This is a genomic window from Streptomyces sp. SAI-127 (assembly GCF_029894425.1).
Lineage (GTDB): Bacteria > Actinomycetota > Actinomycetes > Streptomycetales > Streptomycetaceae > Streptomyces.
In genome coordinates this window covers 2,160,496-2,218,166 of sequence record NZ_JARXYJ010000001.1, presented here as the reverse complement: position 1 = coordinate 2,218,166, position 57,671 = coordinate 2,160,496, and the positions used below count along the sequence as shown (strand labels likewise).

Here is a 57,671-nt window from a genome sequence, read left to right as displayed (position 1 = left end):
TGCTCCCCGGAGACGCCGTACGTCTCCAGGAGCACCTGAACATACGGGATCTTCAGGGCGACTTCGGCCATTTCTATGCGCCGCACGGTCGCGGGGGCCACCCGCAGAACCTGCGCGGCCTCCTCGCGCTTGAGGCCGGCCGCCTCCCGCAGTTCCTGAAGCCGCCTGCCGAGCACCACCTGGCCCACGGTCGGCGCAGGTCGCCGCTCACTCACGCCACGCCTCCCCTACGCGTCGAAGCTTGCGTGCAGTGTGCCATGTTCCCGTGCCGGTCTCACCGGTCACGACCGCATCCTTCCTTACCTCCCACGTAATCGACCGGGAGCCGGGCGGCAGGGATCGTGGTGGGCACGGGTTCCGGGCCGGCGCACTCCGGTCCGGGATCCGCACCCCGCGCCCCGTCAGGGCAGCAGTGAGTGAAGGTACTTGACCGTCGACGGGTCGGCCGGGAGGAAGGTCTCGATGGCCAGCTCGGCGACCGTCACGTCCATGGGCGTGTTGAAGGTGGACGTGGACGAGATGAACGACAGTGTCCGGCCCTCGTGCTCGATCCGCATCGGCAGCGCGAAGTAGGGGACGGGATCCGTCTGTTCGGGGCCTTCGTCGGTCTCGGGGACCGGCACCGGGTACGCCGCCACCTCCTCGTACAGCTCCCGCAGTGACTCGGAGCGGCGCAGGGCGATCTGCCGCCGCATCTGCTCCAGCAGATGGCCGCGCCACTCCCGCAGGTTGCGGATGCGCGGGGCGAGACCCTCGGGGTGCAGGGTGAGCCGCATGGTGTTGAGAGGGGGCCGGAGCAGGGACTCCGGGATGCCGTCGAGGAGTATCATGATGCCCCGGTTCGCGGCCACGACGTGATACCCGGCGTCGAAGACCAGAGCGGGGTAGGGCTCGTAGCCCTGGATCAGCCGCTCGATCCCCTCGCGCAGGGCGTCCAGGGACGGATCGGCCAGCGGGGTCTCCGGGAAGCGCGGGGCGTACCCCGCCGCGAGGAGCAGCGCATTGCGCTCCCGTACCGGCACGTCCAGATGCTCGGCGAGCCGCAGCACCATCTCCTCGCTCGGGCGGGAGCGTCCCGTCTCGACGAAGCTGATGTGCCGGGCGCTGGAGTCCGCCCGCAGCGCCAACTCCAGCTGGCTGATCCGCCGTTGCTCCCGCCAGGCACGCAGGAGCGGACCGACGCCCTGGTCGGAGGGGGCGACTGCAGCGGAGGGGCCGATGGTCATACGTACGACCGTAGCCGAGGAGCGGGCCCACGGGCGGGCCGTGCACCACGTTGAGCCGCGGAGGCACAGCTGTGGGACGCTGAAGACACCCGGACTCTCAGGAAGGAGCGAGGTCATGCCCGTCGAACCTCTGTCGCAGAAGGAGATCGAGGACCGGCTCGCGGAACTGCCCGGCTGGTCCGTCGACGACGGCCGCCTCACCCGCTCGTACCGCCTCGGCACGCACTTCGCCGCGGCCGCGATGGTCGTCCACATCGCCCAGGTCCAGGAGGAGCTCGACCACCACTCCGACCTCACCCTCGGCTACAACACGGTCGCACTGTCCGTGCACACGCACAGCGCGGGCGGCGCCGTCACCGAGAAGGACTTCGAGCTCGCGCAGCGGGTCGAGGCGCTCGCCCAGGGTCACGGAGCCCAGTGAGGCCGTGCTCGACTACGACAAGGAGGCCGACGCCTACGACGTCAGCCGCGGCGGCGAGCCCCGGGCCGCCGCGGCCGCGGACGCCGTGCTCGGTCTGGTCCCCGCGCAGACCCGGCGGCTCCTCGACGTGGCCTGCGGCACCGGGATCGTCACCCGCAGGCTCGCCGCCGCCCGGCCCGCGACCCGGGTGTGGGGCGCCGACCTGACGTACGGCATGGCCCGCATGGCCGCCGTACGGCTGCCCGGCGCGGTCGTGCTCGCCGACGGCCGTGCGCTGCCGTTCCCCGACGGGGTGTTCGACGCCGTCACCAGCGTGTGGCTGCTGCACCTCCTCGACCGGCCCGAGGACGTCCGTGCCGTGGTCGCCGAGTGCGCCCGGGTCCTGATATCCGGCGGGGTGTACGTGACCACCGTCGACAAGGCCGCCGCACACGACGTGGGCAGCGACATCGACGCCGTCCTCGCCCCGCGCCCGCGCCGCCCCGCCCCGGACGCGGCACCACTCGTCCAGTCGTACGCCGCCGCCCACCTTCTGACCCCGGCCGGGCAGGCCCGTTTCACGGGCCGGGGTCAGGGCCGCAGCCCCCGGCGTACCGCCGCCGACCTGCGGCGCGGCTGGTTCACCCGGCTGCCGCCCGGCGACCCGCTCACGGAACGGTTCGCCGCCCGCCTGGAGGCGCTGCCCGACCAGGAACTCCCGCGTCCCGACCCGGTGTTCAGCCTCCGGGCGTTCCGGAAGGCCGGCTGAAGTCCATGGTCCAGTTGGTCACCCAGGTCTCCCCGCCGTCGACGGAGAACGCCTGCTCCCAGCGGGCTCCGGCCGCGGACACGTCCGCCCACACGAACCGCACCCGCACGTCCTTCCCGTCGTGCCTGTCGTCGCCGTAGAACTCGCCGCGGCCGCCCTCGAACCGTCCGGTCACCGGCGGGTACAGCTTCCCGCTGCGGCTCGCGGCCCAGTTCAGCGACCACTGCTCGGTCTCGCGGTCGAAGAGCCGCAGCGTGGCCCCCTTCGCTCCGAGGTGCGGCATGTCGATCTCGTCGACGTTCGCGGCCCCGTCGAACAGCGGCCGGCAGCGGCTGGTCGCGGGGAACTCCTCCCACCCGCTGTCCGGGTCGTGGAAGTCGGTGCGGCGGCGGTTCACGACCTTCCAGTCGCCGTGGAAGAAGTCGAAGTCGTGCGGACTGCTCATGCGCGGTCTCCCGTGGTTCCTTCGGGCAGGGAATCGGCCAAGTAGGCGGTCAGGTCAGGGACTTCGGGTGCGAGCAGATGCCGTACCCAGGCGTCCCGTTCGTGCTGGATCGGCGGGAGTTCGAAGACGCAGCCGATCCAGGGCAGGTCCGGAGTGACGAAGTGCGTGGGGTCGGTGTCCGGGCACCGGAGCGCCGGCTGCCCGGCGGCGGCGCCCCGGAAGTGGAGCACGTTGTCCCACACCCAGCTGTAGACGTTGAGGTAGGCGCCGGTGTCCGCGCCCCGGTGCAGGACCGCGAAGGCCGCGGGCGGGGTGCCGTCCGGCTCCGGCAGCAGCTCCGGGAGGATCTCGTACGCCGCCTTCTCGACGTCGGGCGCGATGCCGGCCGGGTCGGCGGTGACGTGGTAGCGCTTGATGTGCCGCCCGGCGACCTCTATCGGTGGTGGCACGGTCAGCAGCTTCTCGGTGAAGGCCATGCGCAGGACGCTAGGCCCACTTCACTGACACCATATGTCAGTGAAGGCCGGCCGACTCGTCTCGATCCTCCTCCTGCTCCAGACCCGGGGCCGGATGACCGCCGCCCAGCTCGCCGAGGAGCTGGAGGTGTCCGTGCGCACGGTCTACCGGGACGTCGAGGCGCTGAGCGCGGCGGGCGTCCCGATGTACGGCGACGCGGGCCACGCCGGTGGCTACCGCCTCCTCGACGGCTACCGCACCCGGCTGACCGGACTCACCCCGGAGGAGGCCGAGGCCCTCTTCCTCGCCGGAGCGCCCGGTCCCGCCGCCGAGCTGGGCCTGGGCTCCGTCCTCGCCGCCGCCCAGCTCAAGGTGCGGGCCGCACTGCCGGAGGAACTGCGGGCCCACGCGGACCGGATCAGCGGGCGCTTCCATCTAGATACGCCCGGGTGGTACGCGCAGGCCGAACCGACGCCGTTTCTTCCGGCGGTGGCGGAGGCGGTGTGGAGCAGCCGGGTGCTCAGTGTCCGGTACCGCCGCTGGGCCGAACCGACCGACGTGGAGCGGCGGTTGGAGCCGTACGGACTGGTGTCGAAGGCGGGCCGCTGGTACGTCGTCGCGGGACCGGGACCGCGCACCTTCCGCGTGGACCAGATCCTCGAACTGGCCTCCTTGGATGAGGAGTTCACCCGCCCCGAAGGGTTCGACCTGGCTGCCTGGTGGACGGCCTATCAGCGGGACTTCCACCACCGGCTGTACCGGGGCGAGGCACTCGTGCGGCTGGCGCCGGGCGTGCGGCTGCCGAGGGCGGCCAACGTCCGTACGGACTCGGAAGGTTGGACCGTCGCCCGGGTTCCCGTCGAGTCTGTCGAGCACGCCCATGGCGAATTCCTGCGCCTCGGCACGGACATCGAAGTACTGGAACCCTCCGAGCTGCGCGAACGGATCGCCCGGACGATCGCCGAACTGGCCGAAAGATACGGCAACTCCGCTTCCCCGTGCGGCGACTGAGTGGGCGGAACCCGTCCGTCCCCACTGCTTCGGAGGTCCACCCCGTGCAGCACCCGCACCCCCACCGCAGACGCCGAGTCCTCCTCTCGGCGACGACCGCCGTCGCGGCTCTCGTGGCCGCCGGTCTGACCGCGCTGTCGCCCGTTACGGCCGAGGCCGCCACCGCCCGCCAGGTCGAGAAACTCGACCGGGGAGTCGTCAGCGTGCACACCAGCAGCGGCAACCTGGTCAGCTGGCGCTGGCTCGGCACCGACCCGAACGACGTGTCCTTCAACGTCTACCGCGCCGGCACGAAGGTCAACTCGACCCCGGTCACCGGCTCCACGAACTACTTCCACTCCGGGGCGCCCGCCGAGGCCGACTACACCGTCCGGGCGATCGTCGGCGGTGTCGAGCAGGCTGACTCGGTCCACGCCGTCCAACTCCGCGGCGGTTACAAGGACGTTCCCATCAGCCCGCCTGCCGGCGGCACGACCCCCGACGGTGTCGCCTACACCTATGAGGCCAACGATGCGTCCGTGGCCGACCTCGACGGGGACGGGGCACTGGACTTCGTCCTCAAGTGGCAGCCGACCAACGCCAAGGACAACTCCCAGTCCGGCTACACCGGCAACACGATCGTCGACGGCGTCAAGCTGGACGGCACCCGGCTGTGGCGGATCGACCTGGGCCGCAACATCCGTTCCGGCGCCCATTACACGCAGTTCCAGGCGTACGACTACGACGGCGACGGCAAGGCCGAGGTCGCCATGAAGACGGCGGACGGCACGGTCGACGGCACGGGCGCGGTGATCGGCAGCGCGTCGGCCGACCACCGCAACTCCAGCGGCTATGTCCTGTCCGGCCCCGAGTACCTGACGATGTTCAACGGCCGGACCGGCAAGGCGATGCAGAGCGTCGACTACGTCCCGGCCCGCGGCACGGTGTCGTCATGGGGCGACTCGTACGGCAACCGGGTCGACCGCTTCCTCGCGGGGACGGCGTACCTGGACGGCGCCCGCCCGTCGCTGATCATGGCCCGCGGCTACTACACCCGTACGGTGATCGCTGCCTGGGACTGGCGAGGAGGCACCTTCACCCGCCGCTGGACCTTCGACACCAACTCCTCGACCAACAGCGGCAAGGGCTACGACGGTCAGGGCTCGCACAGTCTGTCCGTCGGGGACGTCGACAACGACGGCAAGGACGAGATCGTCTACGGGGCGATGGCGGTCGACGACAACGGCAACGGGCTGTGGACCACCAAGACGGGCCACGGCGACGCCCAGCACCTCGGCGACCTCGACCCCTCCCACGCGGGTCTCGAGTACTTCAAGGTCTCGGAGTCGACCTCCCAGCCGGCGGAGCTGTACATCAACCCGGCGAACGGCACGGTGAACTGGAAACTGGCCGCGTGCTGCGACAACGGGCGGGGTGTCGCCGGCGACATCTGGGCCGGCAACGACGGCGCGGAGGTCTGGTCGGCCTCCGACACCTCGGTCCGCGACGAGGCGGGCGCCACGAAGGGCCGCGAGCCGTCCTCGGTGAACTTCCTGTCCTGGTGGGACGGCGACACGGTCCGTGAACTCCTCGACGGCACCCGCATCGACAAGTACGGCACCTCGTCGGACACCCGCCTCCTGACCGGGGCGTCGGTCCACTCCAACAACAGCACCAAGGCGACCCCGTCCCTGTCCGGCGACATCCTGGGCGACTGGCGAGAGGAGGTCGTCTGGCCGACGTCGGCCAACACCGCCCTGCGGATCTACTCGACCCCGCACGAGACGACGACGAAGATCACCACCCTGCTCCACGACACGATGTACCGCACGGGCCTGGCCTGGCAGAACACGGCATACAACCAGCCCCCGCACCCGAGCTTCTTCCTCGGCAACGGAATGGCGACGGCACCGAGGCCGGCGGTGTACACGCCGTGACATGAGCGACAGGGCGGCCGCGGACAGCCGCCCTGTCGTCGGGTCAGGCCACCGTGCAGGCCTGGTCACCCAGCTTGAACGCCGTCGGTTTCCCGTTCGTCCCCGACCAGCTCCCCGTGAAGCCGAACCTCACGGACGAGCCCGCGGCCACGTTGGCGTTCCAGCCGACGTTCTTCGCGGTGACCGTCGAGCCCGACTGGGTGGACTCGGCGTTCCAGGTCTGGGAGATCGTCTGGGCGTTGGGGAAGGTCCAGCCGAGTGACCAGCCGGACCAGGTGCTGGAGCCCGTGTTGCTCAGCTGGACGTCCGCCTGGAAACCGCCCGACCACTGATTGGTGATCTTGTACGTCACCGCGCAGGCGCCCGTCGGGGCCGGATCCGTCGGGTCCGTCGGATCGGTGCCGCCTCCGCCGCCGGCGTCGGACGTGTCGCCGTAGATCACGCCCCGTCCGTTGGTCGAGACGTACACCCGGCCGTACACCCGCGGGTCACCGGTGATGGCCGCGCCGGTCCAGCCCCACTGGTGGGCGTCGTCGTTGATGCGGGTCCAGGTCGCGCCCTTGTCGGTCGAGCGGAAGATGCCGCGGACGCCACCGATCTTCGCACTGGTGTAGAGCGTCTGGTACGACGCCCCCGTGGCCGCCTTCCCGAATCCGATCGCGTCGGCCTGGTCGACGTTCGAGAGCTTCGTCCAGCTCGCGCCGCCGTCCGTGGAGTGCCACAGACCGTACGCCCCGTCGGTGGCCCCGCCCGCGAGCCAGACGTCACCTTTCACGCCGGGCAGTGCCTTGAAGCGCACGCTGTCACCGCTCGGCAGTCCGGTCGCCGCGGACGCCGTGAACGTCGCCCCGCCGTCCGTACTCACGTAGAACTTCCCGGACTTGAAGCCGTAGAAGGTCTTCGCGTCCACCCGGTCCGACTCCACGATCGCCCCGGCCGGGATCCCGCTCGACGCCGACCAGGACGAACCGAAGCCCGTCGTGTACTGCACGCCCGTGCCGTCAGGGCTCCACACGAACCGGCTGCCGTCCGAAGCTGCGGCCACCGTCCCGCCACCGCTGACGCCCGAAGGGTCGGTCCCCGCGAACCAGTTGGCCCCGTTGTCCGTCGAGAACGCGATGTGCGGGCCCGAGTCCAGATTGCCGGACCGTACCACCGTGTTCGCGTTCGTCTCGGCGAAGTCCAGACTCGTGGTCGTGGTGAAGTTCGGGGACGTGAACATCATCGACGGGACCTTGGTGAGGTCCGTGTGCCGAAAGCCGCCGACGTCACCGAGCGCGCTCAGCAGCGGGGCGCCCGAGGGCGGTGAGGCGAGGTCGTTGACCGCCGTCTCCTCCAGGCCCCGCACCATCGGCTTGATGGTGAACTGGCCGCCCGAGTCCCAGTTCGTGAGGTTCTCCGTGCCGTAGACCGTCGCCCCCGTCCCGTACATCATCCGGTTCGAGTCGAACGGGTCGATCTCCAGCGACTCCGTCATCCATCCGAGCTTCGGCGTCTGCTCGGGCGGCGACGGATTCGCCCCCCAGGTCAGCCACGGGGAGGAGGAGACGTCCATGGTGTAGCGGTTCGCGCGGTTGGGGTACGACGTGTAGTCCCACGCCCGCGTCCAGGTCGCCCCGCTGTCCGTGGAGCGGAAGATCTGGGTGTCCGGCCACCAGGAGCTGTAGGCGGTGGCCATGACCGTGCCGGGCTTCTGCCGGTCCACCGTCAGTCCGCTGAAGCCGTAGTAGGTGTCGGCCTCCGCGACCGGGCTGATGTTCGTCCAGGTGCCGGTCGCCGTCGCGTACCGCCACATCTGGCCCTTGCCGCCGTCGTACGGCCCGCCCTTGTCGCTGTAGGAGAGATACAGATAGCCGCCCGCCGCGTCCAGGACACCCTTGTGGGCCAGGTATCCCGTCGGCTGGCCGGCGAGCCGCGTCCAGGTCGCGCCCGCGTCGGTCGACCGGTACACCGAGTTCTGGAGGTCGGCGACCCCGACGTAGACCGTCTTCGTGGCGTTCCCGGAGGTTCCCGTCGACTCGTCGAAGGTCACCCAGACGATGCCCTGGTTGTCGCTCGCGTAGCCGCTGGTGTCGCTCGGATCCTGCTGGTAGTTGCCGACGTTGGGGAAGTTCGCCACCTGCGACCAGCTGACCCCGGAGTCGGTCGACCGCCACAGCCCCTTGCCGCTCGGCGCCCCGAGATACAGCACGCTGTTCTTGTTCGGGTCGACCGCCAGCCGTTCGCCCATGCCCCGCCCCGGCATGTTGCCGCCGAGCTTGAAGGGCAGGTCGGTCTTCTGCCAGCTCGCGCCCCGGTTCGAGGAGCGCATGACGGCGCCGTTCTTCGGGTCCCAGCTGTTGGTGTACGTCCCGACGGCCGCGTACACCTTGTTCGGATCCACGGAGTCGGAGGCCAGGCCGACCACGCCGGTGTGCCCCCAGTCGTCCCAGCCGACCGAGTCGAGCAGCGGCGTCCAGGTCTTCGACGACTCCTGCCAGCGGTAGGCCCCGCCGATGTCGGTGCGGGCGTACGCCAGGTTCTTCTCGGAGCGGTTGAAGACGATCCCGGGGACGAAACCGCCCCCGTCGATGCGGGCGTTCTTCCAGGTGTACGTGTCGGCGGCGAGCGAGACCTTCGCCGTGCCGTCGGCCGCCAGTGCGGGTGGGGTGCCGGCGAGCAGCCCGGCCGCGAGCGCGAGCACGGCCGTGAGGATGCGGGTTCTTCGCACGGGGGGTCCTTTCCGGGAAAGGGGGAGCGGGGGGTAAGCGCTTTCCTTGGAGTGCGAGAGTTGCCGGGCGACCCCCAGTGCGGGAGGGGGCCGCCCGGCCGTTTCGGCCCCGCCGTCCGGTGGCGGAGCCTTATACGCGGAGCCTTCGAGCGGCTCCGGGGAGGGAACGGTGCCTGGTGCGCCCCTTCAGGGGCGCGGGACTGCATCGATTTGCGGCTCCGCCGCGCGAGCGCGACAAGCCACAACGGACCCGCAGTCGACAACGGTCCAACCCGCGGAGCGCTCGGCGGGGGCGGGTTATTCGAGAAGCTCCGCGTACGACCCCATGGCCAGGGCGATGTCCGCCTGGGCCCAGAACCGGTGATAGGTGAACGACGGCACCGCGCCGCCCGCCAGATACGCCTCGATCTTCGACCAGGCCGGGTCGTCCTCGTAGAACGACCGGATGGACTCGAAGGTCGACGACGCGTTGATCGCGTCACCGTTCGGCATGGTCCCGGTCCAGCCGCTCGGGACGTACACCGAGTCGTCGAACCGGTTGTAGTCCGCCCGGTTCTCCGGCACCGCGATCCCCAGGCTGTCCTGGTAGTTGCTCCACATGCCGTCCAGCAGCGCCTTGGCCGTGGAAGCGGCCTGGGTGTCACCACTGCGGTCCGCGTAGTACGTCAGCGTCTTGGCGTACGCCGCGGCCACGCCGACGTCGTTGGTGTAGTCGGCGACGGTGACGTGAAGTCCGCTGTTGGCGCCGGGACTTGACGCGTTCCAGGTGTCGGGCTGGCCCGACCACTGAAGCGTCGACGGGATCTGGTAGGTGCCGTCCGGGTTGATCGTGGTCTTGGACAGCGCCCAGTCGACCCACTTGTCGAGGACCGCCTTGGCCTGCGCGTTCCCCGTCTGCTGGTAGTACTCGGCCACTCGCTCCATCGACCACGCCTGGAAGCCGAACCACTGGTTGGACGGCGGGTCGTGGTAGACGGGCTGCTGGTCGTAGTACATGCCGTAGAACGTCGACTTCCCGGCCGGGGGAGTCGCGTAGCGGCCCGCCCAGCTGTTCGTCGCGCCGCCGGCGATGGCGCCCTCGTCGGACTGCAGCCAGCGGTAGAACTCCAGCTGCCGGGTCAGCGAGGTGTTCCAGTCCGCCGCGCCCGTCGCCGACTTGGGCTTCAGATCGGCGTAGGAGCTCAGCGCGTACGCGGCCATCGGGTTCTGGTAGCCGCCGTGCGCGTGACTGGATCCGATACGCCAGGCCCAGCCCGCCGAGGCGTCGGTGGCGCCGCCCCAGGCGTAGTACCAGGACAGCAGGTACATCGAGGCGTCCTTGCCGGTACCGGCCGCACAGGTGGACGGCCCGACACAGTTGCCGATCTTCTTGAAGTACTTGTCGTACATGGCGTAGCGCAGATAGTCGCCCATCTTCGCGGCCTTGCCCACGGTCGCGGAGACGTCGGAGCCCTTGCCCTGCTCCTTCGCCCACTTGTCGGCCCAGTACGCGGCCTGCACGGCACGCGCGTCGGCGTCCGGGGCGTTGGTGAACTTCCACTGCTTGGCGTAGGAGGCGTCACCGGTGAAGAGGTCCAAGTACCCGTTCTTGCCACCGTACTTGAACTGGTCACAGGTCGGCTGCGGCACCGTCTCCCACACCGACTCCTGCGCACCGCGCTGGAAGGTGTTGATGTACGACGGTCCGGTGTCCGTCGGTCCCGCCTCGCACTTGCCGGGCGAGTTGCCGTAGCCGTAGACGTTGTCGACGTCCTGCAGCCAGTGCATGCCGTAGATGTCGTCCGTGCCGTACGCGCTCTTCAGCTCACCGGCGATCGGATCCGAACCCACCGACACCCCGGTGTCCAGCTTCGCCGGGTACTCGTTCGGGGTGTCCAACTCGGGCGCGTAGGTCGCCGGCTTGGAGGCGTTGTAGAAGGAGTTGGTCGGCTGGTCGGCGTGCGTGGGGATCATGTACTTCTCCATGATGTCCCAGGCGCCGTTGAACTTGGACCAGTCGCCCGTCACCTTGCCGTACATCGCCTGGAGCCACAGGAGGTAGCTGTACGCCTCCGAGGTGGTCTCGTGGCCGTGGTCCGGCGCCTCGACGATCAGCGTCTCGACCGAGTGGTACGGGATGCCCTCGGGGGAGAAGTAGCCGTTCGCCGGGTTGGTGATCTTGCCGTACAGATCCAGGAAGCGGGCGTTGTAGGTGCCCGTCGCCGCGATCTGGGTGACCGTCACCGAGGCCTTGGCGTGGCCGGTCGCCGTCGACTCGAAGGTCGCCGCGCCGGTGCCGGAGGCGTTGCCGGTGATGGTCACCGTCTGCGCGGTGTTCCAGTTCGACGGGGTGAAGGTGAGCGAGGCCCCGCCGGTCACCGTAAGACCCGCGTTGCCGCCGGTGCGGGCGGTCGTGACGGTCACGTTGGCCGAGGGCTGCGTGGACAGCTTCACGGTGTAGGTGCCCGTCTTGCCCTGCTGGACGGCGAGTTGGGTGGCCGAGGCGACGACCGCGGGACCCGAGGCGACCGTGATGCCGACCGGCGTCGACTCCCCGGAAGCGCCCAGGCTGTCGTACGCCTTCGCGAGCAGCGAATGACTGCCCACGGTCAAACTTGAGACCGAGAGCGAGTACGGCGAGGTCGTGTCGGTGCCCAGCAGCGTGGTGTTGTCGTAGAACTCCACCTTGCTGATGGTCGCGTTGTCCGCGGCGGCGGCCGTCGCGGCGAGCGGGACCGCGTTGCCCTGGGTGTAGACCGCGCCCGCGGCCGGGCTGGTCAGCACGGTGATCGGCGGCTGGTGGGCGCCGGTGCACGAGGTGCCGTTGATCGCGAAGTTCGTCGGAGCCGCGTTGGCGCCGCTGTAGCTGAACTGCGCGCCGGTGGTGACGGCGGAGCCCGCGGCGATGTTCGCGTTGTACGTGGCGCTGTTGACCGTGACCGTCTGGCCGGTCTGGGACCAGGTCCCGTTCCAGCCGTTGCTCAGCTTCTGGTTGCCCGCGTAGCTGTACGTCAGGGTCCAGCCGTTGATGGCGTCCGTGCCGCGGTTGGTGATCGTCAGATCCGCGGTGAAACCGGAGCCCCAGTCATTGGTCTTGTAGTCGACACTGCACTGAACTGCAGCTGCTTGTGCGGGAGTTGAAGCCGCACTCAGCATCGCGAACGGCAGTGCCATGGCCGCCACGACAGCGGTCCACAATCGCCGGACGGCCCGGCGTCTCCTGGTGGGGGGCATTGCTGGTTCCTCCTTGTGCGGCTCGGAGAAGTCAAGGCTTGAACCAGTGGGAGCGCTCCCATAGTGGAGACGGGCATTCAAGGGGTCAAGGCTCGTGAAGAGTCGAAAAGATTCGATGAACGGGACTGAGGGAAAGTCAAGTGACCCCTCTGTTCTTTGCCGTCACTTGGCGCTACCTTCCTTGACACCAGTGGGAGCGATTCCATCAGTCGACGCGTCCGTAACGGCGCGCTGATCTGCAAGGAGTCGCTCATGCGACACCCCCCGCGTTCAGTACTTGCAGCCGTTGCCGGCGCGGCCGCCCTCATCGGGTCCGTGACGGTTCCGGTGGTCACGGCGTCCGGCGCCGCCCCTGCCTGCTCGGTGGAGTACTCCGTCACCAGCCAGTGGGACAGCGGCTTCCAGGGTGCCGTGAGGATCACCAACAACACGGCCGCCATGAGTGGTTGGAGCCTCGCCTTCGACTTCGCCGGCGGCCAGAAGCTCACCCAGGGCTGGAACGCGAAATGGTCCCAGTCCGGTACGACGGTCACCGCGGCCAGTGAGAGCTACAACGGCTCTTTGGCCACCGGAGCGAGCGTCAGCGCCGGATTCATCGCGTCCTGGCCGGAGAGCAACGCCGTTCCGACCTCGTTCAAGCTCAACGGCACCAGCTGCAACACGGCTGCCGAGCCCTCGCCCACGCCGGAACCGACGGATCCCGCGGAAGACGGACCCCCCGTCCTCCGCGTGTCGGGCAACAAGCTCGTGGACGCCGGCGGCGCGACCCGCCGTCTGCTCGGCGTGAACCGGTCCGGCGGCGAGTTCATGTGCGTCCAGGGCAGCGGCATCTTCGACGGCCCGGTCGACGACGCCTCGGTGAAGGCGATCGCCGGCTGGAAAGCGAACACGGTCCGCATCCCTCTCAACGAGGAGTGCTGGCTGGGCCTGTCCACCATCGACCCGGCCTACGCCGGGGCGAACTACATCAACGCCGTCAAGGACCTGGTTGCCAAGGTCAAGGCCCACGGCATGACACCCGTGGTCGAACTGCACTGGACCCACGGGCAGTACACCGGCAACTCCGCCGGCTGCTCCGACGTGCACGCCAGTTGCCAGAAACCGATGCCCGACATGCAGTACACGCCCTCCTTCTGGGCCTCGGTGGCCAACACCTTCAAGAACGACCGCACCGTCGTCTTCGACCTGTTCAACGAGCCCTACCCGGACCGAGCCACCTCCACGACCACCCAGGCGTGGCAGTGCTGGCGGGACGGCGGCAGCTGCCCGGGCATCGGGTACGAGGTCGCCGGTATGCAGGATCTCGTCGACAGCGTCCGGGGCACCGGCGCGACCAACCTGATCCTGGCCGGAGGGATCGCCTACTCCAACGACCTCAGCCAGTGGCTGACGTACAAACCGGCCGACCCGGCGGGCAATCTCGCCGCCGCCTGGCACGTGTACAACTTCAACACCTGCGCCAACGAGAGCTGCTGGAACTCCACGCTCGCCCCGGTGGCCGCCCAAGTCCCCCTCGTGGCGGGGGAGATCGGCGAGAACACCTGCGCGCACGGATTCGTCGACCAGGTCATGAAGTGGTTCGACGACCGCGGTCTGTCCTACCTCGGCTGGACCTGGAACACCTGGGACTGCTCCTCCGGACCGTCCCTGATCAGCAGCTACGACGGCACACCCACAGCGTTCGGCACCGGGCTGCGTGACCATCTGCGCGCCCTGAACGGATAGCACCCGCCCAACGGACAACATCCGCGAACGAGAAGGAAACCCGCACTCATGAGTCGTACGAGAACAGCGCTCCTCGCTGCCCTGGCGCTGGTCGCCGGGGCCTCCGGGACCGCGCTAGCCGTGGCCCCCGTTGACGCAGGCATCGCCGCCGTCCCCTGCACCGTGGACTACAAGGTGCAGAACCAGTGGGACACCGGCTTCACCGCCGCCGTCACCGTCACCAACAACACCACGGCCAAGTCGAGTTGGTCGCTGAAGTGGGCGTACGCCGGAAACCAGAAGGTCACCAGCGGCTGGAACGCCAAGATCAGCCAGAGCGGGACGGCCGTCACCGCGGCGAACGAGTCCTACAACGGCACGCTCGCCACCGGCGGTTCGGTCAGCTTCGGCTTCCAGGGCACCTACAGCGGCACCAACGCCGTCCCGGCCACCTTCACCCTCGACGGTGTGACCTGCAACGTCGACGGCGGCACCGGTCCGACGGACCCGCCGGACCCCGGGGGCGGCACCAAGGTCGACAACCCGTACTCCGGCGCCAAGGTGTACGTGAACCCCGAGTGGTCCGCGAAGGCCGCCGCGGAGCCGGGCGGCAGCCGGATCTCCAACCAGCCCACCGGTGTGTGGCTGGACCGGATCGCCGCCATCAACGGCGTCAACGGCGGGATGGGACTGCGCGCCCACCTCGACAAGGCCCTGGAGCAGAAGGGCAGCGGCGAACTCGTCGTCCAGCTGGTCATCTACAACCTGCCCGGCCGCGACTGCGCGGCGCTCGCCTCCAACGGCGAACTCGGTGCCACGGAGATCGACAAGTACAAGACGCAGTACATCGACCCGATCGCGGCGATCCTCGCCGACCCCAAGTACGCCTCGCTGCGGATCGTCAACACGATCGAGATCGACTCGCTGCCCAACCTCGTCACCAACGTCTCGCCGCGGGCCACCGCCACCGCCAACTGCGACACCATGAAGGCCAACGGCAACTACATCAAGGGCGTCGGCTACGCGCTGAACAAGCTCGGTGACGCCCCCAACGTCTACAACTACGTGGACGCCGGACACCACGGCTGGATCGGCTGGGACGACAACTTCTCGGCGAGCGTCCAGACCATCAAGCAGGCGGCGACCGCCGAGGGCGCCACCGTGAACGACGTGCAGGGCTTCATCACCAACACCGCCAACTACAGCGCCCTGAAGGAGCAGTACTTCACCATCAACGACTCCGTGGGCGGCAAGTCCGTGCGCGAGTCGAAGTGGGTGGACTGGAACCGGTACACCGACGAGCTCTCCTTCGCCCAGGCCTTCCGCCAGGAGGCCGTGAACCAGGGCTTCGCCTCGGGCGTCGGCATGCTGATCGACACCTCCCGCAACGGCTGGGGCGGAACCGCCCGGCCCACCGGCCCCGGCGCCACGACGGACGTGGACACCTACGTCAACGGCGGCCGCATCGACCGGCGCATCCATGTCGGCAACTGGTGCAACCAGTCGGGGGCCGGTCTCGGTGAGCGTCCGCAGGCCAGTCCGGCTGCCGGGATCGACGCCTACGTGTGGATCAAGCCTCCGGGTGAGTCCGACGGGTCCAGCTCCGCGATCGCGAACGACGAGGGCAAGGGCTTCGACCGGATGTGCGACCCGACGTACACCGGCAACCCGCGGAACAACAACAACATGTCCGGTGCGCTGCCGAACGCTCCGCTGTCGGGGCACTGGTTCTCGGCGCAGTTCCAGCAGTTGATGCAGAACGCGTATCCGGCGCTCTGAGGAAATGCGGGGTGCTGTGCGATGTCGGCTGCGGGTTCGTCGTGGCTGGTCGCGCAGTTTCCCCGCGCCCCTAAAAGAATCACGCCGCCGGGGTCTGGTCAGTTCTCTTGGGCCAGGCCCCGGCGGATTGCGAACTCCACCGCTGAATAGTCGCCGTCGGTTCTGCTCAACTCGTACGGCACCGCCGGGAGCAGGGGCGGCTGCGCCATGAAACGGGGGCTGGTGCCGTGGTGGGGCTGGGCCGCGTGGACCAGGAAGGGGTGGCAGAGGTAGACGTCCCCCGGGCTGCCGGTGGCGTGGGCGAGCGGGCGGTGTGCCGAGGCCTCGTCCACCTTCGGACCCAACTCAAGGAAGGAGGCGCCCTGTTCGCCGTACGGCTCCAGGACCGGCGGTACGTCGAGATGGGAGCCGATTCTGATGCGGGTCGGGGCGTCGGTCTCGGTGACCTCGCTGAACAGGAACAGCATCAGCAGGGCGCGGTCCCTGGAGCGCAGGTTGGTGTGGTACATGCCGGCGGGCGCGTCCTCGGGGAGGTAGCTTCCCTCAATGTGCCAGCCCGCGTCGTCCGGTTCCTCCGCGTGCGGAAACCGCAAGGGGAAAGTGCCCAGTGAGTAGCGGGGCTGCCAGCGGTTCTCGCCCACCAGCAGGTCGAACGCCTCGTGCAGCACCGGAGAGTTGGCGGCCGCCGCGAACGGGCCCTGTGCCATTCCGGCCACCCACACCACCGGATCCTTCCAGGAGGCCGGGTCCTCGGGGTCGTAGCCCGTCTCCCGCCACAGCAGCGACGCGCAGTGCTGGGCGACGCGTGGCGGGAAGGCGCCCTCGATCTTCACGAAACCGTCTTCGAGGAAACGCTCCACCAGTTCGTCGTCCATGGGGTCATCGTGGGGGAGCGGCCGGGGTGGGCGCATCCCATTTTCTTTGCGTCCGCTTTGCCGTGTTTTTTGCTGTCGTGGCAACATCGCTGGCCTCTTCGCGGTGCGTCGGCGCACGCTGGCCGCATCCCGAGGAGAGGCTGGCACCATGGCGCACGATCACGACACCCACGGTCACCCCCACCACGACCACAGCGACATCGACTGGTCCGGGATGGCCGAGCACCTGGAGACCCAGGCGGAACTGTTCACGCCCCTGTACGAGCGGGCGCTGGCCTGGCTCGGGCACAAGCAGACCGAGCCGGGGCTGATCGTCGACGCGGGCAGTGGGCCCGGGGTGCTGTCCTGTCTGCTCGCCGAGGCGTTTCCGGGGGCCCGGGTGGTCGCCGTCGACGGGGCCGAACCGCTGCTTGAGCGGGCCCGGGCCCGGGCAGCGCGGCTCGGTGTCGCCGACCGCTTCGGGACTCTCGTCGGTGAACTGCCCGCGATCCTCGACGACTTGGACTACCCCGTCGACCTCCTCTGGGCCAGTCGGAGCCTGCACCACCTCGGGGACCAGCGGGCCGGGATCGCCGCGTTCGCCGCACGCCTGGCGCGGGGTGGCACGTTGGCGCTGATGGAGGGCGGGCTGCCCGCGCGTTTCCTGCCCCGGGACATCGGGATCGGCCGGCCGGGGCTCCAGGCGCGGCTCGACGCGCTGGAGGAGGAGCGGTTCGCGCAGATGCGGGCGGGGTTGGCCGACTCCGTCGCCGAGGTCGAGGACTGGCCCGCGCTGATGGCTTCCGCCGGGCTGCGGCACACCGGTACGCGCAGCTTCATGCTGGATCTTCCGGCGCCGACGACCGATCGGGCCCGTGCGTACATCGCCGCGTCGCTCGGGTGGCTGGAAGGATTTGCCGAGCATCTGGATGCGGACGACCGTGACACGCTCGACCGGCTGCTCGATCCTGAGGACGCGGCGAGTGTGCATCGGCGCGCGGACGTGTTCGTGTTGGCGGTGCACACGGTGCACACGGCTGTGCGGACCGGTTGAGGTACTCCGTGATCAATGCGCCCCTCACGTGCCGGACACGGAAGGGCACGAAGTGATCGGCCAGCACCCGCCGTTTCATCTCCTCCCGCGGTGTCCCGTCCAGCGGCTGCCCTGCCGGATCCCCTACGGCGACGATCCGTTCCGTCGCCAGCATGCGGGCGCGGATCACTGGGGCAGGGGCCTCCGTGCCGTACAGGGTTCCCGACGCCGCCGGGCCGCGTTCCAGGGCCAGGTCGCGCAGCCGCCGTACCGAGTCCGGGTCGGCCAGTGACCACACCCGGCGGCGGGACGGCATGTAGACGACACCCTCGGCGTGTGCGGTGCTCATCGCTCGGGCGATCGCTGAGGCGTCGTCGGTGCGGCTCTCCGGGGTGCGCAACGGGAGGGTGACCGGTAGCAGGGCGAGCACGGCCGCGGCCATGGCGAGGGTCCGGGTACGGCCCAGCCGGTCGAGGGCCGCGCCGATCAGGAGGGCCGTGCCCGCGTGGCCGTAGAGGACATAGCGGTCGACGTAGAGCGGTTTCAACGGGGTCAGGACGATCAGTGTGAGCGCGGGCAGGATCGCCAGCGGGAGGGCCAGCCGGGGCACGGGGCCGCGTCGGAGCGGGGCGGCGCAGGTCAGAGCCAGTGCGCTCACTCCGGCGAAGCCCAGCAGCGCACCCGTTCCCAGGCCGCCGATCCACGACACCTGGTCCGACTGGCGCATGCTCAGCGCGGACAGGGGAGCCAGGCCGGTGCAGACCGCGAGAGCGACGCGGACGGCGGGGCGGCGGGCCGAGCGCGGTAGCGCCGGCAGGTGCGCGGGCAGGGCCAGGACGGCGAACTCGTGCAGCAGACAGGCGGTGAGCAGGACCGCGCCGTAGGCCGCCCAGGCTCCGGGTGTACGGCGGTCCGCGGCCCGCACCAGCAGGTATGTCGCCCCGACGATCAGCGCGCAGACGAGCGCGTACGAACGGCCCTCCTGCGCGTACCGCTGTACCGGCGGGAGCACGGCGAAGGTGATCCCGGACAGCAGCCCCGCGCGCGGTCCGGCGAGGCGCCGGCCCAGCAGCGCCAGCATTCCGGCCGCCGCCGCGGTCGCCAGAACCGAGGGCAGGCGCAGCACGAGCAGGGGGTCCATGTCGCCGCACAGACGGAACAGGGCGTGGATGAGCAGGTAGTACAGGCCGTGCACCGCGTCGGCGTGCCCCAGCGTGGTCCACAGGTCGGGCAGGGAGCGCCTTGCCATGTCGTACGTCACCACCTCGTCCCGCCAGATGCTGCCGCCGCGCCGGATGCCCCACAGGCCGAGGGCGAGGGAGAGGGCGGCGGGGACGAGCGCGAACCAGGGCCGCCCGGCGGAGGGCGCGGTCCTGGACGCCGCGCCCGGCAACCGAACCGGCCGTCGCAGAGGTCCTGGTGAGTGTGTGGTGGCGATGACTGACTCCGGTGCGTGGCGGGAGCTCGGGGCCCGGTGAGTGGGCGTGCACCGACGAGTTCAGAGGCTGGAGGATTGTTGGGCAGCCCCGAATCGGCGGGCCAATCAATTCGCGGGGGCGGCTGCCGACGTGCGGGACTGCTGTGGGCGAAGGGGGAGACGCACATGGGGCGCCGGGAGAAGCCGCTCGATCCGGGGGCGGGGGCCGTGCAGCGGTTCGCGTTCGAGATGCGCAAGCTGCGCGACGAGGCGGGCACCCCGACCTACCGCGCCATGGCGGACCGGGCCGGGTATTCGGCACCCACACTCTCCGCCGCCGCGGCCGGTGAACGGCTGCCGACCCTGCCGGTGCTCCTCGCGTATGTCGCCGCGTGCGACGGTGATGCGGGGGAGTGGGAGCGACGGTGGCGGGAGGCGGCCGCCGAGTCGGCCGATGCGCGTGCGGTCGGCGACGCCGAGGAGGACGACAGCCCCTATCCGGGACTCGCCCGTTTCGAGACGGCGGACGGAGAGCACTTCCACGGGCGCGACGACCTGATCGCCGAACTCGTCGGACTCACCACCGGCAAGAGGTTCGTGGCGGTGGTCGGGGCGAGCGGCAGCGGCAAGTCCTCACTGCTGCGGGCGGGGTTGATACCGGCGCTGCGGGATCCCTCGGCCGGGAGGGGCACGGACCTCGCCGCCATCCGTCTGCTCACCCCCGGCGCCCGTCCCGTCCGCACCCACGAGGCCCTCTTCACCCCGCACGACGGTCCTGGCGACACCCTCCTCGTCGTCGACCAGTTCGAGGAGGTCTTCACGCTCGGTGCCGATCCCGAGGAACACACCCGGTTCCTCGGGGAGTTGCTCGCGGCCGTCGATCCGGCGTCACGTTTGCGCGTGGTGATCGCCGTGCGGGCCGACTTCTACGGCCGGTGCGCCGAACACGGGCCGCTCGCCGAGGCGTTGCGGGACTCCACGCTGCTCGTCGGACCAATGCCGCCGGCGGCGCTGCGGGAGGCCGTGGTGCGCCCCGCCGCCGCTCAACGGCTGGTCGTGGAACGGGCGTTGACCGCGCGGATCGTCGCGGACGTGGCCGGTGAACCGGGCGGGCTGCCGCTGATGGCCCACGCGTTGCGCGAGGTCTGGCGCCGACGCACCGGCAAGACGCTCACCCTCGCCGCCTACGAAGCCGTCGGAGGCGTCCGCGGCGCCGTCGCGCACACCGCGGAGGCCGTGCACGCCCGGTGCGCCCCCGCCGAGGCCGTCGCGCTGCGCCGCCTGCTGCTGCGCCTGGTGAACCCCGGCGACGGCACCGCGGACACCCGGCGACCCGTGGACCGCGCGGAACTCGGGGCGGACGGGACCACGGCCCGTGTCCTGGAGCAGCTCGTGCGCAGCCGGCTGCTGACGGTCGACGGCACCACCGTCGACCTCGCCCACGAGGCCGTCCTCGGTGCCTGGCCACGGCTGCGAGGCTGGCTGGCCGAGGACCGCGAACGGCTGCGTCTGCACCGCGCGCTCACCGATGCCGCCCACACCTGGGACGCGTTGGGGCAGGACCCGGGCGCGCTGTACCGGGGGACGCGGCTGACACAGGCCCGCGAGACCTTCGGCGACGAAGGGCGCGAAGGCGGCGGCGGTGACGGTGGTGATGGCGGTGACGATGGTGGCCGCGGTGACGATGGTGGCCGCGGTGACGATGGTGACGGCGGTGACGATGGTGGCCGCGGTGAACTGAACCGGCTCGAGCGGGACTTCCTGGCCGCGAGCGTCGAGGCGTACGAACGAGGCCGCCGTGCGGCGACCCGCGCCGCCCGCCGACTGCGCGCCCTGACCGGTGCGCTCGCCGTGCTGCTGATCCTGGCCGTGGTCGCGGGCGCGGCCGCCTGGCGGCAGAGCGGGGTCAGTGCCCGGCAGCGCGACGAGGCGGAGGCCCGCCGGGCCGCGGCCCTGGTGGAGACCCTGCGCGAGGGCGACCCTCGCACCGCGATGCGTCTGGCCCTGGCCGCCTGGCGGACCGCCGATCTGCCCGAGACCCGCGAGGCGCTGCGCACGGCCGTCGCACAGAGCGAGCGGGACGTGTTCACCGAGCCGGAGGAGGGGGACGCGCGGGCCATGGACGCGCCCTCCTGGCTCAGCCGCAACGGGCGGATCCTGTCGACGGTGGTGCGTGACAAGGTCGTCCAGTGGGACGTGCCCACGCACCGCCGGCTCCGGTCCGTCAGGCTCCCGGGGCTGTCCGAGGGCGTGACCGACGTCAGCGAGGACGGGCGCTTCGTCGCCTATATGTCTTTCGACGGCACCGGCCTGCGGGTCGGCGGGCTCACGGACGGCAGGACGTACCGGCTGCCGATCGGCTCCTGGCGGGACGTCGACGTGCGGTTCGCCGCGGACGGGCGCACCCTGCTCGTACGGCGTCTCGTCCACGGCGCGACCGACTCGCGGGCCACGCTGGAGGTGTGGGACGTGGCGCGGCAGCGGGTGCGGTTCAGGTACGAACGGGGCAGTGGTGACGGCGCGTTGCCCGCCCGGAGCCCCGACGGCCGCTACCTCGCCTGGTGCACGGACTTCGGCGGGCAGCTGCGCGTCCTCGACACCGGCGAGCCGCGCCCCGTCGCCACCACGGTCCCGGCCGCGACCGGACGGGCCGTGTGCCGGGGCGACGAGCTCACCTTCACCGCCGACAGCCGGGCCGTTGCGAGCGTCACCACCGGCGGTGTCGTCACCTGGGACGTCCGCGCCGGACGGGAACGGCCCCGGCTGCCCCTGGCCGGTGGCGGATACAGCGTGGAGTTCGCCGGTGACTACGCGCTGACCTGGACCCTGGGTTCCATCGCCCTGTGGCGCCCCGACCTGCCCGACCCCGCGGACGACAGCGCGCGCGAGCCGCTGCTCACCTTCCCCGTCGACTCGTCGGCGGTGGGCGACCTGCGTCTGGACCTCGACGCGGGCGTGCTGCGCTACCGGGAACAGGGCCGGACCAGTTCGGTGCACACTCTCTCGCTCCAGGGACTGACCGGCACCGCCTGGCGGGACCGGGCGGCGCGGACCGCCGCGTTCGACAGCCGTGGCCGGCCGGTGCGGGCGCGGAAGGCCCCGGTGGTCGACCAGCGGGACACCGTCACCGCGGACCCGACCGGCCGCACCGCGCTGACCTCGGAGGGCACGCTCGTCAGCGTCTCGACGGGCAAGCGGCTCAAGGGAGTCAGGGGAGTGGAGGGCGAGGACTACCTCACCGCAGGCGCCTTCAGTCCCGACGGTCGGTACCTCGCCGCCGCCGACGTCCGCGGCCGCCTCACCCTGTGGGACGCGCACAGCTGGCGCAGGCTGGCCGTGCTGAGGAGCGGCGGCTCCAACCGCCATGATCCGGCGCTCGGTTTTTCCGCCGACGGTGCCCTGGTGGCCGCGAGCGATGCCGACGGAGTGGTGAACGTCTGGGAGACGGCCACGCCCGCTCTGCCCGCCGCCTCCCTGCCCGCGGGGGACTCCCCGGTGCTCGCCCTCGGATTCACCCGGGACGGCGGAGAGTTGCACATCGCCACACCCCATCTGGCCGACCGGGCCCTCCCGTCGGCCCCGGAGCGGGCCGCGCGGAGTGTGTGCGCCCGGGTGTCGACAGGCCTCACCGAGGCGGAGTGGCGGCGCTACTTCCCGTCGGCCGACCACCGCCGAACCTGCGGCACTTGACTTCGAGAACGCTTCAACTGATGTACTCCCTGCCATCCACGAGATCGCAGCGGAACACAGGGGGAAGCCATGTCCGACGATTCACCGGTCGCGCTCATCACCGGCGGCGGCAGCGGTATCGGCGCCGCGGTCGCACGGCAACTGCTGGACGCGGGACACCGGGTGGCCGTCACCGGGCGGGGCGAGCCGCGTCTGCGTGCCTTCGCCGAGGAACTCGGCAACCCGGACGGCCTGTTGACGTTCGTCGGCAACGCCGCCGAGTACGGCGACGTCAGCGCCGCGGTCGACGGCACGCTCAAGGAGTTCGGCCGACTGGACACGGTCGTCGCCAACGCGGGCTTCGCCACCCATGACACCGTCGCGGGGGGTGACCCCGCCGGCTGGACCGAGATGGTGCTGACCAACGTGCTCGGCCCCGCGCTCCTCATCCGCGCCTCCATCGACGCGCTCAAGGAGACCCGCGGCCGGATCGTGCTGATCGGCAGCGTCGCCGGATTCATCCACGGGCCCGGCAACATCTACGGGGCGACCAAGTGGGCGGTGACCGGGCTCGCCGAGAACGCCCGCCGTGAGGTCACCGAGTTCGGCGTCGGTGTCACCCTGGTGGCCCCCGGCCGTGTGGAGACGCCGTTCTGGGACGGCTACGGCAGCCTCCCGCCCGGCCACCTGCTCACCGCCGACCAGATCGCCGACTCGGTGGTGTGGGCCGTACGGCAGCCGGAGGGCGTCGACATCAACACCGTCGTCGTACGACCGATCGGCCAGCCCGTCTGACGGCTGACGCCGGACACACGACGGCCGGCGGTGGGGTCTCTGCGACTGGGGCCGTACCGTCGGCCGAACTGGTGTGGCGTCGGGTGGCGTTGCATGGTCGTGCGGCCGATGGGGCGGCGCGTCTGATGGCTGGCGCCGGTCACATGCCGGCGTGGGGCTCCTATGACTGGGACCGTACCGTCGGCCGAAAAGGTGTGCCGTCGGGCGGCGTTGCATGGTCACGCGGCCGATCGGCGGCGACTCTGACGGCTGGCGCCGGACACGTGACGGCCGGCGGTGGGGTCTCTGCGACTGGGGCCGTACCGTCGGCCGAACTGGTGTGGCGTCGGGTGGCGTTGCAGGGTCGTGCGGCTGATCGGGCGGCGAGTCTGACGGCTGGCGCCGGACACGCGACGGCCGGCGGTGGGGCCCCTGGGACAGGGACCCCACCGCCGGCCGGAACGGTGTGTCGTCAGGCGGCGTTGAACGTCGACGGGTCCGGGCCGAGACGCCGGTCCTCGTTGAGCGCGCTGATCGCCGCCAGGTCCTCGGCGTCCAGGCTGAAGTCGAAGACCTCGATGTTCTCCTTGATCCGGGACGGGGTCACGGACTTCGGGATCACGACATTGCCGAGCTGGAGGTGCCAGCGCAGCACGACCTGGGCCGGAGTGCGGTCGTGCTTCCGGGCGATGGCCACGATGGCCGGGACCTCCAGGAGACCCTTGCCGGAGCCGAGCGGCGACCAGGCCTCGGTGGCGATGCCCTGCTCCGCGTGGTACTCCCGGGCCGCGTGCTGCTGCAGGTGCGGGTGCAGCTCGATCTGGTCGACGGCCGGGATGACGGACGTCTCGGCGATCAGCCGCTCCAGGTGGTCGGGTTCGAAGTTGGAGACGCCGATGGCCCGGATCCGGCCGTCGGCGTGCAGCTTCTCGAACGCCTTGTAGCTGTCCACGTACAGGTCACGGGAGGGCGTGGGCCAGTGGATGAGGTACAGGTCCACGTAGTCCAGGCCGAGCTTCTCCAGCGAGGTGTCGAAAGCACGCAGGGTCGAGTCGTAGCCCTGGTCGCTGTTCCAGAGCTTGGTGGTGACGAAGATGTCCTCGCGGGCCACTCCGGAAGAGGCGATGGCCTTTCCGGTGCCCTCTTCATTGCCGTAGATCGCCGCTGTGTCGATGCTGCGGTACCCGGCCTCGAGCGCCGTGGTGACCGCGCGCTCGGCCTCGTCGTCCGGCACCTGCCAGACGCCGAAACCCAGCTTGGGCATCTCGACGCCGTTGTTGAGGATGATCGGGGGGACCTTGCTGCTCACGAGCTCTTGATCCTTACGGTTGTCGTCAGATGGCACTCCTATCGTCAACGATCACGAGCCGTGATGCATTCCTGACCGGAGAATCCGTCCCGCCCTCTTTAGTCCGGACCATTGACCGCCAACTGCCCTGCGGCGACTCTGGATTGCGTCACTGAACGTCGTGCATGAATGTGAACACCAACCTGTGAGGTGATTTGTGTCATGAGCACATCCAGAAGGGTCCTGCTGGGCGCCGCACTCGCCGGTGCCGCGGGAGCCGCGGTCGGACTGCCGGCCGCCACCACCGCCCACGCCGCCTCCTGGCAGCAGAAGTGGTCCCCGTCCGCGAGCAGTGACGGCCTCGGTGCCTTCGAGACCATCGAGGACGACCGCGCCGACTCGCACCCCGCCGGGCAGCCCCACATCTACGCCACCGGCGACAACTGGCGCTTCAACATGCACATGGCCGACCGCGACACGTCGACCGACCGCCAGCGCCAGGAGGTCACGGGTCTGCGGACGAGCTCCGGCAGCTACCTCAAGTGGACCGAGGGCCAGACCTGGCGGATCACGTACTCGATGTACATCCCGAGCTCACTGAAGGCGACCACCAGCTTCACCCACATCATGCAGATGAAGCAGCCGGGCAGCGGCACCTCGCCGATCGTCGTGCAGTCCCTCCGCCGGGTGAACGGGGCGCAGACCATCGAACTGAAGCTGTTCGAGGAGGACATCCTGGTGGGCCGCACGAGCCTGGACCCGCTGCACGACCGATGGACGGACGTCGACTTCCAGATCAAGGTGGGCAACGGCTCGGCGGGCTCGGTCCGCTGGATCCTGAAGTCCGGCGGCTCGACGGTGATCGACGCGTCGAAGACCGGGGTGGACACCTTCCTGGCGGACCGGGTGCGCCCGAAGTGGGGCATCTACCGCTCCCTCGGCGACACCTCGGGATCCCTCCAGGACACCTATCTCCTGCTGACCAGGCTGCGCGGCTACCAGCTCGTGTGACACACGGCTCAGGCCCGGTACAGCGCCTCGACCTCGTCCGCGTACGCCGTCTCGATCGCCTTGCGCTTGAGCTTCAGGGACGGGGTCAGCAGCCCGTGCTCCTCGGTGAAGGGCTGGGCGAGGATACGGAAGGTGCGGATCGACTCGGCCTGGGAGACCAGGGTGTTGGCGGCGACCACGGCCCGCCGCACCTCGGTCTCCAGGTCGGCGTCCCGCACCAGCTGGGCCGGGGACATCCGCGGCTTGTCGCGCATCCCCAGCCAGTGTTCGACGGCCTCCTGGTCGAGCGTGACCAGGGCGGCGATGTAGGGGCGGTCGTTGCCCACGACGATGCACTGGGAGACCAGCGGATGGTCGCGCACCCGCTCCTCCAGCACCCCGGGGGAGACGCTCTTGCCGCCGGAGGTGACGAGGATCTCCTTCTTGCGGCCGGTGATGGTGAGATAGCCGTCCTCGTCGAGGGAGCCGAGGTCCCCGGTGGCGAGCCAGCCGTCGTGCAGGGTCTCGTCGGTGGCCTTCTCGTTGTTGAGATAGCCCTGGAAGACGTTGGCGCCGTACAGCCAGATCTCGCCGTCGTCCGCGATGTGCACGGTCATGCCGGGAATGGGTTGGCCGACCGTGCCGTAGCGGGTGCGCTCGGGCGGGTTGGCGGTCGCCGCCGCCGTCGTCTCGGTGAGGCCGTACCCCTCGTAGATGTGCACGCCGGCACCGGCGAAGAACAGTCCCAGCTTGCGGTCCATGGCCGAACCGCCGGTCATGGCCTGCTTGATGCGGCCGCCCATGGCCGCCCGCATCTTGGAGTAGACGAGCTTGTCGAAGAGCTGGTGCTGCATCCGCAGCCCCGCCGACGGACCGGGCCCGATCCCCCAGGCCTTGGCCTCCATGGCGTCCGCGTACTTCACCGCCACCTCGACGGCCTTCTCGAACGGACCGGCCTTGCCCTCCTTCTCGGCCTTGCGGCGGGAGGCGTTGAAGACCTTCTCGAAGATGTACGGCACTCCGAGGAAGAACGTCGGCTTGAACGCGGCGAGGTCGGGCAGCAGAGCGGCCGCGTTCATCTGCGGCTGGTGGCCGAAGCGGACCCGGCCACGGATCGCGGCCACCTGCACCATCCGCCCGAAGACGTGCGCGAGCGGCAGGAACAGCAGGGTCGCCGCCTCGTCGCCCTTCTTGGAGTGGAACACCGGCTCCCAGCGCTCGATGACCGTGTCCGCCTCGTACATGAAGTTGCCGTGGGTGATCACGCAGCCCTTGGGCCGGCCGGTGGTGCCCGAGGTGTAGATGATCGTCGCGACCGAGTCGGGGGTCACGGCCTGCCGGTGGCGGTGCACCACGTCGTCCTCGATGGCCGCGCCCGCGTCGTACAGCTCCCGCACCGCGCCGGAGTCCAGCTGCCACAGCCGGTGCAGCCGCGGCAGCCGGTCGATGACGGTGGCGATCGTCATCGCGTGGTCCTCGTGCTCCACGATCGCGGCCGTGCACTCGGCGTCGTACAGCGCCCAGAAGCACTGCTCGGCGGAGGAGGTCGGGTAGACCGGCACCACCTGCGCGCCGATCGTCCACAGCGCGAAGTCGAACAGGGTCCACTCGTAGCGGGTGCGGGACATGATCGCGACCCGGTCACCGAAACGGATGCCCTGGGCAAGCAATCCCTTGGCGAGGGCCATGACCTCGTCGCGGAACTCCGCGGACGTCACGTCCCGCCACTGTCCGTTCTCGTCCTTGCGGCCGAGGGCGATGCGGAGCGGGTCGTTCTGGGCATGCTCGAAGACGACGTCGGCCAGTCCGCCCACCGGGGGTGCCAACGCCAACGGAGGGTTGGTGAACTCGCGCAAACCCCGCTCCCCGCTCTCCCTGGCGCTCAGTGACGTTCCGCACAGCGCCGTGAAAGCTACCCCACCCAGACATCCGGCGGGAGAGGGGCCGAAGCCGAGCGGTGCTCACGTATGGCCTGGTCAGTGCCGGAAAATACGCTCACATGGGGAAGGGTCGGACAGAAAACTGACGGTTGAGTAAGGTTCCCGGCCGTAATCTCCACCGAATCTGTACGAGCCGACTACGGCTCGCGGCCCTGGTGAAACGGTTACTCACGGGCTGCCGTCTTGTCTTCTCTCAGCGCCGCCGGCCCGGAATTTGTCACTCCGCCCGGGGGGATGCCGATACGCCCGTCACCGCCGGTGCAGCCGGTCCCCACCCGCCAGAATCGCGGCCGCAAGCGCGTCCGCCGCTCCCTGAGCTGCCGTACGCCGACGACCGTGCACCAGCACGAAGTCCACCCGCCCGAGCTCGGGCAGTCCGAAGCGGTCCGGCATCCGCACCAGCCCCGGCGGGACCAGCCCCCGGGAGTGCGCCATCACTCCCAGCCCGGCCCGCGCCGCCGCGATCAGCCCGTTCAGACTCCCGCTGGTGCACACGATCCGCCACTCGCGCCCCTGCCGCTCCAGCGCCTCCAGGGCCAGGGTCCGAGTGATCCCCGGCGGTGGATACACAATCAGCGGCACCGGCCCGATCCGCGTCCAGGCGCAGCCGTTCCGCCCCGATCCACACCAGCCGGTCGTGCCACACCAGCTCACCCCGGGGATCCTCCGGCCGCCGCTTGGCGAGCACGAGGTCCAGCTTCCCGGCGGCCAGCTGCTCGTGCAGCGTGCCCGACAGCTCGACCGTGAGCTCCAGATCCACCTCGGGATGGTCGTACCGGAAGCCCTCGAGGATCTCCGGCAGCCGGGTCAGCACGAAGTCCTCCGACGCCCCGAACCGCAGCCGCCCCCGCAGGCGGGTGCCGGTGAAGAACGCCGTGGCCTGGTCGTGCACCTCCAGGATCCGGCGCGCGAACCCCAGCATCGCCTCGCCGTCCTCCGTCAGCTCCACGGAGTGTGTGTCCCGGGTGAACAGCTGCCGCCCGGCGGCGTCCTCGAGCCGCCGTACATGCTGGCTCACGGTCGACTGGCGCAGCCCCAGCCGCCGGGCGGCCTGCGTGAAGCTCAGAGTCTGCGCCACCGCCAGGAACGTACGCAGCTGCGACGGGTCGTACATGGCGCCAGGCTATCGCGAAACGTGATGACAGTCAGAGTGGTATGCGGGATTCCCGATCAAGGGGTGAAAGAGGACGATGGAGGGGGACCCCCCGTCCTGAGGGAGGTGCCCGTCATGGCCATGTGTCCATGTGCCGCCGTCGAACACGAGTAAGTGGAGCACCGTGAAGCGCCTGAAGTGGCCGGCCTGGATGCCGGTCGACCCGTACATCCTGCTGTTGCTCGGCACGGTGGGCCTCGCGGCCCTCGTACCGGCACGCGGGACCTCCGCGGACGTGGCCTCCGGAGCCTCCACGGCGGCGATCGCCTTCCTCTTCTTCCTCTACGGCGCCCGCCTCTCCACCCGTGAGGCCCTGGACGGGCTCAAGCACTGGCGGCTGCACGTCACGGTCCTCGCCTGTACGTTCGTGATCTTCCCGCTGCTGGGCCTGGCCGCCCGCGGACTCGTCCCGGTCTTCCTGACGGACCCGCTCTACCAGGGCCTGCTCTTCCTCACCCTGGTCCCGTCCACCATCCAGTCCTCGATCGCCTTCACCTCCATGGCCCGCGGAAACGTGCCCGCCGCGATCTGCGCCGGCTCCTTCTCCTCGCTGGTGGGCATCGTCATCACGCCGCTCCTCGCAGCCGCCCTGCTCGGCAGCAGCGGCGGGGGGTTCTCGGCCGACTCGCTCCTGGAGATCGTGCTCCAGCTGCTCGTGCCGTTCGTGGCGGGGCAGTTGACGCGCCGCTGGATCGGCGGGTTCATCACCCGGCACAAGAAGGTCCTCGGCCTCGTCGACCGCGGGTCGATCCTGCTGGTCGTCTACACCGCGTTCAGCGAGGGCATGGTCCAGGGCATCTGGCACCAGGTGAGCCCGCTCAGGCTCGGCGGACTGCTGATCGTCGAAGGTGTGCTGCTCGCCCTGATGCTCGCGCTGACCTGGTACGGCGCCAAGGCGCTCCGCTTCGGCCGCGAGGACCGCATCGCCATCCAGTTCGCGGGCTCCAAGAAGTCCCTCGCCTCCGGACTCCCCATGGCCAGCGTGCTGTTCGGCGCGCACGCCTCCCTCGCCGTGCTGCCGCTGATGCTCTTCCACCAGATGCAGCTGATGGTCTGCGCGGTGATCGCCAAGCGCCGCTCGCACGACCCCGTCCCGGAGGGGACCGCGGCGGTCAGCGCGTCGGAGTCAGCCGCAGCGTCACGAACCTCGGTCGGTACAGCGACACGTTCCGGTTGAGCTGCGCCGAAGCGGCCGCCGTCTCCAGCCAGTTGACGTCGTAGCTGAGCACCAGCCGTCCCCCGCCGCTGAGTTCGAGGTGCGCCTGCGGGTTGTAGGCGGCGACCTGGCCCGGGGGCAGGGGCGGGGCGAAGTCCTTCTCCGGACCGTGCCACGGTCCGGTGGGGGAGCAGGCCCAGTACGAGGTCACGGCGGCGAGCCCCTTGGTCCCCGCGGCCATGGTGAACAGCACGTACGTTCCGTTCTGCCGTACGACGGAGAAGGCGCTGCCCACCCCGGTGCGCCGTCCGTCCCCGAGCACCGGGCGCGGGCGGGCGCCGGTCGTCCACGCCGAGCCGTCCCAGTACTCCCAGGCGCCCGCCTCCGCGAGCCCGCCTTCCGGCACCCGGGCCACATACGCCGACGACGCGGAACGGGACGCGGCCTGGCCGTCGTCGCCCCCGAAGACGTACGTCCACTCGCCGTCCTCGACCAGCGTCGTGCCGAACAGCACCCGCCGGGACGGGTCCTCGATCTGCTGCCCGTCGAGGACCTTCGTGATCGACTCGACGCGCAGGTCGGGCAACGAGAGCGTGGCGACCTCGGTGGCGGTCGGGACGCCGTAGACCCAGGGGTACTGGCCGGCTGTGCGCACCCACAGCAGGACCCGGACGACCTGTTCGTCCGAGCCGGGGGAACGGGGTTCGACGCGGGCCGCGACCGGCCAGCGCCACTGGTTCGGGCCGGGGTCCGGGAACAGGGGCGCGGGGAGGGTGGTCTCCAGGCGGCCGTCGCGCATCAGCACCGCCGAGTTGCGCACCAGGGGAGCGGTGGTGTCGCGCCAGGCGTGCGACTCGCCGAACGGGTTGGGCGGTCCGTACACCTGGCCGAGATAGGTGTCGGAGAACAGCCACAGCAGCCGTCCGTCGGGCAGCCGCACCGAGTGGGTGCCGTCACCGCCGGTCCAGTCGTCGCCGCGGGTGGCGTCGTCGCCGTAGCGGGCGAACTCGGCGGTGAGCCGGTCGTCCGCCGACCAGGAGCCGACGGTGCGCGGTGTGCAGTCGCCGGCGTCCCGCCCGTCGCCGTCCGGAAGAGCGGTGATCAGCACGGCTCCGAGCACCAGCGCCAGCAGCAGACCGACGCCGGTGCCCGTTCGCTGTCGTGCTCGTGGGTCCTCGGGCACGGTTCGCGACGTTAGCGGCTGTCGCTCACCTGGTCCATGGGCAGCCACAGGACGGTGTCCCCCGCGACGGCGTCCGAGCCGGTGATCTCCTCGTCGGTCAGGGCCCGGTCCCAGACCCGGACGTCGTCGATCGCGCCGGTGAAGTGGGCCCGGCCGTCCATGCGCTGCCCGATGTGCACGCCGAACGGCGAGTCGCGGCTGACCGAGCCGGACACGTCCGGAGTTTCGGTCGCCGTACCGTCGACGAAGAGCGTGAGCCGGTCGCCGCCCCGGCGCAGGGCCAGATGATGCCACCGCCCGTCGTTGTACGCGCCGCTCGTGCTCACCCACGCCGTACGCAGGGTCCTCGCGCCCGCCCGCACGGTGATCAGCCCGCGCACCCGACCGCTCGCGGGCTCCCCGCGCAGCCAGACCTGCGGCTGCCCCATGCCGGCACCGCCCATCCACAGCATCGGCTGCTGCCCGGTCGTGGCCGTGTACCGGAACCACAGGGAGGCGGTGAAGTCCTCGGTACCGAGCGGGAGTTCCCCGCGATAGGGCAGACGTACGGCGTCGTCGGCGCCGTCGAACTCCAGGGCGCCGCCGATGACCCCGGCCGTCTCGCGGGCGCCGCCGAGAACCGCCGCGCCCGGGGCGAGGGGAGCGAGGTCGGGGGTGGTCGGGTCGGGGCCGCGGCGCGGGGTCAGCCGGTCCTCGGTGAAGCGGGCGAAGCGGATCTCGTCGCGCGCGTCGACCGCCCCGCCCTCGTACAGCAGGCCCACCGTGCTCTCGTCGACCTGTGCCAGGTCGGAGTAGCCGGACCAGTCCGTGGTGACGACCGTGCCGCGGTCGAGGGGGTCCCAGGTGCGGCCGCCGTCGTAGGAGGAGCGGATCATCATCGTGCGACGGCGGTCCGGGTCCCCCGGGCAGGACAGCAGGATGCGCTCGCCGAGGTCGAGGGTGGCGCACTGCACCTGCGGTGCGTACAGGTCCGGGAGGGCCCGGAACGGCGAGTCGAAGCTGTCACCGCCGTCGAGGCTGACGGCCTGGGTGCGGTGGCCGAGGTCGCTGCCCTCCTGTTCGCGGCCGCTGACGAGGAGGGAGCCGTCGGTGCGCTCGGTGAGCGTCACCTCGGAGGGCTTCTGCCGGAAGGTGCCGTCGGCGGCGACCCGCCAGGAGTCGGTGGCGCCGACCCTCCAGTGCTCACCTCCGTCGTCGCTCACGACGAGCGCCGCGTGACCGTCGGTGATCCGACTGCCGTCCCACGTCTCGGCGTTGACCCCGAACACCAGCCGCCCGGCGTGGTGCCCGTGGCTCAGCTGGACGCCGTGCACGGGGCCCGTGGCGTACCAGGAGTTCCACCGCGGGGGCAGGATCTCCTCGCTCAGGTCGCGGGACGCGGACCAGGTGAGGCCGTCGTCGTCGCTGTACTGGAGGTGGGGGACGCGGTCGCAGGGCACCCGGCAATTCCCGCTGTCCGTACGGCCCGTGTTGTACGTCTCGGCCAGCAGGATCCGGCCCGTCCCGCGGTCCACGACCGGGGCCGGGTTGCCGTGGGTGTCGCCCGCGCCCTCGCTGACCACCTGGAGCGGGCCCCAGGTGCGGCCGCCGTCCGTGGAGCGCTTGAGGACGATGTCGATGTCACCGGCGTCCCCGCAGTTGAGGACCCGGCCCTCGGCGAACGCGAGAAGGGTGCCGCCGGTGGTCCGGACGATCGCCGGGATGCGGAAGCAGGCGTAACCGGGGTCCCGGTCCGCCTTGAAGAGGATCTGCTGCTCGAACCCCGGTGCGGCGGACGGTGGTTGGGCCTCAGCCGGGCTCGGAAGGGCGAGCAGCGCGGCGGTGGTGGACACGGCGGTCAGGAAGGATCTCGGACGTGCGCGACTCGACGGCACGGGCGAACCTGCCCTTTCATTGTCTGTACATCCGGAAATATGACCTTCGGGTCACGGACGGTAGTTCCGCACCCTGCGCCTCACAAGAACCGGGCGCGTGTCCCGTCACGGATGGAGTACGACTTTTCCGAGGCTGCGCCGCGGCTCGATCACCTCGTGCGCCACCGCCGCGTCCTCCAGGGCGAACTCCCCGTGCACGACGGGCCGGAGGTGGCCGTGCATGAACCCGCAGGTCTCGTCCTGCGAACCGGACCCGCGGACCGCCGTAAGAACACGGTGTCCCTCGCTCGTCGTTCATGAGCCTGTTGATCGGATCTCCGGTACGCAGGGCTGATGACGGATAACGTTCCGTCATGACCGGACCCCTCGCGCTCGATGCCACGCGCAGCGCCCTCGTACTCGTCGATCTGATGGACCGGATCGTCGCGCTGCCCCTGGAACCCCGCAAAGGCACCGAAGTCCTCGCCGCCGCCGAGAAGTTGGCGGCCGCCTTCCGCACCGTCGGCGCACCCGTCGTGCTCGTGCGCGTCGAGCGGCCCGGAGTCGCCGACCAGCCACCCGGCAGCGGGCTGGTGCCCGGCCTCTCCCGGCCCGGTGACATCGAGATCGTGAAGCGGACCATCGGCGCCTTCCAGGGCACGGGCCTGGACGCGCGCCTTCGTGAACTCGGCGTCACCACGCTGGTGTTCGGCGGGATCGCCACCAACCTCGGCGTCGAGTCCACCGCCCGCGCCGCCCTCGACCTCGGCTACGACCTCGTCTTCGTGGAGGACGCCATGGCGGCCTTCACCGCCGCCGAGCACGACGCCTCGGCACGGCTCGACTTCCCGCGACTGGGCACGGTGGCGACGGTGGAGCAGGTGCGCTTCGTGGCGGCCTGAAGGCTCGGACCAGTGGTCAGCTCTGGGTGGCCGTTGTGGCTTCCAGGGCGAGCCGGTGTTCTCCCGCGTACACGTTCATGGAGTGGCCGCGGAGGAAGCCGACGAGGGTGAGGCCGGTTTCGGTGGCGAGGTCGACGGCCAGGGAGGAGGGTGCGGAGACGGCGGCGAGGATCGGGATGCCGGCCATGACGGCTTTTTGTGCCAGTTCGAAGGAGGCGCGGCCGGAGACGAGGAGGATGACGCGGGTGAGGGGGAGGTTGTTGTGTTGCAGGGCGCGGCCGATGAGTTTGTCGACGGCGTTGTGGCGGCCGACGTCTTCGCGTATGTCGATCAGTTCGCCGTGTTCGGTGAACAGGGCGGCGGCGTGCAGGCCGCCGGTGCGGTCGAAGACGCGTTGGGCGGCGCGGAGCCGGTCGGGGAGGCTGGCGAGGAGGTCGGGTTCGATACGGACCGGGGGTGTGTCGGAGAGGGGCCAGCGGGTCGTCGTACGGACGGCGTCGAGGCTGGCTTTGCCGCACAGGCCGCAGGAGGAGGTGGTGTAGACGTTGCGTTCGAGGGTGATGTCGGGGATGGGGGTGTCGGGGGCGGTGGTGACGTCGACGACGTTGTAGGTGTTGGAGCCGTCGGTGGTGGCTCCGGCGCAGTAGACGATGTTGCGCAGGTCGCTGTGGTGGGCGAGGACGCCTTCGCTGACGAGGAAGCCGGCGGCGAGTGCGAAGTCGTCGCCGGGGGTGCGCATGGTGATGGCGAGGGGTTTGCCGTTGAGGCGGATCTCCAGCGGTTCCTCGGCGACCAGGGTGTCGGGGCGGGAGGAGATCGCCCCGTCGCGGATGCGGATCACCTTGCGTCGTTCCGTGACTCGTCCCATATGTGTCTCAGTCCCGGTTCTGTACGTGCTGGTAGCCGAAACGGCCCTTGCTGCAGAGGCTGCTCTGGGTCACCGTCTGCCCATGCGGGGTGGTGACCTTCACGACCTCATTGTCCTGCACATGGAGCGTGAGGTCGCAGCCCACTCCGCAGTGCGCGCACACGGTGTCGGTGCGGGTCTGTGACGCCTCGTGCCAGGTACCCGCCGCTCGCCTGTCGAACTCCGACCTGAACGACAGGGCCCCCGTCGGGCACACGTCGATGCAGTTCCCGCAGAACACGCAGGCGGAGTCCGTGAGCGGCAGGTCGTGTTCCACGGCGATCCGGGCGCCGAAGCCGCGACCGGAGACCGCGATGGCGAAGGCGTTCTCTCCCGCGTCCCCACAGGCGTCCACGCACCGGCGGCAGAGGACGCACTTGCCGTAGTCGCGCACATACAGGTCGTTGTCGAGCTTCGGCGGCTCGACGAGCCGGGCCGCGTCCGAGCCGAAGCGGTCCGGACGCGCGTCGTACTCCTTGATCCACTCCGCCGCTCGCGGAGTCGTCGACAGATCGGCCGAGGAGGCGAGCAGTTCGAGGACGTCTTGCGGCTGTGCCGGACGCGCTCGGTGCCGGTCCTGATGTCCATGCCCGGCTCCGCCCGGCGGGAGCAGGCCGGGACGAGCGCCGTGGCCCCCTCCATCTCGACGACACAGAGGCGGCAGGCGCCGCCGCCAGGGGCCGCCACGGCACAGAGCCGGGACGACCTTCCCGGCCGCCAGGCAGGCGTCCAGGATCGTCGAGCCCTCCGCCACGCGCACGGGCTCACCGTCGATCGTGAACTCCAGCCTGCGGCGCGGGATGCCCAGCGGTACGGCGGTCATCCGTACGCCCCCGCTTGCCCCCGGCGACCCGAGGGGCCCACATGACCCAGCGGCACGGCGGTCATGCATCCGTTCCCCGACGCCCCGCGTGACCCGAGGGGCCCCACGACCCAGCGGCACGGCTCATCCGCACGCCCCCCCACACCCCGGGGGGCCCAAGGGCCACACGGCGACCCAGCGGCACGGGGGTCATGCATCCGCTCCGCGACGCCCCGCGTGACCCGAGGGGCCCAGATGGCTCAGCGGTATGGCTCAGCCGTATGTCTCCACACGCCCCGGGGGGCCAAAGGGCCACACGGCGACCCAGCGGCACCCCGCTCATCCGTACACCCCCAGGTGGTCCACGGCGGACTCCACGGCATTCCACGCGTTCTGCCCGAGACCGCACATCGAGGCGTCCCGCATCGCACGCCCGACGTCCCGGAGCTGGGCGATGTCGTCTTATCGATCCGGACCGCCGCCCGGTCGACGTCCACCTCCTCGGGCGAACGCGGGGTCATGAAGGCGAGTCCGGGCCTGAGCGCGGTGTCGATCCGCACGGACGCGAGGACCGACGCCTGCCGTGATGACACCCGCACCTCCTCACCGGCCACGACCTCGTGGCGCTCGGCGTCCTCCGGGGACAACGCGATGCCGTTCCCCGGACGGGAGTCGAAGCCCCCGCACGAGTCCGGGCGCCCCGCGATGCCCAGCCGGATCGGGTACCGCTCGTCGACCCGCTCGGCCGGCGGATCGTGCTGCACGATCCCGAACGGCGCCCGTCTGCCCCGCCTCGCCGGGTCCTTCTCCCACAACCGGCCGTGCAGATACGGCGGTTCGAGCCGGTCGGCGTCGGGGCAGGGCCACTGGAGGCCCCGGTGCTCCCGCAGGCGCGCGTACGTCATCCCGGAGTGGTCCTGCGACAACGACCTGAGCTCGTCCCAAACGGCCTCGGAATCGCGGTACTTCCACTCGTGGCCGTTCCCTTCAGGACGTGCCGGAAGAAGACCGGGTGGGTCGAGCGGGCGTCGTAGCCCCACATCACGATGACGTCGGTGTGCACGGTCTCCTCGTACGACGAGGTCCCGCCGCCCGACCCGAAGGCCGCGGCGAGGCCCGCGGTACTCGGGGCGTGACGCACCCGGTCCAGGGAGTCGATGTTGTTGGTGCCCATGACGACCCGGGCGAACTTCTGCGCCAGGTAGTGCGTCTCGTTGGTCGCGCGGGCGGAGCAGACCATGCCGAAGGCGCCGCGGCTGCTTCCCAGGCCGTGAGCCGCGCGGTCCAGCGCCTCCTCCCAACCCGCCTGCCGCAGGGGGCTGTTGGGCGCGTCCCTGACCAGGGGGTGGGTGAGCCGGGGGCAGGCCGTCGGGGTGGTCATGGCGAAGCCTTTCAGTGTCGACGAAATATTGTCTACAGTATGGGTATCGGTCTCGCAAGGGTGCGGGCGCGACCCGACCGGCTCGGGAAACCGGCCGGTTCGACCGTTCGTCGCGTCCGGGATACCGCTCATCGCATACGGTCGACGCGCCGCCTTTTCAACCAGCTTGTTTGTTCCTACCGTCCGGGATCATGAGTCCCCCTGTCGCGCCCCCGGGTTGGAGCCGCTGGCTCGTCCCCCCGGCCGCTCTCTCGGTCCATCTCTCCATCGGCCAGGCGTACGCCTGGTCCGTGTTCAAGCCACCGCTCGAGTCCGCGCTCGGTCTCAGCGGCACGCAGAGCGCACTGCCCTTCCAGCTCGGCATCGTGATGCTCGGTCTGTCCGCCGCGTTCGGCGGCACGCTCGTGGAGCGCAACGGGCCGCGCTGGGCGATGACCGTGGCGCTGATCTGCTTCTCCTCCGGCTTCCTGCTCTCCGCGCTGGGCGCGGCCACCGAGCAGTACTGGCTGATCGTCCTCGGCTACGGCTTCGTCGGCGGCATAGGCCTCGGCATCGGCTACATCTCGCCGGTCTCCACCCTGATCAAGTGGTTCCCGGACCGGCCCGGCATGGCCACCGGCATCGCCATCATGGGCTTCGGCGGCGGCGCGCTCATCGCCTCGCCCTGGTCGGCGCAGATGCTGGACTCCTTCGGCTCCGACAGCTCCGGGATCGCCCTGGCGTTCCTCGTGCACGGGCTGTCGTACGCCGTCTTCATGCTCCTCGGAGTCCTGCTTGTGCGCGTGCCGCGCAGCGAGAAGCCGGTCGAGAGCGCGCCCAGTGCTTTCGAAGGGCCGCAGGTCTCGGCGCGCAACGCCGTGCGCACGCCCCAATTCTGGTGCCTGTGGGTCGTGCTCTGCATGAACGTGACCGCGGGCATCGGCATCCTGGAGAAGGCCGCGCCGATGATCACGGACTTCTTCAAGGAGACGTCGACCCCGGTCTCGGTGTCGGCGGCGGCCGGCTTCGTCGCGCTGCTGTCGGCGGCCAACATGGCCGGCCGGATCGGCTGGTCGTCGACGTCCGACCTGATCGGACGGAAGAACATCTACCGCGTCTACCTGGGCGTGGGCGCCGTGATGTACGGGCTCATCGCCCTGTTCGGTGACTCCTCCAAGCCGCTGTTCATCCTGTGCGCGCTGGTGATCCTGTCCTTCTACGGCGGCGGCTTCGCGACGATCCCCGCCTACCTGAAGGACCTTTTCGGCGCCTACCAGGTCGGCGCCATCCATGGCCGGCTGCTCACCGCGTGGTCCACGGCCGGCGTCCTCGGACCGCTGATCGTGAACTGGATCGCCGACCGGCAGGAGGACGCGGGCAAGAGCGGGGCCGCCCTCTACGGCCTGTCGTTCGTGATCATGATCGGGCTGCTGGTCGTCGGCTTCGTCGCCAACGAGCTGGTCCGCCCCGTCAGTGCCCGCCATCACATCCCCGCACCGAGGGAGGCCGCCGATGTCGCAGTCCGACAGCAGCCAGAGTCCGCCTGACCGGCGCCCGCTGATCGCCCTCGCCTGGGTGTGGGTCGGCGCACCGCTCGCCTACGGGCTCTACGAACTCGTACAGAAAGCGACCCAGCTGTTCACCGGGTGACTGTTCGGAAGGTGTTCGGGCGTCCGAGGGTGTGAGGGAAGCCGACAACTCGGGCGCCCGTTTCCTGTGGCCTTACGTGCCCGCGTACCCGTGAGTCACTGATCAGACTGGAGGATCCCAACCCAAGGCAACGAGGGGACCCTCCATGAACGGCTCGCGGATCGCCGCAGTCGGCCACTACCAGCCCGCCAAGGTACTCACCAACGAGGAACTGGCGGGCCTGGTCGACACCAGCGACGAGTGGATCAGGTCCCGGGTGGGGATCAAGACCCGCCACATCGCCGGTCCCGACGAGCCGGTCGACGAGCTCGCCTCGCACGCCGCCGCCAAGGCGCTGGCCTCCGCCGGGCTCACCCCCGCCGACATCGACCTGGTCCTGGTCGCCACCTCGACCGCCGTCGACCGGTCTCCCAACATGGCCGCCCGGGTCGCGGCCCGGCTCGGCATCCCCTCTCCGGCCGCGATGGACGTCAACGTGGTGTGCGCCGGCTTCACCCACGCCCTGGCCACGGCGGACCACACCGTCCGGGCCGGTGCGGCGACCCGGGCGCTGGTGATCGGCGCCGACAAGATGTCGGCGGTGACCGACTGGAGCGACCGCACCACCTGTGTGCTCGTCGGCGACGGGGCGGGGGCGGCGGTCGTCGAGGGGGCCGACGTGCCCGGCATCTCTCCCGTGCTGTGGGGATCGGTGCCCGAGATGGGGCACGCCGTGCGGATCGAGGGCGAACCGGCGCGGTTCGCGCAGGAAGGGCAGAGCGTCTACCGCTGGGCGACCACCAAACTTCCGGCGCTGGCCCGGCAGGCCTGCGAGCGCGCGGGGCTCACCCCCGAGGACCTCGCCGCGGTCGTGCTGCACCAGGCGAACCTGCGGATCATCGAGCCGCTCGCGGAGAAGATCGGCGCGGTCAACGCCGTGGTGGCCCGTGATGTCACGGAGTCCGGGAACACCTCGGCGGCCAGCATTCCGCTCGCGTTCTCCAAACTCGTCGAGCAGGGCGAGATCTCGACCGGGGACCCGGTGCTGCTCTTCGGGTTCGGCGGCAACCTGTCGTACGCCGGGCAGGTCGTCCGCTGCCCGTGAGATGCGGGATGTGACGCGGTCGACTCCCGGTTTACCTGGCCCCAGTGCGCCGTAGACTGTAGACAAAAGGCAACTGGTAGGGGTGTCCGGGGGTGTCCGCCCGCCGAGGAGGGGGACCGCGATGTTGTCGACAGGTCTGCCGCAGGGAGCCGTGCCGAAGCTCGAGCGTCCCGGTCCGCTGCGTGATCGTGTGTACGGGGCGTTGCTTGAACTGATCACGACGCGTGCTCTGCAGCCGGGTCAGCATTTGGTGGAGAGTGAGTTGGCGGGGCATCTGGGGGTGTCGCGGCAGCCGGTGCGTGAGGCGTTGCAGCGGTTGAACACTGAGGGGTGGGTGGATCTGCGGCCTGCTCAGGGTGCGTTCGTGCATGAGCCGACGGATGAGGAGGCTGATCAGCTGCTGACGGTGCGGACGTTGTTGGAGGCGGAGGCGGCGCGGTTGGCTGCGGCGAATGCGGGCAGTGCGGGTATTGCCGTGCTGGAGGAGTTGTGTGCGCAGGGGGAGAGTGCGGTTGCCGCGGACGATGTGGATGCGGCGGTGGCTCTGAATGCCCGGCTGCATGCCACGGTCATGGAGTTGGCGGGCAACGCGGTCCTGGCGGAGTTGGCGGGGCAGGTGGATCGCCGGGTGCGCTGGTATTACACGCCGATCGCCCGTCAGCGCGGGCAGCAGTCCTGGATCGAGCATCGTGAGCTGATCGCGGCGATCGCCGACCGCGACGAGCAGCGCGCCACCGAACTGATGCGGGAGCACACCGAACACACGCGGACGTCGTACCACGCTCGCCGACGCTCGTAGTCACCTCACCGGAACGCGTCCGTGTGGTCCTGGGCCCAGTGGGCGAAGGTGCGCGGCGGCCGCCCTGTGACCTGCTCCACCGTGGGCAGCACCACCGACTCGTCCAGGGTGCCGTCGACGAAGAAGGCGAAGAAGGCGTCCACGTACGGCTTCGGCACGCCGGCCGCCTCCATCTCGGCGCGTGTCTCCTCGTGCTCCAGTCCCACGGCACGCAGGTCCCGGCCCAGTGCCGCGCCGAGGATCCGGACCCGGTCGGCGGGCAACAGCGCCTCGGGGCCGGTGACTTCGAGAGCCCGGCCCGCGAACTCGTCGGACAGCAGGGCGCGCAGAGAGACCTGCGCGATGTCGTACGGGTCGATGTCGGTGGTCCGGGCGTCCGGGAAGGGCACCCGGACCGTGTCGCCCTCGCGGATCTGGTCAGCGAGCCGGAGCGCGTTGGTCATGAAGCTCGTCGGGCGCACGAACGTCCATGCGAGGCCCGAGTCGCGTACGGCGTCCTCCGCGTCCAGCAGATAGCCGGCGACCGCGTTGTCCCGGTCGCCGGTGCCCGCCGACAGGCCGGAGAGCAGGACCACGCGACGCACTCCCGCGGCCCGCGCGTCCGCCAGAATCTCCCGCTGGCCGCCGTACCCGGGCATCAGGAACAGCCCTCGTACGCCGTCCAGCGCGGCCCGTACGGTCTCGGGCCGGTTCAGATCTCCCGCCACGGCCTCCACGCCCGCCGGTAACCCCTCGCTCCGCCCGGACCGGCTGACCGCCCGTACCCGCTCGCCGGACTCCGCCAGCGCCCGCACGAGTTCGGCCCCCACGTTCCCCGTCGCACCGGTCACCAGAAACATGTGCTCCCCTCTCTTGCGCCCATCCTGCGGGGCGGGGTGCCGGGACACCAGAGTGCGACACGCCTTTGTCCTGCGAGTGGAGAAAGTCGGCATCAATCTCTGCACAGCTTCTTCCCAGGTTCGGCAGCCGCTGCTACGTTCCCCTCGAAAGACCGGCAACCGGTGGCCGAAAGAGGCGGGGAGGGGCTCGTGAGACGCATGACGGCTCGACCCGCGAACGCGCATCAGGCCCGGCTGCTCAAGCTGTTGCGCGACGGAGGACCCAACTCGCGTGCACAACTGGGCGATCAGGTCGACCTGTCACGGTCCAAACTGGCCGTGGAGGTGGACCGTCTGCTGGAGACGGGCCTGATCGTGGCCGACGGACTCGCCGCCTCCCGCGGTGGGCGCCGCTCCCACAACATCCGGCTCGCCCCGAACCTGCGTTTCCTCGGCGTGGACATCGGCGCGACCTCGGTCGACGTCGCCGTCACCAACGCCGAGCTGGAGATCCTGGGACATCTCAACCAGCCCATGGACGTCCGCGAGGGCCCGGTCGCGGTCTTCGAGCAAGTCCTGTCCATGGCAGCGAAGTTGAAGGCCTCGGGGCTCGCGGAGGGGTTCGACGGCGCCGGCATCGGCGTCCCGGGACCGGTCCGCTTCCCCGAGGGTGTTCCGGTGGCTCCGCCGATCATGCCGGGCTGGGACGGCTTCCCCGTACGGGAGGCGCTCAGCCAGGAACTCGGCTGTCCGGTCATGGTCGACAACGACGTGAACCTGATGGCGATGGGGGAGATGCACGCGGGCGTCGCACACTCCGTGGGTGACTTCCTCTGCGTCAAGATCGGTACCGGCATCGGCTGCGGCATCGTCGCCGGCGGTGAGGTCCACCGCGGGGTGACGGGCAGCGCGGGCGACATCGGGCACATCCAGGCCGTGCCCGACGGACGCCCGTGCGCCTGCGGCAACCGGGGCTGTCTGGAAGCCCACTTCAGCGGGGCCGCCCTCGCCCGGGACGCCGTGGAGGCGGTCGAGCAGGGGCGCTCCGAGGAACTCGCCGCACGCCTCGCGGCGAACGGCGGCCTGACCGCGGTCGACGTCGCCGCCGCCGCTGCCGCCGGTGACGCCACCGCCCTCGACCTGATCCGTGAGGGAGGCAACCGGACCGGCCAGGTCATCGCCGGACTGGTCAGCTTCTTCAACCCGGGCCTGGTGGTGATCGGCGGCGGGGTGACCGGCCTCGGCCACACCCTGCTCGCCGCGATCCGCACCCAGGTCTACCGCCAGTCACTGCCGCTGGCGACCGGCAACCTTCCCATCGTTCTGGGGGAGTTGGGCCCCACCGCCGGAGTCATCGGCGCGGCCCGGCTCATCAGCGACCACCTGTTCTCACCCGCGTAAGCCACTTCTCGGTACGGCACTTTCCGCCACGGCACCTTCTGATCCGCCCCTCAGCACAGCGCTCCTGCTTCGCCCTGCCCTGAAACCGGCCCGCACGCCCGCCAAGGGGACCTCATGGCACCAGAACCACCGCTGCTCAGCATGTCCGGCATCACCAAGTCGTTCCCCGGAGTCCGGGCCCTCGACGGCGTGGACCTCGATGTCCAGGCCGGCGAAGTGCACTGTCTGCTCGGCCAGAACGGGGCCGGGAAATCCACCCTCATCAAGGTGCTGGCCGGCGCCCACCAGCCCGACACCGGCCGCCTGCGCTGGCGCGGCGAGGAGGTCACGCTCCGCACGCCGATCGCCGCCATGCGCCTCGGCATCGCCACCATCTACCAGGAACTCGACCTGGTGGAGCACCTGTCCGTGGCCGAGAACGTCCACCTCGGCCACGAACCCACGGCGGCGGGGTTCGTCGTACGGGGCAAGGCGGCACGTCAGTCGACAGCCGCACTGCTACGACGGCTCGGGCACCCGGAGATCGACCCGGCGCGCCTGGTCGGGGAGTTGTCGGCGGCACAGCAGCAGATCGTGTCCATGGCGCGCGCCCTCTCCCACGACGTACGGCTGATCGTGATGGACGAACCGTCCGCCGCACTCGACCCGGACGAGGTCGACAACCTCTTCCGGATCGTCGGCGACCTCACCGCCGAGGGCGTCGCCGTCGTCTACATCTCCCACCGCCTGGAGGAGATCCGCCGGATCGGGGACCGGGTGACCGTCCTCAAGGACGGCCGGGCGGTCGCCGTCGGACTGCCCGCGAAATCGACGCCGACCCGCGAGGTCGTGGCGCTGATGACGGGCCGCAACGTCGAGTACGTCTTTCCGGACCGGCCGACGGCCCCCGCGAAGGGCGAGCGGCCACTCCTCGAAGTCCAAGGGCTCGGTCGGCAGGGCGAGTTCGAACCCCTGGACCTCGCGATCCACCCCGGAGAGATCGTCGGCCTCGCCGGACTCGTCGGCTCGGGACGCTCCGAGATCCTGGAGACGGTCTACGGCGCCCGGAAGCCCACCTCCGGTCAAGTCCTCGTGGACGGCAAGGCGTTGAAGCCGGGCAGTGTCCGAGCGGCCGTCCGCGCAGGGATCGGACTGGCCCCCGAGGAGCGCAAGGCGCAGGCCCTGCTGATGCTGGAGTCGGTCACCCGCAACGTCTCCGTCTCCTCCATGTCCCGCTTCTCCCGGGCCGGTTGGATCGACCGGGGAGCCGAACTCGGCGCGGCCCGGGCGGCGACCCGCGAACTGTCACTGCGGCCCGACAACCCCTCCGTGCCGATCCGCACCCTGTCCGGCGGCAACCAGCAAAAAGCGGTCCTGGCCCGCTGGCTGCTGCGCGGCTGCCGGGTCCTCCTGCTCGACGAACCCACCCGGGGCGTCGACGTCGGCGCCCGCGCCGAGCTGTACGCGGTCGTCCGGCGACTGGCCGACGAAGGCCTGGCCGTGCTGCTGGTCTCCAGCGAGGTCCCCGAGGTGCTCGGCCTCGCCGACCGCGTCCTGGTGCTCCGCGAGGGCCGTGTCGTGCATACGGCACCCGCCCGTGAGCTCGACGAACACCGTGTACTCGACCTCGTCATGGAAGGAAGCCCGGCGTCATGACGCAACATGTGTCCCCGCCCCGGGGGAGCGCCGACAAAGTGCCTTCGGCGAACGAATCGTTCGCGTGGCGAGGGGTGTTCGCCCGCGCCGACGTGCGCACCCTCTCCCTCCTCGGTGTGCTCGCCGTACTGATCCTCATCGGCGGCATCACCAAGCCCGACGAGTTCCTCGACACCCGCAACCTCCAACTCGTCCTCACCCAGGCCTCGGTGATCGGTGTCGTCACCGTCGGCATGACCTTCGTCATCACCTCCGGCGGCATCGACCTGTCCGTCGGCGCGATCGTCGCCCTCGCCTCGGTGTGGGCCACCACCGTCGCCACCCAGGAGTACGGCTTCGCGGGCATCCTCTTCACCGCGGTGCTCGTCGGAGTCGGCTGCGGCCTGGTCAACGGACTGCTCATCGCGTACGGCGGGATGGTCCCGTTCATCGCCACGCTCGCCATGCTCGCCTCGGCCCGTGGACTGGCCCTGCAGATCACCGACGGCAGGACGCAGATCGTCTCGATCAACAGCGTGCTGGATCTCGGAGAGCGCGACGCGTATGTGCTCGGCATCCCTCCGCTGGTCCTGGTCTTCGCGGTCGTGACGATCATCGGCTGGCTGGTGCTGAACCGCACCACCTTCGGCCGCCGCACGGTCGCCGTCGGCGGCAACGCCGAGGCCGCCCGGCTCGCCGGCATCGACGTCCGCCGTCAACGCCTCTACCTCTACCTGCTGTCCGGACTGTGCTGCGGCATCGCGGCCTTCCTGCTGATCATCCTGTCCGGCTCCGGCCAGAACACCAACGGCAACCTCTACGAGCTCGACGCCATCGCCGCCGCGATCATCGGCGGAACCCTGCTCAGCGGGGGCCGCGGCACCATCACCGGCTCCGTGCTCGGCGTCCTGATCTTCACCACGATCACCAACATCTTCGCCCTGAACAACCTGCAGAGCGACGTCCAGCAGATCGCCAAGGGAGCGATCATCGTCGCCGCCGTGCTGGTCCAGCGCCGTACCGCAAGCACGACCTGAGGAAAGGGTTCACCGCCATGCCAGAGCACACGAGCCGCTTCACCAGTCGCAGAGGGCTGCTCTTCGGGACCGCCGCCGTCGGGGCCGGTGCCCTCCTCGCAGGTTGCACCAGCAACGACTCCAGCGACGACGAACCGGCCGCGAACGACCAGCCGGCCGCCGCCGAGTCGTCCGGCAAGCCGGTCACCATCGGCTTCGCCGGACCGCAGGCCGACCACGGCTGGCTCAACGCCATCAACGACAACGCCAAGAACCGGGCAAAGAAGTACTCCGACGTCACCCTGGAGATCACCGAGGGCTCCAACGACACCGCCCAGCAGATCGGCCAGATAGAGACCCTGATCAACAAGAAGGTCGACGTCCTGGTGGTGCTGCCCGCCGACGGCAAGGCCCTCACCCAGGTCGGCCTCAAGGCGATGCGCGCCGGGATCCCGGTCGTCAACCTCGACCGCATCTTCAACACCCCGCAGGCGTACCGCTGCTGGATCGGCGGCGACAACTACGGCATGGGCCTCAACGCCGGCCACTACATCGGCGAGAAGCTCAAGGGAAAGTCGAACGCCAAGGTCATCGAACTGGCCGGACTCGACAACCTGGAACTCACCAAGCAGCGCACCAAGGGCTTCGACGACGCCCTGAAGAACTACCCCAACGTCCGGAAGGTGGCCCGCCAGGCCGCCGAGTTCACGGTGGAGTCCGGACAGGCCAAGATGGCCCAGCTCCTGCAGGCCCAGTCGAGCTTCGACGCGCTGTGGAACCACGACGACGACCAGGGCGTGGGCGCACTGCGCGCCATCGACCAGGCCGGCCGCGACGACTTCCTGATGGTCGGCGGCGCGGGCGCCCTGTCCGCCTTCCAGGCCATCAAGCAGGACAACGGTGTCCTCAAGGCGACCGTCCTGTACCCGCCGACCATGGCCGCCTCCGCGATCGACCTCGCCCGCGCCCTCGGCCAGTCCAAGGGCATCAGCGGCCTCTCCGAGTTCGAGATCCCGGCCTCGCTCACCCTCTACTCGGCCGTCGTCGACAAGACCAACGTCGACCAGTACATGTCCACCGGTTTCAAGTGAGGCGTCCCGAGCCGGGGCCCGACTTACCGGCCGGGCCGGCCGCGGACAGCGGTGTGCCCCGGCCCGGCCGAGCCGAACGGCAGGTCCCAGGAGCCCGGTTCGTCGACGGACCGGGCTGCACCCCCCACCGCGCCACGACGACGAGGAGGACATCGCGCATGGCACAGCCGCAGCAGTCAGAGGAGGCCGAGGTGCCGCCGCTCCGGGTCGGCATGGTCGGTTACGCCTTCATGGGCGCCGCCCACTCCCAGGGCTGGCGGACCGTCGGACGCGTCTTCGACCTGCCCCGCCGCCCGGTGCTCGCCGCGATCTGCGGACGGGACGCGGACGCCGTGCGCCGGGCAGCCGACCGGCACGGCTGGGCGGCCGTCGAGACCGACTGGCGGGCCCTGATCGAGCGGGACGACGTCGACCTCGTCGACATCTGCACCCCCGGCGACAGCCACGCCGAGATCGCCGTCGCCGCGCTCGCCGCCGGTAAGCACGTGCTGTGCGAGAAGCCCCTCGCCAACACCGTCGAGGAGGCACGGGTGATGACCCGGGCCGCCGAAGAGGCCCTCGACCGGGGCCGGTTCGCGATGGTCGGCTTCAACTACCGCCGGGTGCCCGCCACCGCGCTGGCCCGCCGGATGGTGGCGGAAGGACGGCTCGGCACTCTCCGGCACGTGCGGGCGACCTACCTCCAGGACTGGCTCGTGGACCCCGAGTTCCCCCTGACCTGGCGGCTGCGCCGGGAGCAGGCAGGATCGGGCTCGCTCGGCGACCTGGGCGCGCACATCGTCGACCTCGCCCAGTACCTGGCGGGAGAGCCACTGGCCGGAGTCTCCGCGCTGACCGAGACCTTCGTACGGGAGCGCCCGCTGACCGGCGGGGCCGTCAAAGGCCTGTCCGCCGTCTCCGGTACCGGCACCGGTCAGGTCACCGTGGACGACGCGGCCCTGTTCACCGGCCGCTTCACCTCCGGCGCCCTCGCCTCCTTCGAGGCCACCCGTTACGCCACCGGCCGCAAGAACTCCCTGCGCATCGAACTCAACGGCGATCGCGGCTCGTTGGCCTTCGACCTGGAACGGCTCAACGAACTCTCCTACCACGACGGCACGGAACCCGCGGCGCGCGCCGGTTTCCGCCGCATCCTCGTCACCGAGCCCGACCACCCCTACCTGGACGCCTGGTGGCCGCCCGGCCACGGCCTCGGCTACGAGCACACCTTCGTCCATCAGGCCCGCGACCTCGTCGAGGCCATTGCGTCCGGCGCCGACCCGAGGCCGTCGTTCGCCGACGGGCTGCAGGTCCAGCGGGTGCTCGCGGCGGTGGAGGAGAGCGCCGAGAAGAACTCCGTCTACACCCCGATAGCCGTCTGAGGAGGCTTGGAAAAGGATGCCGCGTCAGTTCACGCTCTTCACCGGCCAGTGGGCCGACCTCCCCCTCGAAGAGGTCTGCCGTCTCGCGCGCGACTTCGGCTACGACGGGCTCGAACTCGCCTGCTGGGGCGATCACTTCGAGGTCGACAAGGCGCTCGCGGATCCGTCGTATCTGGACTCCCGGCGCGCGCTGCTCGACAAGTACGGCCTCAAGTGCTGGGCGATCTCCAACCACCTGGTCGGCCAGGCCGTCTGCGACGCGATCATCGACGAACGTCACCGGGCCATCCTGCCGGGCGAGGTGTGGGGCGACGGCGATGCGGAAGGGGTCCGGCGGCGGGCCGCGAACCGGATGAAGGACACCGCGCGGGCCGCACGCGCCTTCGGCGTCGACACCGTCATCGGCTTCACCGGCTCCGCCATCTGGCACCTGGTCGCGATGTTCCCGCCCGCCCCCGAGTCGATGATCGACCGCGGGTACGAGGACTTCGCCGAGCGCTGGAACCCGATCCTGGACGTCTTCGACGCGCAGGGCGTGCGGTTCGCCCACGAGGTCCACCCCAGCGAGATCGCCTACGACTACTGGACCACCCAGCGCGCTCTGGAGGCGGTGGGCCACCGGGCGGCCTTCGGCCTCAACTTCGACCCCTCCCACTTCGTGTGGCAGGACCTGGACCCGGTCGGTTTCCTCTACGACTTCCGCGACCGGATCTACCACGTCGACTGCAAGGAAGCCCGCAAGCGCCTCGACGGCCGCAACGGCCGCCTCGGCTCCCACCTGCCCTGGGGCGACCCGCGCCGCGGCTGGGACTTCGTCTCCGCGGGGCACGGTGACGTTCCCTGGGAGGACGTCTTCCGCATGCTGCGCTCCATCGACTACCAGGGCCCGGTCTCGGTCGAGTGGGAGGACGCCGGCATGGACCGGCTCCAGGGCGCACCCGAGGCACTGAACCGGCTGAAGGCGTACGACTTCGAGCCGCCGTCGGCCTCGTTCGACGCGGCCTTCGGAGGCAACGACTGAGCCACGCTGGTCAGTTCCGGGATGACGGCGCACCCCGCCCACCCGCACCCCCGTACGACCGGCCCCATTCTGGAGGCACCCGTGCACGGGAAAGACCGCACCACCCCAACCGACAGAATCGAGACCCACAGACGCACCCCCTGGCGCAGAGCGGCGGCCGGCGCGAAGTCGGCCGCGGTGCCGGTTCCGGGGGCGTCGCCCGCCGGGGCGTTCAAGAACGGTGACTGGATCTCCTTCACGCCATACGTCCTGATGGCGACCGTCCCGGTGGCCGGCGGCTGGGAGACCTTCCAGAACGTCACCGCCGGCCTGTTCGACGTGGACGACTTGACCTTCACGACCGGCTGAGAGGAGAGGCTCGTATGAACACAACCGGACGATGGACGACGGCCGTTGTGGGAGCGACCCTGCTCCTCGGATGTGTGTCCGAACCCGCCGCGTCGCACTCCGCGGACGCCGAACGCGTGCTGGTCTTCTCCAAGACGGCCGGCTTCCGGCACGACTCCATCCCCGACGGTGTCGCCGCGGTGAAGCAGCTCGGTGAGACCGGCGGCTTCACGGTCGACGCCACCGAGGACGCGAACGCGTTCACCCCGCGCAACCTGCGCCGGTACGACGCGGTCGTGTTCCTCTCCACCACCGGAGACGTCCTCGACCCCACCCAACAGCGGGCCTTCGAGGGCTACATCCGGAACGGCGGCGGATACGTCGGTATCCACGCGGCCGCCGACACCGAGTACGACTGGGCGTTCTACGGCGGCCTCGCCGGCGCCTACTTCCAGTCGCACCCGGCGATCCAGCCGGCCACGGTGGTGGTCGAGGACCGGGCCCATCCGTCCACGTCAGCGCTGCCTCCGACGTGGAACCGGACCGACGAGTGGTACAACTACCGCTCCAATCCCCGTGATCGGGCCCACGTCGTCGCCTCCCTCGACGAGTCTTCGTACACCGGCGGCACCATGAACGGCGACCATCCCATCGCCTGGTGCCAGGATTACCAGGGCGGCCGTGCCTTCTACACCGGCCTCGGCCACACGAAGGAGTCGTACACGGACCCGGCGTTCCGCGGCCATGTCCTGGGCGGAATCCGGTATGCGATCGGCGACGCACAGGCCGACTGCCGACCGGAGAACGGCTACCGTCCGCTCTTCGACGGCACGGCCGAGTCACTGGACGACTGGAAACAGGCGGGTCCGGGCTCCTTCATCCGGTCCGACGACGGCACGCTCACCTCGTCCGGCGGTATGGGGATGCTCTGGTACGCCGGTTCCGGGCAGGGCTTCGGGTCGTACTCCCTGAAGCTCGACTGGAAGATGGCGAGCGCTTCGGGCGACGACAACTCCGGTGTGTTCGTGGGCTTCCCGCCCTCGGACGACCCCTGGTCCGCCGTCGACAACGGCTACGAGATCCAGATCGACGCCACCGACGTACCCGAGAAGACCACGGGGTCCGTCTACGGCTTCCGCTCCGCCGACCTGAAGAAGCGCGACCGTGCGCTGAACCCGCCGGGGGAGTGGAACACGTACGAGATCCGCGTGGAGGGCGAACGCCTCCGCGTCTGGCTCAACGGCGTGAAGATCAACGATTTCACCAACACCGATCCGGCCCGGAGTCTGCGTGACGGGCATGTCGGCATCCAGAACCACGGAGCCGACGACCAGGTGTCGTTCCGCGACATCCGGATCAAGGAACTGCTCGTCAAGGGCGACTGAGCGGCGGCGGGCGGGGGACGCCGGACCCCCGCCCGCCGTCTTGATCCCTTCGTCGTTCATCCCTTCGTCGCAGGGTCTGCGCACCCGTCTGCGCACCCATGTGCTCGGCAAGGAGGCTGCCATGTCCGCGTCCGAATCCGTACCGCGCGTCGGCGTCTGGCTGATCGGGGCCCGCGGCTCCGTCGCCACGACGGTCGTCGCGGGCTGCGCCGCCATGACCGCGGGCCTGCACCCGCCGACGGGCCTGCTCACCGAGACACCACCCTTCACCGCAAGCGGCCTGCCCGCCTTGTCCTCCCTCGTCTTCGGCGGCCACGACACGGTGGACTGCCCCCTGCCCAAACGGGCGGAGGTCCTGGCGGCGGGCGGTGTCCTGCCCCACGGCCTGCCGACAGCGGTGAGCGCCGAACTCGCCGCCGCGGAACGGGAGATCAGGCCCGGCGGCCCCCTCCCCGGCGACACGAGGTCCGAGGAGGACCTGATCGCCGCCTTCGCCGCGGACATACGGTCCTTCGTACGACGGTGTCGGCTGACGCGCGCGGTAGTGGTGAACGTCGCCTCCACCGAGCCCGCACCCACCGGCGACGCCCTGCCTCCGAGCTCCCTGTACGCGGCGGCAGCCCTGCGCGCGGGCTGCGCGTATGTGAACTTCACCCCCTCGACAGGCCTGCACCACCCCTCGCTGAGGCGGCAGGCCGAGTCCTTCGGCCTGCCCTTCGCGGGCCGCGACGGCAAGACCGGCCAGACCCTGCTCCGGTCCGTCCTGGGCCCGATGTTCACCCAACGCGCCCTGACGGTCCGGGCCTGGTCCGGCACCAATCTCCTCGGCGGCGGCGACGGGGCCTCCCTCGCCGACCCGTCGGCCGCCGCGGCGAAGAACGCCGGTAAGGAACGCGTCCTGGCCGACACCCTCGGCACCACCCCGGAGGGCGAGGTCCACATCGACGACGTCCCCGCCCTCGGCGACTGGAAGACCGCCTGGGACCACATCGCCTTCGACGGCTTTCTCGGCACCCGCATGGTCCTCCAGACCACCTGGCAGGGCTGCGACTCCTCCCTGGCCGCACCCCTCGTACTCGACCTGGCCCGTCTGACCGCCCGCGCGCACGAGAGGGGCCTGTCCGGCCCACTGAGCGAACTGGGCTTCTACTTCAAGGACCCGGTGGGGGAGGGCCCCGCGGGGCTGGGGGAACAGTACGCGCGGCTGGTGGGGTTCGCGGAGCGGCTCCGGGAGGAACGCTCCGGGGGCGGTGGCTTTGCTGATCGCCGTGGCGGCCCTTCCGCCGAGCCGGCCGATGGTTCGGGGGAGCAGTGGTGAGGGCGAGCGGAGCCGCGGCACCGGAGGGACTGTCCAAGGCAGGGGGCGCGGGCGGGGCCGGGACGACGGTGACCCCCACCACGCCCCCGCTCAAGGAGCCTTCACCGTTCACCGCACCACCGAGCCGTACGCACACCAGCCGCCCCGACCGCGCCCACGCCTGGGCCGAACTCCTGCGCCTGCCCGCCCTGTTCACCGTCCCCGGCGACGCCCTCGCCGGAGCGGCGGCAGTCTCCGCCCGGCCCACTGCCCGGACTCTCCTCGCGATCGCTTCCTCCCTCTGTCTCTACGAGGCCGGCATGGCCCTCAACGACTGGGCCGACCGTGACGTGGACGCGGTGGAACGCCCTCACCGACCCCTCCCTTCCGGCCGTATCCGCCCCGTGGCAGCCCTTGGCGCGGCCTGCGCCCTCACCGGCGCTGGCCTCTCCCTGGCGGCCTGCGCGGGCCGCCCCGCCCTGACGGTCGCGGTCCCACTCGCGGGCACGGTCTGGGCGTACGACCTCGCCCTGAAGAACACCCCGACAGGACCGTTCGCCATGGCGACGGCACGAGGGCTGGACCTGCTGCTCGGTGCGGCGGCGACGGCCGGGGCCGGCGTTGTGGGCGCGGGCCCCTTCGGTTCGAGGGCTGGCGTGGACGGCGTGGACGGCGTGGGCCGGAGGGGCGGTGCGTGCCGAGCGTGGGCTACTGCCGTCGCCGACGCGCCTCGGGCGGCCTTGGGGGCGGCAACCGTTCCCGGCGTCGTGGACGGCATCCACCGGGCCCCGACCTCCGCCTCTCTCCTTGGCATCCGTCGGGCTCTGCCCTCCGCAGCCCTGCTCGGCGCCCACACTCTCGCCCTCACCACCGTGTCCCGCCGCGAAGCCCAGGGCGGCTCGCCTCTGGCCCCCTTCGCAGCGCTCGCCGTGACTGCCGCACTGACACGGACGGTGACCCGACAGCGTTCGCTCCCGACGGACCGGATCGCCGGTGGCCGACGCGGTACCGGATCGCGCCGGATGGCGGATGTGGCGAACCTGGCCGCCGCAGCCATGTCCCGGCTGTCGCACCCCCCACGGCAGACCGGCGATCACATGACCCCGCCAGGCCCCAGGCCCGAACCCCTCGACACTCACGCGGTCCTGCGCCTCGCCCTCGCCGCCGCCTACGCGGCCACCACCGCCCGTCCCTACCTCCACGCCACCCTCAACCCCTCACCCCCGCTCACCCAACGAGCCGTCACCGCCGGCATCCGAGCCACGATCCCCCTCCAGGCCGCCCTCACCGCCCGCTCGGGCGCGAAGGGCGCGACCGTCACAGCACTGCTCACCACCGCCCTCGCCCCACTGGCAGGACGCTTCGCGAGGAAGGTCAGCGTCACATGACCGACCCCTTCTCCCCGCGCCGACCCATTCCGGACCCTGGCGGCGACATGACGGGCCGCGTTGGTCCGACCCGGCCTGGGGGCCCTGGTGCTGACATGGCCGACCCCGTTGTTGGGCCCCAGCCCATTCCGGCTCCCGGTGACGACATGACGGGCCCCGTCGCTCTGCCCCGGCCCCCTCGGGGCTCCGGTGCAGTCATGGCCGGCGCCGTTGCTTGGCTCCGGCCCATCTCACGTCCCGGTGACGACATGACGGGCCCCGTTGCTCTGTCCCAGCCCCGTCGGGGCTCCGGTGCAGCCATGGCCCGCCCCGGTGTTCGACTCCGGCCCACCTCAGGTCCCGGTGACGACATGACGGGCCCCGTTGCTCCGCCCCAACCCCCTCGGGGCCCCGGAGCAGCCATCGCCCGCCCCGGTGTTCGACTCCGGCCCATCTCTGGCCCCGGTGACGACATGACGGGCCCCGTTGCTCCGCCCCAACCCCCTCGGGGCCCCGGAGCAGCCATCGCCCGCCCCGGTGTTCGACTCCGGTCCACCTCTGGTCCCGGCGGCGACACCACTGCCCCGCCCGCTCCAGGCCCCAACGGCACCATGACCGACCCCCTCGCTTCACCCCACCCCGCCCCAGCCCCCCGCGCCACCCCGCTCCGCTTCGGCTACGGCACCAACGGTCTCGCCGACCTTCGTCTCGACGACGCCCTCACCCTGCTCGCCGACCTCGGCTACGACGGTGTCGGTCTGACTCTCGACCACATGCACCTGGACCCCCTCGCCTCCGACCTGGCCGCCCGCACCCGCCGCCTCGCGCACCGCCTGGACGCGCTCGGACTGACGGTCACCATCGAAACCGGCGCCCGCTATGTGCTCGACCCACGCCGCAAACACGGCCCCTCGCTGCTCGACCCCGACCCGGACGACCGCGCCCGCCGCGTCGACCTGCTGGTCCGGGCCGTCCAGGTCGCCGCCGATCTCGGCGCGCACGCCGTGCACTGCTTCAGCGGCGTCACCCCGCCCGGCACGGACCCGGACACGGCGTGGAAGCGGCTGGCCGAGACACTCACCCCCGTCCTCGACACCGCCACCACCGCCGGCATCCCCCTCGCCATCGAGCCCGAACCGGGCCACCTCCTCGCCACCCTCGCCGACTTCCACCACCTCCGCACCACCCTCGGCGACCCGGCGGCCCTCGGACTGACCCTCGACATCGGCCACTGCCAATGCCTCGAACCCCTGTCGCCCGCCGAGTGCGTGCGCGCCGCGGGCCCCTGGCTGCGCCACGTCCAGATCGAGGACATGCGCCGGGGCGTCCACGAACACCTCCCCTTCGGCGACGGCGACATCGACTTCCCGCCCGTCCTGGCCGCCCTGGCCGACACCGGCTACCAGGGCCTGACGGTCGTCGAACTGCCCCGCCACTCCCACGCGGGCCCCCACTTCGCCGAACTCTCCCTCCCGTTCCTCCGTCAGGCAGTGGCGCTCTCACAAGGAAGCACCCCATGACCAACTCCCACGCCCACCAGGCAACCTCTCCGGCGGACACCCAGGGCACCACCCTCGCCCGAACCCCGCTGCACGACCTGCACAGCCACGTCTCCGAACGTCTCGGTGACGCCGCCCGCACCTGGCTCGACCAGGCCCTCGACGAGGCCGCCGCCCACCCCGGCGCCCACGGCCCCATCTCCGTATGGGAGTTGCGCCTCGCCGAGGCAGGCCGCCGCTGCGGCCCCGAACACGCCGACGCCGTCCGCATCCTGATCCTGCACGCGGCCCGCGCCGACACCGCCGCCCTCACCCGGGTCTACGCCCAGGGCACCGCCGCCGAACGCCGTGCCGTCCTGCACGCCCTGCCCCATCTGGTGTCCGGCCCCGAGGCCCTCCCGCTCGTCGAGGACGCCCTGCGCACCAACGACACCTGGCTCCTGTCCGCCGCCGTCGGCCCCTACGCCGCCCGCCACCTCGCCCCCCACCACTGGCGCCACGCCGTCCTGAAGTGCCTGTTCACCGGGGTACCCGTCGCCGAGGTGGCGGACCTGGACCGACGGGCCCACGCGGATGCCGAACTCGCCCGCATGCTCGGCGACTACGCCGCCGAACGCACCGCCGCGGGGCGTCCTGTGCCCGAGGACCTGCACCGCGTCCTGACCCTGACCGACCCCACGGCCACCCCACCCGCGCCGGCCGCCGACCACGGCCCGAACGGCGCGGAAGGCACCCACGGCAAGGAGTCCTGATGCGCATCTTCGACCCCCACATCCACATGACGTCACGGACCACCGACGACTACCAGGCCATGTACACCGCCGGCGTCCGCGCCGTCGTCGAGCCGTCCTTCTGGCTCGGTCAGCCCCGCACCTCTCCCACCTCCTTCCTCGACTACTTCGACTCCCTGCTGGGCTGGGAGCCGTTCCGCGCCGCCCAGTACGGCATCGCCCACCACTGCACCCTCGCCCTGAACCCCAAAGAGGCCAACGACCCGCGCTGCGTCCCCGTCCTCGACGAGCTGCCCCGGTATCTCGTCAAGGACCAGGTCGTCGCCGTCGGCGAGATCGGCTACGACTCGATGACCCCGGCCGAGGACACCGCCCTCGCCGCCCAGCTCCAGCTCGCCGCCGACCACGAGCTGCCCGCGCTCGTCCACACCCCGCACCGCGACAAGCTCGCCGGGCTGCGCCGCACCCTCGACGTCGTCCGCGAGTCCGCGCTGCCCATGGACCGGGTCCTGGTCGACCACCTCAACGAGACCACCGTCAAGGAGGCCAAGGACAGCGGCTGCTGGCTCGGCTTCTCCGTCTATCCCGACACCAAGATGGACGAGGAGCGGATGGTCGCGATCCTGCGCTCCTACGGCCCCGAACAGGTCCTGGTGAACTCCGCCGCCGACTGGGGCCGCAGCGATCCCCTCAAGACCCGCAAGGTCGCGGACCTCATGCTCGCCGAGGGCTTCACCGAGGACGACGTCGACCGCGTGCTGTGGCAGAACCCGGTCGCCTTCTACGGACTCAGCGGCCGGCTCAACCTCGACGTCGCGGCCACCGAAGCCACCCACGAGGGCAACTCCATCCTCCGCGGCGGGGCGTGAGCCATGCGATTCCGCCACCCCGACGGCACCACCGTCCACCTCGCCTACTGCACCAACGTCCACCCCGCCGAGACCCTCGACGGCGTCCTCGCCCAACTCCGCGACCACTGCGAACCCGTCCGCCGCCGCCTCGGCCGCGACCGCCTCGGCATCGGCCTGTGGCTCGCCCGCGACGCCGCCCACGCCCTGGTCAGCGACCCCTCCGCGCTGCGCGACCTGCGCACCGAACTCGACCGGCGCGGCCTCGAAGTCGTCACCCTCAACGGCTTCCCCTACGAGGGCTTCGGCGCCGAAGAGGTCAAGTACCGCGTCTACAAGCCGGACTGGGCCGACCCCGAACGCCTCGACCACACCACCGCCCTGGCCCGCGTCCTCACCGGACTCCTGCCCGACGACGTCACCGAGGGCAGCATCTCCACCCTGCCGCTCGCCTGGCGCACCGCCTACGACGACGCGAGCGCCGAAAAGGCCCGCACCGCACTGCTCACCCTCGCCGAACGCCTCGACGCCCTCCAGGAACTGACCGGCCGCTCCATCCGCGTCGGCCTCGAACCCGAACCCGGCTGCGTCGTCGAGACCACCGGCGACGCCATCGCACCGCTGACCGCGATCGCCCACGAACGCATCGGCATCTGCGTCGACACCTGCCACCTCGCCACCTCCTTCGAAGACCCGCACACCGCCCTGGACGCGCTCACCGCGGCCCGCGTCCCCGTCGTCAAGTCCCAGCTCTCAGCCGCCCTGCACGCCGAACACCCCCATCTCCCCGAGGTCCGCGAGGCACTCGCCGCCTTCGACGAACCCCGCTTCCTGCACCAGACCCGCACCGGCACGGCCGCCGGCCTCCGCGGCACCGACGACCTCGGCGAGGCCCTCGCAGGCGACGCCCTGCCCGACGGGGCACCCTGGCGCGCCCACTTCCACGTCCCGCTGCACGCCGCCCCCGCCGCACCCCTCACCTCAACGCTCCCCGTACTCAAGTCCGCTCTGACCCGGCTCGTCGGCGGCCCGCACCCGCTCACCCGCCACCTGGAGGTCGAGACCTACACCTGGCAGGCCCTCCCACCCGAACTGCGCCCACGCGGCCGCACCCAGCTAGCCGACGGCATCGCCGCCGAACTCACCCTCGCGCGTGACCTGCTGACGGACCTCGGCCTGAAGGAGCTGCCATGAGCCACCAGCCCCAAGAGGCGGGCCCCACCCCTCTCCTCGTCCTCGACGTCGTAGGCCTCACCCCCCGTCTCCTCCACCACATGCCCCACCTCAAGTCCCTCGCCCAGTCCGGATCCCACGCCCCGCTCGGCACCGTGCTGCCCGCCGTCACCTGCGCCGCCCAGTCCACCTTCCTCACCGGCACCCACCCGTCGGAGCACGGCATCGTCGGCAACGGCTGGTACTTCCGCGAGCTCGGCGACGTACTCCTCTGGCGTC

General features: G+C 70.7%; 44 protein-coding genes and 6 pseudogenes (2 of these 50 only partly in view). 31 read left to right on the top strand and 19 right to left on the bottom strand.

Features of this window, described 5'->3' with window-relative positions; translation table 11 throughout:
• Positions 1 to 215: the start of a helix-turn-helix transcriptional regulator gene (locus M2157_RS10420; protein ID WP_280861535.1), read on the bottom strand. The gene continues 649 nt to the left of window position 1, outside the view; only the first 215 of its 864 coding nucleotides appear in the window; it begins with the start codon at positions 213 to 215; its stop codon lies off the left edge, out of view.
• 186 nt (positions 216 to 401) lie between these two features.
• Complete coding sequence (locus M2157_RS10415) at positions 402 to 1,226, bottom strand: helix-turn-helix transcriptional regulator (RefSeq protein ID WP_280865088.1); 825 nt, start codon at positions 1,224 to 1,226, stop codon at positions 402 to 404.
• A gap of 115 nt (positions 1,227 to 1,341) precedes the next feature.
• On the opposite strand from M2157_RS10415, the gene M2157_RS10410 reads away from it, so the two are divergent.
• Together M2157_RS10410 and M2157_RS10405 are read left to right on the top strand one after the other, a co-directional pair.
• Positions 1,342 to 1,647, top strand: coding sequence for a 4a-hydroxytetrahydrobiopterin dehydratase (locus M2157_RS10410; protein WP_280861533.1), 306 nt, complete (start codon positions 1,342 to 1,344; stop codon positions 1,645 to 1,647).
• A gap of 4 nt (positions 1,648 to 1,651) precedes the next feature.
• Positions 1,652 to 2,395 (top strand): class I SAM-dependent methyltransferase, encoded by a 744-nt coding sequence (locus M2157_RS10405; protein ID WP_280861532.1) that lies wholly within the window; start codon positions 1,652 to 1,654, stop codon positions 2,393 to 2,395.
• Here the strand turns inward: M2157_RS10405 and M2157_RS10400 are convergent.
• Positions 2,364 to 2,840: a hypothetical protein gene (locus M2157_RS10400; protein ID WP_280865087.1), complete on the bottom strand. Its 477-nt coding sequence runs from the start codon at positions 2,838 to 2,840 to the stop codon at positions 2,364 to 2,366. The genes M2157_RS10405 and M2157_RS10400 overlap by 32 nt on opposite strands.
• Entirely contained in the window at positions 2,837 to 3,316 is a 480-nt protein-coding gene (locus tag M2157_RS10395) for a hypothetical protein (RefSeq protein ID WP_280861530.1), read from the bottom strand. The genes M2157_RS10400 and M2157_RS10395 overlap by 4 nt, the downstream gene beginning before the upstream one ends.
• Positions 3,317 to 3,356: 40 nt before the next feature.
• Between M2157_RS10395 and M2157_RS10390 the strand changes: the two genes are divergently transcribed.
• Both M2157_RS10390 and M2157_RS10385 read left to right on the top strand, forming a co-directional pair.
• Positions 3,357 to 4,307, top strand: coding sequence for a YafY family protein (locus M2157_RS10390; protein ID WP_280865086.1), 951 nt, complete (start codon positions 3,357 to 3,359; stop codon positions 4,305 to 4,307).
• Positions 4,308 to 4,351: 44 nt separating this feature from the next.
• On the top strand, positions 4,352 to 6,223 hold the full coding sequence (locus M2157_RS10385) for a rhamnogalacturonan lyase (RefSeq protein ID WP_280865085.1): 1,872 nt from the start codon (positions 4,352 to 4,354) through the stop codon (positions 6,221 to 6,223).
• Between the two features lie 43 nt (positions 6,224 to 6,266).
• On the opposite strand, the gene M2157_RS10380 is transcribed toward M2157_RS10385, so the two are convergent.
• Entirely contained in the window at positions 6,267 to 8,933 is a 2,667-nt protein-coding gene (locus tag M2157_RS10380; RefSeq protein WP_280865084.1) for a cellulose binding domain-containing protein, read from the bottom strand.
• Positions 8,934 to 9,230: 297 nt separating this feature from the next.
• Positions 9,231 to 12,146: a glycoside hydrolase family 48 protein gene (locus M2157_RS10375; protein ID WP_280865083.1), complete on the bottom strand. Its 2,916-nt coding sequence runs from the start codon at positions 12,144 to 12,146 to the stop codon at positions 9,231 to 9,233.
• Between the two features lie 252 nt (positions 12,147 to 12,398).
• On the opposite strand from M2157_RS10375, the gene M2157_RS10370 reads away from it, so the two are divergent.
• Together M2157_RS10370 and M2157_RS10365 are read left to right on the top strand one after the other, a co-directional pair.
• Entirely contained in the window at positions 12,399 to 13,871 is a 1,473-nt protein-coding gene (locus M2157_RS10370; RefSeq protein ID WP_280865082.1) for a cellulose binding domain-containing protein, read from the top strand.
• Positions 13,872 to 13,919: 48 nt separating this feature from the next.
• Positions 13,920 to 15,629: a glycoside hydrolase family 6 protein gene (locus tag M2157_RS10365; protein ID WP_280865081.1), complete on the top strand. Its 1,710-nt coding sequence runs from the start codon at positions 13,920 to 13,922 to the stop codon at positions 15,627 to 15,629.
• 98 nt (positions 15,630 to 15,727) lie between these two features.
• On the opposite strand, the gene M2157_RS10360 is transcribed toward M2157_RS10365, so the two are convergent.
• Positions 15,728 to 16,504, bottom strand: a complete 777-nt coding sequence (locus M2157_RS10360) for a phytanoyl-CoA dioxygenase family protein (RefSeq protein WP_280861523.1) — start codon at positions 16,502 to 16,504, stop codon at positions 15,728 to 15,730.
• 148 nt (positions 16,505 to 16,652) lie between these two features.
• On the opposite strand from M2157_RS10360, the gene M2157_RS10355 reads away from it, so the two are divergent.
• Positions 16,653 to 17,537, top strand: coding sequence for a class I SAM-dependent methyltransferase (locus M2157_RS10355; protein ID WP_280865080.1), 885 nt, complete (start codon positions 16,653 to 16,655; stop codon positions 17,535 to 17,537).
• A 763-nt stretch (positions 17,538 to 18,300) separates the two neighbouring features.
• On the opposite strand, the pseudogene M2157_RS10350 reads toward M2157_RS10355, so the two are convergent.
• A pseudogene (locus M2157_RS10350) lies at positions 18,301 to 18,765 on the bottom strand (glycosyltransferase family 39 protein); the annotation flags it as partial.
• A gap of 354 nt (positions 18,766 to 19,119) precedes the next feature.
• Here M2157_RS10350 and M2157_RS10345 point away from each other — a divergent pair.
• The gene (locus M2157_RS10345) at positions 19,120 to 22,623 is read left to right on the top strand and encodes a hypothetical protein (protein ID WP_280865079.1); all 3,504 of its coding nucleotides are present in this window, start codon (positions 19,120 to 19,122) and stop codon (positions 22,621 to 22,623) included.
• Between the two features lie 69 nt (positions 22,624 to 22,692).
• Positions 22,693 to 23,397: an SDR family oxidoreductase gene (locus tag M2157_RS10340; protein WP_280865078.1), complete on the top strand. Its 705-nt coding sequence runs from the start codon at positions 22,693 to 22,695 to the stop codon at positions 23,395 to 23,397.
• A 451-nt stretch (positions 23,398 to 23,848) separates the two neighbouring features.
• On the opposite strand, the gene M2157_RS10335 is transcribed toward M2157_RS10340, so the two are convergent.
• Positions 23,849 to 24,685 (bottom strand): aldo/keto reductase, encoded by an 837-nt coding sequence (locus M2157_RS10335; protein ID WP_280861518.1) that lies wholly within the window; start codon positions 24,683 to 24,685, stop codon positions 23,849 to 23,851.
• Positions 24,686 to 24,886: 201 nt separating this feature from the next.
• Between M2157_RS10335 and M2157_RS10330 the strand changes: the two genes are divergently transcribed.
• Positions 24,887 to 25,675 carry a Tat pathway signal sequence domain protein gene (locus M2157_RS10330; RefSeq protein WP_280861517.1) on the top strand — a complete coding sequence of 263 codons (789 nt, stop codon included), beginning with the start codon at positions 24,887 to 24,889 and terminating at the stop codon, positions 25,673 to 25,675.
• A gap of 8 nt (positions 25,676 to 25,683) precedes the next feature.
• Here M2157_RS10330 and M2157_RS10325 read toward each other — a convergent pair whose 3' ends face one another.
• Together M2157_RS10325 and M2157_RS10320 are read right to left on the bottom strand one after the other, a co-directional pair.
• A complete protein-coding gene (locus M2157_RS10325; protein WP_280861516.1) occupies positions 25,684 to 27,510 on the bottom strand; it encodes an AMP-dependent synthetase/ligase in 1,827 nt (608 codons plus the stop codon).
• 333 nt (positions 27,511 to 27,843) lie between these two features.
• Positions 27,844 to 28,708: pseudogene (locus M2157_RS10320) on the bottom strand (LysR substrate-binding domain-containing protein).
• A gap of 190 nt (positions 28,709 to 28,898) precedes the next feature.
• Here M2157_RS10320 and M2157_RS10315 point away from each other — a divergent pair.
• Complete coding sequence (locus tag M2157_RS10315; RefSeq protein WP_280863735.1) at positions 28,899 to 29,924, top strand: bile acid:sodium symporter family protein; 1,026 nt, start codon at positions 28,899 to 28,901, stop codon at positions 29,922 to 29,924.
• Here M2157_RS10315 and M2157_RS10310 read toward each other — a convergent pair.
• The 3 genes and pseudogenes from M2157_RS10310 to M2157_RS10300 all read right to left on the bottom strand — a co-directional run.
• On the bottom strand, positions 29,860 to 31,086 hold the full coding sequence (locus tag M2157_RS10310; RefSeq protein ID WP_280865077.1) for a DUF4185 domain-containing protein: 1,227 nt from the start codon (positions 31,084 to 31,086) through the stop codon (positions 29,860 to 29,862). The two genes, M2157_RS10315 and M2157_RS10310, sit on opposite strands and share 65 nt — an antisense overlap.
• A gap of 11 nt (positions 31,087 to 31,097) precedes the next feature.
• On the bottom strand, positions 31,098 to 32,960 hold the full coding sequence (locus M2157_RS10305; RefSeq protein WP_280865076.1) for a sialidase family protein: 1,863 nt from the start codon (positions 32,958 to 32,960) through the stop codon (positions 31,098 to 31,100).
• A 105-nt stretch (positions 32,961 to 33,065) separates the two neighbouring features.
• A pseudogene (locus tag M2157_RS10300) lies at positions 33,066 to 33,176 on the bottom strand (zinc-binding dehydrogenase); the annotation flags it as partial.
• Between the two features lie 137 nt (positions 33,177 to 33,313).
• On the opposite strand from M2157_RS10300, the gene M2157_RS10295 reads away from it, so the two are divergent.
• The gene (locus tag M2157_RS10295) at positions 33,314 to 33,841 is read left to right on the top strand and encodes an isochorismatase family protein (protein WP_280861512.1); all 528 of its coding nucleotides are present in this window, start codon (positions 33,314 to 33,316) and stop codon (positions 33,839 to 33,841) included.
• A 16-nt stretch (positions 33,842 to 33,857) separates the two neighbouring features.
• On the opposite strand, the gene fdhD is transcribed toward M2157_RS10295, so the two are convergent.
• From fdhD to M2157_RS10275, 4 genes and pseudogenes are all read right to left on the bottom strand, one after another.
• Complete coding sequence (gene fdhD / locus M2157_RS10290; RefSeq protein ID WP_280865075.1) at positions 33,858 to 34,709, bottom strand: formate dehydrogenase accessory sulfurtransferase FdhD; 852 nt, start codon at positions 34,707 to 34,709, stop codon at positions 33,858 to 33,860.
• A gap of 7 nt (positions 34,710 to 34,716) precedes the next feature.
• Positions 34,717 to 35,571, bottom strand: a pseudogene (locus M2157_RS10285) (2Fe-2S iron-sulfur cluster-binding protein).
• A 318-nt stretch (positions 35,572 to 35,889) separates the two neighbouring features.
• A pseudogene (locus M2157_RS10280) lies at positions 35,890 to 36,012 on the bottom strand (NADH-ubiquinone oxidoreductase-F iron-sulfur binding region domain-containing protein); the annotation flags it as partial.
• 20 nt (positions 36,013 to 36,032) lie between these two features.
• A pseudogene (locus tag M2157_RS10275) lies at positions 36,033 to 36,931 on the bottom strand (molybdopterin-dependent oxidoreductase); the annotation flags it as partial.
• 191 nt (positions 36,932 to 37,122) lie between these two features.
• Between M2157_RS10275 and M2157_RS10270 the strand changes: the two are divergent.
• The 4 genes from M2157_RS10270 to M2157_RS10255 all read left to right on the top strand — a co-directional run bounded on the left by M2157_RS10270 (position 37,123) and on the right by M2157_RS10255 (position 40,443).
• On the top strand, positions 37,123 to 38,457 hold the full coding sequence (locus tag M2157_RS10270) for an OFA family MFS transporter (RefSeq protein ID WP_266510129.1): 1,335 nt from the start codon (positions 37,123 to 37,125) through the stop codon (positions 38,455 to 38,457).
• Positions 38,423 to 38,560: a hypothetical protein gene (locus M2157_RS10265; protein WP_176742386.1), complete on the top strand. Its 138-nt coding sequence runs from the start codon at positions 38,423 to 38,425 to the stop codon at positions 38,558 to 38,560. Before M2157_RS10270 ends, M2157_RS10265 begins: the two co-directional genes overlap by 35 nt.
• 145 nt (positions 38,561 to 38,705) lie before the next feature.
• Positions 38,706 to 39,644, top strand: a complete 939-nt coding sequence (locus tag M2157_RS10260) for a beta-ketoacyl-ACP synthase III (RefSeq protein ID WP_280865074.1) — start codon at positions 38,706 to 38,708, stop codon at positions 39,642 to 39,644.
• A 121-nt stretch (positions 39,645 to 39,765) separates the two neighbouring features.
• Positions 39,766 to 40,443 carry a GntR family transcriptional regulator gene (locus M2157_RS10255; RefSeq protein ID WP_280865073.1) on the top strand — a complete coding sequence of 226 codons (678 nt, stop codon included), beginning with the start codon at positions 39,766 to 39,768 and terminating at the stop codon, positions 40,441 to 40,443.
• Positions 40,444 to 40,448: 5 nt separating this feature from the next.
• Here the strand turns inward: M2157_RS10255 and M2157_RS10250 are convergent, their stop codons facing one another.
• A complete protein-coding gene (locus M2157_RS10250) occupies positions 40,449 to 41,282 on the bottom strand; it encodes an NAD(P)H-binding protein (protein ID WP_280865072.1) in 834 nt (277 codons plus the stop codon).
• 198 nt (positions 41,283 to 41,480) lie between these two features.
• Here M2157_RS10250 and M2157_RS10245 point away from each other — a divergent pair, with 198 nt between their 5' ends.
• From M2157_RS10245 to M2157_RS10175, 15 genes are all read left to right on the top strand, one after another.
• Positions 41,481 to 42,662 carry an ROK family transcriptional regulator gene (locus tag M2157_RS10245; protein WP_280861507.1) on the top strand — a complete coding sequence of 394 codons (1,182 nt, stop codon included), beginning with the start codon at positions 41,481 to 41,483 and terminating at the stop codon, positions 42,660 to 42,662.
• A gap of 114 nt (positions 42,663 to 42,776) precedes the next feature.
• Positions 42,777 to 44,297, top strand: coding sequence for a sugar ABC transporter ATP-binding protein (locus tag M2157_RS10240; protein WP_280861506.1), 1,521 nt, complete (start codon positions 42,777 to 42,779; stop codon positions 44,295 to 44,297).
• Positions 44,294 to 45,313 (top strand): ABC transporter permease, encoded by a 1,020-nt coding sequence (locus tag M2157_RS10235; protein WP_280861505.1) that lies wholly within the window; start codon positions 44,294 to 44,296, stop codon positions 45,311 to 45,313. The genes M2157_RS10240 and M2157_RS10235 overlap by 4 nt, the downstream gene beginning before the upstream one ends.
• 17 nt (positions 45,314 to 45,330) lie before the next feature.
• Positions 45,331 to 46,383 (top strand): substrate-binding domain-containing protein, encoded by a 1,053-nt coding sequence (locus tag M2157_RS10230; protein ID WP_057616215.1) that lies wholly within the window; start codon positions 45,331 to 45,333, stop codon positions 46,381 to 46,383.
• 158 nt (positions 46,384 to 46,541) lie between these two features.
• On the top strand, positions 46,542 to 47,744 hold the full coding sequence (locus M2157_RS10225) for a Gfo/Idh/MocA family oxidoreductase (protein ID WP_280865071.1): 1,203 nt from the start codon (positions 46,542 to 46,544) through the stop codon (positions 47,742 to 47,744).
• Between the two features lie 16 nt (positions 47,745 to 47,760).
• Positions 47,761 to 48,765 (top strand): sugar phosphate isomerase/epimerase family protein, encoded by a 1,005-nt coding sequence (locus M2157_RS10220; RefSeq protein ID WP_280865070.1) that lies wholly within the window; start codon positions 47,761 to 47,763, stop codon positions 48,763 to 48,765.
• A 21-nt stretch (positions 48,766 to 48,786) separates the two neighbouring features.
• Positions 48,787 to 49,113, top strand: coding sequence for a hypothetical protein (locus tag M2157_RS10215; RefSeq protein ID WP_280865069.1), 327 nt, complete (start codon positions 48,787 to 48,789; stop codon positions 49,111 to 49,113).
• A 14-nt stretch (positions 49,114 to 49,127) separates the two neighbouring features.
• Positions 49,128 to 50,477 (top strand): ThuA domain-containing protein, encoded by a 1,350-nt coding sequence (locus M2157_RS10210; protein WP_280865068.1) that lies wholly within the window; start codon positions 49,128 to 49,130, stop codon positions 50,475 to 50,477.
• Between the two features lie 121 nt (positions 50,478 to 50,598).
• On the top strand, positions 50,599 to 51,795 hold the full coding sequence (locus M2157_RS10205) for an inositol-3-phosphate synthase (RefSeq protein WP_280865067.1): 1,197 nt from the start codon (positions 50,599 to 50,601) through the stop codon (positions 51,793 to 51,795).
• The gene (locus M2157_RS10200; protein ID WP_280865066.1) at positions 51,789 to 53,162 is read left to right on the top strand and encodes an SCO3242 family prenyltransferase; all 1,374 of its coding nucleotides are present in this window, start codon (positions 51,789 to 51,791) and stop codon (positions 53,160 to 53,162) included. Before M2157_RS10205 ends, M2157_RS10200 begins: the two co-directional genes overlap by 7 nt.
• Positions 53,163 to 53,752: 590 nt before the next feature.
• Positions 53,753 to 54,661, top strand: coding sequence for a sugar phosphate isomerase/epimerase family protein (locus M2157_RS10195; protein WP_280865065.1), 909 nt, complete (start codon positions 53,753 to 53,755; stop codon positions 54,659 to 54,661).
• Positions 54,658 to 55,392 (top strand): EboA domain-containing protein, encoded by a 735-nt coding sequence (locus M2157_RS10190; RefSeq protein ID WP_280861498.1) that lies wholly within the window; start codon positions 54,658 to 54,660, stop codon positions 55,390 to 55,392. The genes M2157_RS10195 and M2157_RS10190 overlap by 4 nt, the downstream gene beginning before the upstream one ends.
• Positions 55,392 to 56,240 carry a TatD family hydrolase gene (locus M2157_RS10185; protein WP_280861497.1) on the top strand — a complete coding sequence of 283 codons (849 nt, stop codon included), beginning with the start codon at positions 55,392 to 55,394 and terminating at the stop codon, positions 56,238 to 56,240. The genes M2157_RS10190 and M2157_RS10185 overlap by 1 nt, the downstream gene beginning before the upstream one ends.
• A 3-nt stretch (positions 56,241 to 56,243) precedes the next feature.
• A complete protein-coding gene (gene eboE, locus M2157_RS10180) occupies positions 56,244 to 57,413 on the top strand; it encodes a metabolite traffic protein EboE (RefSeq protein WP_280861496.1) in 1,170 nt (389 codons plus the stop codon).
• On the top strand, positions 57,410 to 57,671 hold the start of the coding sequence (locus M2157_RS10175; RefSeq protein WP_280861495.1) for a nucleotide pyrophosphatase/phosphodiesterase family protein. The gene runs 1,136 nt beyond the window's last position; only the first 262 of its 1,398 coding nucleotides appear in the window; the start codon lies at positions 57,410 to 57,412; the stop codon falls past the right edge of the window. The genes eboE and M2157_RS10175 overlap by 4 nt, the downstream gene beginning before the upstream one ends.

Coding starts and splice junctions, on each gene's coding strand:
- eboE (WP_280861496.1), top strand. CDS start 56,244: ATGCGATTCCGCCACCCCGACGGCACCACCGTCCACCTCGCCTACTGC.
- M2157_RS10355 (WP_280865080.1), top strand. CDS start 16,653: ATGGCGCACGATCACGACACCCACGGTCACCCCCACCACGACCACAGC.
- M2157_RS10340 (WP_280865078.1), top strand. CDS start 22,693: ATGTCCGACGATTCACCGGTCGCGCTCATCACCGGCGGCGGCAGCGGT.
- M2157_RS10330 (WP_280861517.1), top strand. CDS start 24,887: ATGAGCACATCCAGAAGGGTCCTGCTGGGCGCCGCACTCGCCGGTGCC.
- M2157_RS10255 (WP_280865073.1), top strand. CDS start 39,766: ATGTTGTCGACAGGTCTGCCGCAGGGAGCCGTGCCGAAGCTCGAGCGT.
- M2157_RS10235 (WP_280861505.1), top strand. CDS start 44,294: ATGACGCAACATGTGTCCCCGCCCCGGGGGAGCGCCGACAAAGTGCCT.
- M2157_RS10245 (WP_280861507.1), top strand. CDS start 41,481: ATGACGGCTCGACCCGCGAACGCGCATCAGGCCCGGCTGCTCAAGCTG.
- M2157_RS10230 (WP_057616215.1), top strand. CDS start 45,331: ATGCCAGAGCACACGAGCCGCTTCACCAGTCGCAGAGGGCTGCTCTTC.
- fdhD (WP_280865075.1), bottom strand. CDS start 34,709: ATGGGACGAGTCACGGAACGACGCAAGGTGATCCGCATCCGCGACGGG.
- M2157_RS10250 (WP_280865072.1), bottom strand. CDS start 41,282: ATGTTTCTGGTGACCGGTGCGACGGGGAACGTGGGGGCCGAACTCGTG.
- M2157_RS10360 (WP_280861523.1), bottom strand. CDS start 16,504: ATGGACGACGAACTGGTGGAGCGTTTCCTCGAAGACGGTTTCGTGAAG.
- M2157_RS10185 (WP_280861497.1), top strand. CDS start 55,392: ATGCGCATCTTCGACCCCCACATCCACATGACGTCACGGACCACCGAC.
- M2157_RS10195 (WP_280865065.1), top strand. CDS start 53,753: ATGACCGACCCCCTCGCTTCACCCCACCCCGCCCCAGCCCCCCGCGCC.
- M2157_RS10210 (WP_280865068.1), top strand. CDS start 49,128: ATGAACACAACCGGACGATGGACGACGGCCGTTGTGGGAGCGACCCTG.
- M2157_RS10415 (WP_280865088.1), bottom strand. CDS start 1,226: ATGACCATCGGCCCCTCCGCTGCAGTCGCCCCCTCCGACCAGGGCGTC.
- M2157_RS10220 (WP_280865070.1), top strand. CDS start 47,761: ATGCCGCGTCAGTTCACGCTCTTCACCGGCCAGTGGGCCGACCTCCCC.
- M2157_RS10370 (WP_280865082.1), top strand. CDS start 12,399: ATGCGACACCCCCCGCGTTCAGTACTTGCAGCCGTTGCCGGCGCGGCC.
- M2157_RS10395 (WP_280861530.1), bottom strand. CDS start 3,316: ATGGCCTTCACCGAGAAGCTGCTGACCGTGCCACCACCGATAGAGGTC.
- M2157_RS10205 (WP_280865067.1), top strand. CDS start 50,599: ATGTCCGCGTCCGAATCCGTACCGCGCGTCGGCGTCTGGCTGATCGGG.
- M2157_RS10225 (WP_280865071.1), top strand. CDS start 46,542: ATGGCACAGCCGCAGCAGTCAGAGGAGGCCGAGGTGCCGCCGCTCCGG.
- M2157_RS10240 (WP_280861506.1), top strand. CDS start 42,777: ATGGCACCAGAACCACCGCTGCTCAGCATGTCCGGCATCACCAAGTCG.
- M2157_RS10315 (WP_280863735.1), top strand. CDS start 28,899: ATGCCGGTCGACCCGTACATCCTGCTGTTGCTCGGCACGGTGGGCCTC.
- M2157_RS10365 (WP_280865081.1), top strand. CDS start 13,920: ATGAGTCGTACGAGAACAGCGCTCCTCGCTGCCCTGGCGCTGGTCGCC.
- M2157_RS10215 (WP_280865069.1), top strand. CDS start 48,787: ATGACGGCGCACCCCGCCCACCCGCACCCCCGTACGACCGGCCCCATT.
- M2157_RS10295 (WP_280861512.1), top strand. CDS start 33,314: ATGACCGGACCCCTCGCGCTCGATGCCACGCGCAGCGCCCTCGTACTC.
- M2157_RS10260 (WP_280865074.1), top strand. CDS start 38,706: ATGAACGGCTCGCGGATCGCCGCAGTCGGCCACTACCAGCCCGCCAAG.
- M2157_RS10270 (WP_266510129.1), top strand. CDS start 37,123: ATGAGTCCCCCTGTCGCGCCCCCGGGTTGGAGCCGCTGGCTCGTCCCC.
- M2157_RS10410 (WP_280861533.1), top strand. CDS start 1,342: ATGCCCGTCGAACCTCTGTCGCAGAAGGAGATCGAGGACCGGCTCGCG.
- M2157_RS10375 (WP_280865083.1), bottom strand. CDS start 12,146: ATGCCCCCCACCAGGAGACGCCGGGCCGTCCGGCGATTGTGGACCGCT.
- M2157_RS10190 (WP_280861498.1), top strand. CDS start 54,658: ATGACCAACTCCCACGCCCACCAGGCAACCTCTCCGGCGGACACCCAG.
- M2157_RS10265 (WP_176742386.1), top strand. CDS start 38,423: ATGTCGCAGTCCGACAGCAGCCAGAGTCCGCCTGACCGGCGCCCGCTG.
- M2157_RS10400 (WP_280865087.1), bottom strand. CDS start 2,840: ATGAGCAGTCCGCACGACTTCGACTTCTTCCACGGCGACTGGAAGGTC.
- M2157_RS10345 (WP_280865079.1), top strand. CDS start 19,120: ATGGGGCGCCGGGAGAAGCCGCTCGATCCGGGGGCGGGGGCCGTGCAG.